This is a genomic window from Rhizobium croatiense, assembly GCF_019793465.1.
GTDB classification, from domain to species: domain Bacteria; phylum Pseudomonadota; class Alphaproteobacteria; order Rhizobiales; family Rhizobiaceae; genus Rhizobium; species Rhizobium croatiense.
The window spans coordinates 1-56915 of record NZ_JAILYJ010000020.1 but is presented as its reverse complement, the minus strand read 5'-3'; the positions used below and the strand labels follow the sequence as shown (position 1 = coordinate 56915).

Genomic DNA, 56915 nt, shown 5'->3' with positions numbered 1-56915 from the left:
CTGGACCTATTCCGCAAGCGGGACGGTGCCGGACATGGCAACGAAGATATTTCAGGCGTGTTTGAGCTGATCCGGAGCAGGAGCAACGCTGTCAACTGAAGGGCTGACCGGCCATCTCCCCGAAATAGAAAAGCCTGCCGCGGGAGGAGGTGCGGCAGGCTTTCCTAAAAGAACCGAACAGCGACTTGGGAGGAGGAGTGCCGCTGTTCCAACAGACGTCCCTTCGGGAGGAGGAATGGGCCGTCTGAATGTCGAAGCGTTGCGGGAGGAGGAGCATCGCTTCGATGAAAATAATCATACTCGCACCAGCGCCATCCGCCAGCGCCTATGTTTGCACTGCAGCTATGCGCCCGCCGCAACTATCCGCAGGACAGGTGGGCTTCCCTCCCCTATTTTGTCGGCTGCTCTGCCGCTCCCCCATGGAATTTCGATGCCTTAAGGCCCCAGAAAAATGCGCGCACGCGAATTAACCTTGGAATCCCATTGTGCGGCGCAGCAATCGTCCCCACATCGAGTGTCTAGGCCGATTGGCGGCCAAGGAGACGACATTGCTCGACAAGCCCCCAGAAAATCACCGCTTGGTCGAAATCGGCAGGTTTGGCTCCAACCCGGGGTCATTGAAGGCATGGCTGTATCTGCCTTCGATCATGGCTCCAGGCACCCCGCTTGTCGTTGCGCTGCATGGCTGCACACAGACGGCAGAGGGCTACGCCGCCGGTTCCGGCTGGTCCCAACTCGCCGAGCGGCGCGGATTTGCGGTGCTCTATCCCGAGCAACAGCGCTCGAACAATGCCAATCTCTGCTTCAACTGGTTCGAGCCCGGCGACATCAGCCGGGATGTGGGAGAGGCATTGTCCATCCGGCAGATGATCGGCCATCTCGTCCAGTCGCAGGCCATCGATCCCAAGCGCATCTTTATCACAGGCCTGTCGGCAGGCGGTGCGATGGCGAACGTCATGCTGTCGACCTACCCTGAGCTATTGGCAGGCGGCGCAATCATCGGCGGGCTGCCCTATGGCGTGGCAGGCACCGTAGCAGAGGCTTTCGAGCGTATGCAGGGCCGCAATCCGCCGCCTGTCTCCAGGCTGCAATCGGCCCTCAAGCGCGCCTCGAACCACCGCGGGCCCTGGCCCAGGATTTCGATCTGGCACGGCACGCATGACCAGACGGTCCGGGCCAGGAATGCCGATCAGATCGCCCAGCAATGGAGCGGCGTGCACTCCCTTGCCATCGAGCCAGCGCGGAGCGAATTGATACGCGGCCATAGGCGTAAAGTCTGGCTCGACGCGAAAGGCATGGAGGCCGTCGAGATCTATCTCGTCAGGGGCATGGGCCACGGCGTTCCCCTGGCGACGAGCAGCGATCGCGCGATCGGGAGAGCCGGTCCGCATATGCTCGAGGCGGGGATTTCCTCGACCGTTCGTATCGCACATGCATGGAATCTGGCCACGGAGGCCGACGTCGAGGAGGCTGAGGCAGCCGGGAATTTCGCCCGCCGCGAAGAGCGCGACGCCGCTCCATCCACGATAGATAGAGCATTGCGCTACCCCAGGTCGCGCGCCAACGTCGCTGGCGCCGCCCCCGACGGCAAGATCGCCAAGGTCATAAACGACGCGCTTCGAGCGGCGGGGCTGATGCGATAGCAAGTCAATCGCGGCAAGGGGGAATGATCACCTTGATCACAAGGCGCCTGCCCCACCCGTCCGCGCGATGTCATCTACCTATCCCTGGGCACATCCGTGCGCGATCCCGGCTCGCGCAAAACCAAGACCGGATACTTCTGGGCGCTCGCGGGGATGATCGTGCATGGAATGGTGGGGCTCCGCCGGGCGTCGCCCTCACGTATGCGCCTGGTTGCGGGGGCATTCATGCCGAACGGATATTGCAGGACTTTTCCAGCATCCTGCAGGTCGATGGCTATGCCGGATATAAGAGGTTGATCGCACCGGACAGGGTCGGTCCCGACATTCGGCTTGCCTATTGCTGGGCACACGCTCGCCGCAAGCTGGTGGAAATCACCCGCAACGCAACAGCATCCATTGCCAAGGACGGCGTCAAACGGATCGGTGAACTGTATCGGATCGAAGCCGAATTGCGTGGCCTTGATCCGGAGGCACGTCTTGCCGGACGGCAGGAGCGGTCAGCGTCGCTGATCGCCGACATGCAGGCCTGGCTCGTCCATCACCGTGCCCGTGTCGCGATCAAGTCCCCGCTTGGGGAGGCTTTGGCCTACATCGCCAAATACTGGGATGGCCTGAAGCTCTTCCTGACCGACGGCCGCATTGAGATCGACAACAACAGTGTCGAGCGGACCATCCGGCCAATAGCCCTCAATCGGAAGAATGCTCTCTTCGCCGGACATGACGCGGGAGCCGAGAACTGGGCGATCACCGCCTCTCTCATCGAGACCTGCAAGCTCAATGCAGTTGATCCGCTGGCCTATCTGACCAGCACGCTTACCGCCATCGTCACTGGTCACAAACAGAACCGGATTGATGAACTCCTGCCTTGGAATTGCCTAGCAAGATAACATCGATCGCTGGCCCGGCAATCATCCTAGTCATGAAGACGTCTGAATGACCTGCGATAGGCACTTTCGAGGAGCTGACTGTCGCTGTCTCATTGGCCCTGATTGGTTCGAAGGAGATTGTTAACCAACATCCGTCGCACAACGCCAAAACCCATGACGCGCTGGTGACGACATGCAATAGTTGCATCATCCGGGCAAGGTGGCGAGAAGTGAATGAGTGCGAACGGACCGAACGACGATTGGCCAAGCGCTGTCATCGAGTTCCTGAAGGAAAGTCTGCCAGTGGACAGTCGATCACCGCTGAGATGGTCCGATAGCAGCATGACAGCTTATCAGTTGGGGTGTGATGCGTTAGTGGCGTTGGGACAGGCAGAGCGCTTCGGGCCAGGCGCGCTGGCGAAGGACCGGCCAAAACTACCTGAAGTTCTACCGCGCTGGGATGACATATGCGTGACTGTCCTGGGACTGGCGGATGTAACGTTCTTGCATCCGGGAGCGCCCACGCCACCGGAGACATATCAACCAATTCGGACGGCTACATACACGAATGTCGCTGCCTACAAGACGGCAGACGCGGCACGGGCTAGCACGGACATTTTACCGCTGCTCGCCATCCTCGGTCTCACGGAGAACGGGCGATGGACAGAAGCTTCAGAGACGATCCACTGGCGAGATGCGGACGGCTGGAAGCCTTCAAACCTTGAAGACGTTCGCTTTGTCGAGGCGGTCAAAACTGCGTGCGAAACGATGCCTGATGACATCGAGGACGAAATGGACCGCCTCGTGACGATCACCGACGATGATGTCGAAAAGAGTGCGACACGTATCCGCAATTTCACAGACACGAACTATGCCAACGCCAAGCGACGAGGGCAGGACGTCGCGCCTCCCGGGATTGTCCCGCCGGAAATTGAGCTGGCGTGCGCGCGTGCTAGCGTCGAGCAAAACCGGTGTGGCCAACTTGACTGGCTATTCTATCGACGCTGGCGGCTATCCGACGGCTGGCTCTCGGATGAAGCGGCCCAGCGCGCGCTCGAGATATTCCATGATCCGCTTGCCGAGAATATGAGGCGCGCCGTCATCAGCGAGCGGTACGAAGGCCTCGTCATGGCTGAACTGAGCTGGAAGCCCCCTGCCAAAACGTTCGCCTCATAACTCTCGGCAACGATCTGTTCCCCTTGCTCGTCCCTCCACGCGCGCCAGCAGCCGCTGGCAAGACCTACCCGGCGCACCGGCTTTTTGGATTTGAGCGTAAGCTGTAAAATCGACATGGGCCGAAAATCGTCAATCAAGCCTAATCCGGAAGGTGGGATCAGAACACCGCTTACGACACGGTCCGCGCGTGCGAAGGTGGTTGCTTCCGCCGGCCTTCCAATCACGTCGCCGCAACGTCCAGAGCTGGATTGGGAAACTTGGACAGGGGTATAAGTGGAATTTCTGCCTGAACACGGCATAGAAGCCGGGAACAGGAGTCTTCTTAGTGACGCGATTATTCTTCGATCAGACGCTTCTCTCCCGGTGGGAGCCCGTGCTCGATCAACCTGTCGAGGTAGTCGCGATAAGGACTACCTTCATAGAATGGGTGGGCCGCCTCTCGGACGTGTTCCGCGTTCAGGTTTGGAAACTTTTTCAAAGCATCAGAGATCCAGATCCTCACCTCATCGGTATTGCCCGCCCTGAGGGCGAGCAACGCTGACCCAATGAATGGATAATAGGTTGTGCGTTCGAAGGACGCGCCTTCCCGTAGATGCATCCGGGCCGTTGAGAGGTCATCGGGCTCGCCTCTCAGCATCAACCCAATGCCGAGCAGTGTCTTGAACGCAAACATAGACGGATCGTGAGGGCTGAGATCGATGGCATTTTGTGCGGCTCTAATCGTTGTATCGGCGTCCCTGAGCCGCACGGCTGCCATTCCATGTGCGAAGTGAAGAAACGCGTAGTTTTGATTTAATGCAAGGCCCTGTTCAGCGACAGGCATGGCCTCGGCCGCTCGCCCACCCACCGTAAGAAGGAGGGACATCACCGCGTACGCGATATCGCTCCGCCTGTCGATTTCTAGGGCCTTCGTGGCGAACGATAGTCCTTGCTCGATGGCGACCGGCACATCTGCGGCGCGCCCCCAAAGGACGAGTGCGTATCGGTGACGAGCTAAATAGGCGTAGGGAAGTGCGAAATTCGGATCGTGTTCGAGCGCTTGTCGAAGGAACTTCTCGGCAGTGGCTTGCGAGCCTGCTTCGAAGGAAAGCAATTCAGCGAAGCCGCGGTGACAAAGTTCCCAAGCAGTAAGGTTGTCCGTCGATTTGGCGAGGGCGAGGCTCCGTTCGTGCGCTCCCAGCTCTGGTTCGATGCCCGCGATAATCCGGCGCGTTATCTCGTCCTGCACATCAAAAAAATCGGCGATCGGACGATCCCAGCGCTCGGCCCAGATGTGTGCTCCGGACAGCGCGTCGACTAGCTGTACAGTGATCCTCAGCCGCTCACCGGACCGCCGAACCGATCCTTCCACGACATAGCGCACACCAAGTTCCCGGGCGATCTTGCGTACGTCCTTGGCTGTTCCCTTGTAGGCGAAAGTCGAGTTGCGGGCGATCACGAACAACCATCGAAAGCGACTTAGTTCCGTAATGACGTCTTCGACCAGTCCGTCGACAAAGAAGTCCTGATCGGGGGTGACAGAAAAATTCTGGAATGGGAGAACCGCGATCGAAGCACGTACCTGTCCAGAGAGCCGAACCGGGCTGGGCGCCGTGCCGTCCAGCTCGACCTGCCACACGTCAATTGGTTCGGGGATATTCTTAACGGACTGTGGCCCGAGCCACGTCATCCCAGCGTCTATCTTGCTTTGCACATGATCGTAGATTGCACGAGATATGCAGATGCCTCCGGCGGGTGCGATGGTTTCCAAACGCGCAGTGATGTTGACGCAGTCGCCGAGGATGTCGTCGCCATCGATCACCACATCTCCCAGATGAATACCGATGCGGAAACGCAGACGTCGGTCTTCCTTTTGAGGAGACTCGCGCGAGATCAAATTGCGCTGCATTAGAAGAGCCGCTCTTACCGCCAACACTGGCGATGGGAATTCGACCAGGAGCCCGTCGCCCATGGTTTTGACGATGCGGCCACCGCCCTCCATAATTGCCGGGTCAATCACGTAGGTTCGCGCGTCGCGCAGCCGCGAAATGGTGCCTTCCTCGTCCGCCGCCATGAGACGAGAATAGCCGACCAAATCGGCAGCCATTATTGTAGTAAGACGACGTTCCACGCTTGCCCCTCCGCCAGGAAAATACACTAACTCCTGATAAGCAAATGCGAAAGCGCTCTGGAGCCGGGCGCATCAGGCTAGGAAAGAAAAATCCAGAGCGAATGCGCTGATGTTGCACCCGAGGGATCCGCTTCTCTCTTCGGCTTTCCGATACCGAGCGGGAACGCCCGATCGCAACGGCGCGTGCGATGCGCAAAGGGCTACAGAGCGGGTGATGGTCGCCCGTAACCGCCGGCTTCAACCTGCTCTTTGTCAGGCTGCGAACAGCTCCGCCAAGCGATGCGACGGCGGGAGACGCCGCACGGACAAACGCTATCCGCCCTTCTTGTAGCTCACCCTGTAGATCACGCCGTTCGTATCCTCCGAGACGAGCAGTGAGCCGTCCGGAGTTATCGCCAGACCGGCGATGCGGCCAAATTCAGTCTTCCGGTCCTCGCTCAGGAAGCCAGTAAGGAAGTCCTCCGTGCTAGTCGGCTCGCCTTTGTCGAAGTTGACCCGCACGACCTTATATCCGGCCGGATCGGCCCGGTTCGCTGAACCGCGTAGCGTGACGAAGGCATCGTTGCGATAGTCCTCCGGAAACTGCTGCGCATCGTAGAAGCGAATGTTGATCACCGACGCATGCGCATCAAAAGTCAGCGCTGGCGCGGCGGTCTTGGTTTTGCAGAAATCATCCTTGGGCGCACCCTCGGGCATGGTGAAACTCGCCCAGTCGGGCTGTCTGTCGCCGTAGCAGAACGGCCAGCCGTAGTGCGAGCCTTGCTCTATCTTGTTCAGTTCCTCGCCCGGCAGCTCGTCGCCGAGGTGGTCGACACCGTGGTCGACGCCCCACATGACCCCGGTCTCCGGATGCCAATCGAAGCCGAGCATGTTTCTCAGCCCCTTCGCGAAGACCGTGCGTTTCTTGTCTTTTATGTCGAGCCGAAGGTTGGCAGCCTTTTCGTCGCTGCTTTCGAAGCACGCGTCGCAGGAACTGCCGACGTTGATGTGCAGCGCTCCGTCGGGCGCGAAGGCGAGCGTCCGCCGCCCGTGCTGGCCGCCGTCGGGCAGGTCGTCGATGATCTTCTCCATTTTGCCGATCGTCCCGTCCTCGTTCAGATCGGCCGCCATAACGGCATGGACCGTCGAAAGGAAGATACGGCCGTCCCGGATTGCAATGCCATGGATGCCGTCAAGATCAGAGGCTATCTTGCGAAGCTTCGGATCGCCTTCCTTGACGGCGATCACGTCCTTTTCCTCGGGGCGCGTCACGTAGACGGTGCCGTCTTCGGCGACCGCCATCATGCGGGCATTGCCGAGGTCACGGGCAAAGATGCTGACCTCGAATCCTTCCGGAACCTTGAGCCGCTTGACGACATCCTCGCTGAATGGCTGATGCTTCGGCCTGAAAACATTCGTCTCGACCTTGTGGAGCACGCCTTCTTGCTGCGCCCAGGCGGATGCTGAAACAAGCGCAACACTCAACAGCATAGCAGCTTTTCTGGTCATATCTGCTCTCCTAATCTCCGGCGCTGCCGGACCTGTCGAGTGCCTACAGCGGTCCGGCCTCGCGCTCAGCCACACCCACGCGATGCCGGTAGACCATCTCCCAGCCTTTCCGGCGTTGATGGCGAACTGGCTGACGCGGACTCCAGGACCGCGCACGCCGATTTGGAGGCGGACAACCATCGAGGAATGCAGCAGTCGCTGCTATTGTGCTTTCTCCACTTGTCCGCGGATCTCTCCATCCGGGAATTTTTCTGTATGGATGTTGAGATACCACTTTCCGGCCTGCAGATCCGCTACGTGCGCGTCCGTGATTTCGGCAGATCCGGAGGCAATGGCTTTGGAGATGTCGACCACCGGCCCGGCATTCTCGCCCACATCGGCCGGACCATGAAAATGCGCGGCCGTGGGTTGCCCGGTCAGGCCGCTGGAAGTCACAGTCCAGGTGAGCTTTTTGGTGGCTGTGTCGAGGGTAATGTCGCCCATGCCCTTGCCGGCGCTGTCGTTAGACGGCACCTCGCTCGATCCTTGCAGATTAGCCGTGAATTTCAATGTCTCAGCAAAAACGGGGCTGCCGGCCATGATGGCGGTTACGGCGAGGGCGCTGAGGAGATAATTCTTGCGGATAGATATCATTGTGCATCCTCCCAAAAGCAGGTGTATTGCAGGCTGCCCTCCCAACTCACGAGAACGGATTGGGTTCCGATCACGACATCCCCTCTCCAGACATCATCTCTCTCGCCCGAGAGCATTCCGATCCTGCGCAAGACCGAGCGCTACTACTAGCTCTGCGCTGAAGCCGCTCCATGCGGCTGCACGTTCTTTGGCTTGGCCCCGCACATGCGAGAACGACGCTGGCTGCCGTAGGGTTCGCTGGTGGCGCTGTGCTAGTTTGGTGCGGCAGCCGCGGTTTCACCCGGCGGCAAGATCCGAAACATGAAGGTTGAAACCTTCTCCCCCGGCTTGAAAGGTCCGGGGACCTGATGGCTGACCGGCTTCAGGCTCTGAAGGAAGACTGCAATTGATGTCACGTCTTCCTCAGTGAGTTGCGCGAAGGCATGCCACGGCATGATTGGCGCCAGAAGGCGGCCATCCGGCCGCTGCCCGGTCTGAAGCGCAGCCACGATCTGTTCCCTGGTCCAGCTGCCGATGCCGGTCTCCTTGTCAGGCGTAATGTTGCGGCCGACGAAGACACCCTGCCCCGGGAGTTCAAAACCGACATCCGATCCACCCAGAAATCGCGAGCTGTCCGGTTTTCCGAAGAAATATCCCGGTGTGTGGCAGTCGTTGCAGCCGCCGATCGTGACTAGATATTCGCCGCGCGCAGTCTGCGTATCGTCGGCAGCTGCGATGCTCGACTGCAGCCCCAATGCAGAGGCGGCAAAAAATGCCAACCGTACGCTCAACCGAAACATTATCCCCTCCATGATACAGAAGCTCGCAGCTGCCATCGAACTGAATATCACGATGAAGATGTTCTATATATTAGCCATATTGAATTAACGAAGATTGCGGGGAAGATGGCCGCCAGTCGGCCGGCAGTGAGCGAAGGAAGCTGCCGTCGGGGCGGATGGCCCCAGCCCTTTTGATTGACGCGACGATATCGTCGCAGCTTTGGCCTAAGCATTTGGGTTCGCGCAGAACTGAGCCCGCCGTCGACCAGATCCTTAAAGCTGCGCGCTCGCGTCCAGGCGTAGCTGGATCAGCGATCGGTCCCCCTTCGTCCCACCATCAGCGCTGTCTAAAGCCTCTCTCGCTGGCGGGTCATTGGCGCCATGACTATACGGTTTTCAGTTCAAGCGACCGGTGGAGGCACATAATCGGGCAATCGTGCGTTGCCGGGTGGTCGGCGACCCAGCGCTCACGCTTGATGCTCGTGGTTGCGCCGGCACTGGATATCCTCGGGCGAATGCGGCAACAGGTTTCAGGATCGGACATCCATCACCCGTCATTGTACGACCCCCGCATTGCGCAGCCCCTCCATGACGAGCTCGAAATCGGCGGGGTTCTTGAAGGGCAAGACTTTGCGACGGTATTCCAAGGAGTAGTCGGGATTGACGCGCAGCACCTCTTGCCACCTCGCGCGAGCCTCTTCGAAACGGCCGAGATGTCCGTAACAGGCGGCCAGAAGCGCGCGCGAGACATCGGTGACGGGGTTGCGGCTGACGCGCTGCAGCAACAGTTCGACGGCCTCTTCGTACCTTCGCAGTTGAAACAAGGCCAAGGCCTGAAAGTGGAGAACGACATCCGGAAAGTACGGGTTCAGGACCCTCGCCCGCTCGAAATAGGCGAGTGCCTCCCCGGATCTGCCTGAATAGATGAGGGCCTCGCCGAGGCTGACCTGCCCTTCGGCGAAGTTCGGATTGAGCACTATCGCACGCTCGGCCTCGCTGATGGCTCTATCGTGCTGTCGCGAGTAAAGCTTGACCACACTCAGTGCCCAGTGGGCCACGGGATCGCTATCGTCCCGCGCGACCGCCAGCGTCGCGGCCTCTTCGGCTTGCTCGATAGAGCGCTGCGGCGACTCGCTCCACCGGTTCAGGTAGTCCAGCCCGTGGGTTAGGGCGAGGAAGGCGTGCGCCGAGGCGAAGTTCGGGTCCAGTTCGACGGCACGTTGCAAAAGGTCGCGGGCGTCGCTGTTGGTTTGCTTCGTCAGCCGGTGCCACAGCTCCCGGCCGCGCAAGAAGCAGTCATACGCCTCGGGGTGCCGGGTCTGCCCTGGCGCCAGTCTTTTCCGATCGCCCTCTGTCAGATTGACCGCCAGCGCGTCGACGATCTGCTGCGTGACATCGTCCTGAACCGCGAATATGTCGGTGAGCTCGCGATCGAACCTCTCTGCCCATAGGTGCCCGCCGGTGGTCGCGTCGATGAGCTGCGCGGTGATGCGTACTCTGTTTCCCGATTTGCGGACGCTGCCCTCAAGGACATGCCGCACGCCGAGCTTCGTGCCCACCTCCTGCACCTCGACGTTCTTGCCCTTGAAAGTGAACGACGAATTCCGGGCGATGACAAAGAGCTGCGACAGCTTCGATAGCGCCGTGATGATGTCTTCCGAGATGCCGTCGGCGAAGTAGTCCTGTTCGGCGTCACCGCTCATGTTGGCGAAGGGCAGGACGGCGATCGACAGCTTCGGCGACGCTGCCGCCGCCGGTTGGCTCGTCGCGGTTTCCGAGGTCGCGGCTGCCCTGGTCCCGGCGCTGCCGACTTGCAGCGAATAGACCCGGATCGGCTCGGCGATGTTCTTGAGTTGTGTGTTGCCGAGATCGCTGACCGAGAGGTCGAGCCTCGCCTTGACCTGGCGATAGGCATCCTCGGACAGGCAGATCGCGCCCGCCGCGGCGACGCCCTCCAATCGCGAGGCGATGTTGACGCCGTCGCCCATCAGATCGCCGTCGCTTTCCTCGACGACGTCGCCCAAATGGATACCGATCCGGAACTCGATGCGACGGTCCTGCGGCACGCCGTCATTGCGCTCCACCATGCCGTTCTGCACCTCGATGGCGCAGCGTACGGCGTCCACTACGCTGCGGAACTCGACCAGCGCACCATCGCCGGTGCGCTTCACCACCCGGCCATGATGCACGGCGATCGTCGGATCGATGAGATCGCTGCGCAGTGCCCGCAGCCTCGCCAGGATGCGGTCCTCGTCGGCGCCGGCAAGTCGGCTGTACCCAACCACATCAGCGGCCAGGATTGCAGCCAGCTTTCGGGTCTCGCTCATGGCGCCGTCTCCTCGCTTCCACGATAGCAGGGAGACAGAAGGCAAGAAAGAACTTTGAGCCGCCGCTCAGAGCGATCTTAGGTGATCGAGTTGGCCATGGCTCATGTGGACGCAGCCGAGGTGTAGCCCTACGCAATGACTGCCCTGTCTGGCTCCCGGCCGTTCGACGCGGCCGTTCCGAGGACTGTCCGGATGGGCCATCGCTTTGAACCCTGGCCACGGAAAAGGCAAAGAGCACATCAGGGCCGCGGAGATTCCGCCTAGTTCATCTTCTTCGCCGCCCGCTCGGCGGCTTTGCCCACGAGGCCGCGATCACCGGTCTCGTGAGTGGCAGTCATCGTCATATGTGTGACCTTCCAGCCCTCGGCTGATTTCACCAGCCCGTAGCGATAGTGGCCGGAAAGAACCCAGAGATCCCTGCCTAAACTATGCGTCGCCTGGAAATCGGCCTCGGCCGTCGCCGTGTCGCCTGATGCATCCACAATCGCGTGGTTCGTGACGAGATGCAGCGTCCTGTCGAAGCCCGGCAGGAAGGTCGACCATTGCGCGACCACTTCATCGGCTGACTGTGTGACAGCTTCGCCGCCCCAGAGGCTGGTATAGTCGAGTGTCACCTTCTCGGCGAAGGCGCCGCGTACCCGCGGCCATTGATGGCGGTCGGCGCCGGCCGCGATGTCCGTAATGGCATCAATGATGGCGAGGCGGTCTTCAGGCTTCATGTTATCTGCCTTAGCGATGGAGGTTGCCACCATCATCATGACGGTAACGAGACTTGCAACGATCATTTTCATGGGGCTCGCTCCTCAATTCGACTGCCGCCTGAGAACTTTTTCGATGTGCTCGGCCACTGCGTCAGCCGCGGCGTCGACATGCTGCTGGCGGTCATAGAAATCGAATTGGGTGCCCCCCTCGAACCAGCGTGTCGTCGCATCGACCTTCAACAGGCCAAGGAAGGCATGCGCGCCCTCGGGCACGGCCGCTGCCTCGGAATGGACCAGCAGGACCGGCTTGTCGACGCGCGAGCCGGTGGCGACGGAATCATACTTGAGCCAGGGCTCCCAGGAGCCGAGATTGAACTTGTTGTCATATTGGGGAACGAGACCGCGATCGGCTTCGGTGTAATAGGGGATCTGGTACATGAGTGAGGATTCATCGGTGGCGCTGGCCGCAATGATAATACTTGGGCTTCCCTTCTCTTCGGCGCGCTCGGCACTGCGCGAAACGGCGATCAGCTTGGCCACGCCCTCGGCACCGCCATAGACCTGCTCGACGATCGCCCTGTTGTGCAGCCATGGTGCGACAAGCGATAGGGACCTGAATCTCGGATTGCCGCTGACGGCATCGGCCATATAGCCGGCCGAGGCGCATATGCCGAGGCCGTTGATCGCGTCCGGATCGACCTCCGACAGCGTCGACAAGAAATCGGCGGCGGCGATGATGTCTGCAGTCTTCATCACCGGGTCTTCCTTGAAACGGATGGTGCCGCTCGATTCACCCCAGCCGCGATAGTCGAACGCCAGCGCTACGAAACCTCGCTCGGCCATTTCCTTGGCATAAAGGCCCGACATCTGCTCCTTGATCGAGGTCCAGGCGCCGGCGACGATGACACCGGGCCGCCGTGTATCGGCAGCCGTGTCCGATGGCACGTAGAGTGTGCCGACGATCGTTTCACCGTTGCTTGGAAATGTGACCTTTCGGCTGGCTACTTCCGCTGCGCTCACCGTCGTTGCCGCCACGGTGGCAAGGATTGCCGCAAGTGCAAACTGTTTCATCTGAACTCTCCGCTGGTTGAACAAGGCGAGAGTGACAGGATCGCCGGCGCGGTGCAGGCGCGAAAATTGCTCGACTTACGGCGTATGTTGCTATTGCGACCGGAACTGTGCGGGCGTGATGCCCACCCGCTTGCGGAAATGCTGGCCGAAGCGCGAGACATCGGCATAGCCGACGCGGAAGGCGACCTCGGCGACTGTTGCCGACGTGGTCTTGAACAGAAGCCGTGCCCGGTCGAGGCGCTCGTCTATGACGTACTGGATCGGCGATCTGCCCGTCGCGGCCTTGAACGCGCGCGCGAAGTGATACCGGCTCATGGCCGCCTCCGAGGCGAGTTGGTCAAGCGAGATATCGTCGTTCAGATGCTCCTGGACATAGGCAATCACCTTCCTCAGCCGGCGGTCATCGAGGCTGGCGCAGAGTTCGGCATGCGGCGCCAGCAGTCGCGCCAAATGGGTGGCCAAGGCCAAATCCATCGTCTGCCGATAGAGCGAAGACGAATCCTCCCCGCGATCCGCGGCAAGCCGGACGAGCTGCGCTAGAAGTGGTTCCAGGCCTCCGACGTGCGGTCTGAACGCCGTGGACGTATCAAGCCCAACATCGTCGAGCATGTGCTTGTCGAAGGACACCGTCAGGTAAGAATGGGCGTCGTCGAATTCGCATATGCCGGCGGCGCCCGCGGGCAGGATCCAGCCATCATCGGCGGAAAGCGGAATATGGTGACGGCGGTCCGACCCGAGGGCCAGGCGATGCTCGTCCTGTGCGACCAAAAACAGGCCGATCGTCAGATTCGACAGTGCGAAAGCGCCGCCGCCGGCAGGAACATCGTACCTGCATGCCGTCACTCCCCAGTCTGGCCGCGCTGCATTGCTCATGGAAAGAAGCTGGTGAGGCGCGGCGGAAAATCAACCTGCATGTGTGCTCATCGACCATGGTCCCCTCACCAAAAGCAACAATCGCCCAAAGACGGGCAAGAATTGCGCATGTCGCAGCGCCCGCATTCCGGCACCTTTGCCGCGAAGCCATGTGGGAAAGGGAACATCAATGTCACTCAGAGCCATCGCCGGCGGCGCCGTTTTAACATCGTTCATCCTGATCGGCGGGATCGCCCGGGCGGCAAGCCCCGAAGAGAACCGCAAGGTGATTTCCGACTATTACGCCGCCTATGCCTCGGGCGACATGGACAAGGTCGCATCCTTTTTTGCCGACGACATTGAATGGCACATTCCCGGCCATCATCCGCTCGCCGGCACCAAGCGCGGCAAGCAGGAAGTGGCCGCCTTCTTTCAGCAGCTCGGAAAAGGCAATTTCCGGGCCGAGCTGATCGCGCTGATAGCGGACGAGAACTGGGTCATCGATATGCATCGCGGCTGGTCGAACCGTGACGGCCTTGCCAATGTCGATACGGTCTGGGTACTTGCGTTCAAGATCGAGAACGGCAAGATCAAAGAAGCGCGCAACTTTTCTTTCGATCAGGCCGCCGCGGACAGCTTCTTCTGGCAAGCATATCGGCTCAAACCGCTGCCCGACCGTCTGAAGACTGAGTGAGCATCAGACAGTATGGCTCCGTAGGGGGTCCATCGCTCATGGACTGACAGGCTGCCGTTGGAGGAATGAGATTCGCTTCAACCGCAGCGCATGCTTTTCCAACAGATGCCATGAAAGCCAGCCGAGCAACAACGTTATCGGTAGGGAAATGCCGAACACCGTCCACCACGTGCTGTACTGGCCGAGGGCATGGTTCACCACCTGCTCCACTGGCCAGCCATAGAGATAGGTGCCGTAGGAGACGTCGCCCAAGCGGTCGAGAGTCGGGAGGCGTATGATCGGCGACGTCGCGATGTAGACAAGCGGATAGGCGAACAACATCGGTCCGTAAAGATAGTCGGGCCAGAAGACGAGGAAAAGCACACCGAGCGTCACCGAAATCAAAGCTAGGACAATATTTGGCTGCCACTTTTCCATCACGAACCAGAGAAGCGACCCGCAGAAGAAGTAGGGAGCGATAAAAGTGAAATTTGTTATTAACTTTCTGTCTGGCCACGGATGTTCGAAAAAGAGCTCCCAGGTCACGCCGACGGCGAGGGCAATTGCCATGAACGGCGCTCGCAGAAGCCCGATAGCCATTAATGCCGCAAGGACTACGTAGCAGAAGATTTCCTGGTTGATCGTCCACAGAGAGCCGTTGGTGAAGGTTGCAAGCCAGGAGATTGCAGGATCATAAAACTGCACTTTCGGCAGGACCATGCCATAGCTCGGATTGAGCACCGAATACACTGTCGTCCTCACGTGATACGACCAGCCCAGGTAACCACCAATGCCCAACGGGCTGAAAAAGGGGCCCAAAACATACACGCTGAGCAGCGTGCAGATTACAAGCGCCGGATATATCCTCAGCGCCCGTCGCCAGAGAAAACCACCGACGCTGCCGAACTGCGCGCTCTGCGTGACGAGGAAGCCGCTCGTGATGAAAAACACATAGACCCCGAATTTGCCAAGATTTTTGCCCTCACCGAGCAAGCGCATGAAGGGTTCGTTCGCCGAGGTCTTTTCCGAGATAAGGAAGGCATGCGAGAAGATAACCATGGAGGCTGCGACGAGCCTGATCGTGTTGAAGTTCGGGTAAAATGGCTTCTTGTTTCCGAGCCCCTGCATGCAAGTCTCCCGCACCCTCAAAATTTAACAGTTCATTAAGGTGGGATTTGAATGTTGTCACGATCGTTGTGAAAACAGGGCGAGATAATCTCTGATCCGCCGAAATACGCCTCGGTCAACCCCTTCGGCAGCTTCGCGCCCGCATAATGGTCATCGAGCCACCGGTCGCTGTTGCTGCAAAGCGGACATGGTGCAGTGACAACATGGGTCGCAGTTGCGCCAACAGCAGTCGTTCGTCCGGATTCGGACCAATGACCGCGCCATTTCATGGGCCTACCCAGCGCTGCAGGAAGGTCGAGTTACCACGCTGGCCCGAGGGCTGGTCGACGAGGTTGGTGCCTGTAGAGGCGACAACCCGCGCGAAGGTGAGCCTACGACCCAGGCTTGGGACAAAGTCGATCGAGCGTGTCTCGAAGTGCGGCGGCGGCCTGATCGCGCTCATCGGTAGACATGAGCTCGGGCTCAGCTTCCAGTCTCAGGTGCGGCAGTTCGGTCCGGACAGTACGACGGCTACGGACCAGATTTTCCTTCAGATCGACCACGCGATAGGTGGCGACCGGATAGGCTATTCCCTTTACGTGGACATGCCCCAGTTCCTCACACTCGATCGTGTCCTTCACTTGCGCAAACGTCTCATAAGAAATGAGCACGGTGCCCGGCGACGCTTCCTGCTCAAGGCGCGAGGCGAGATTCACGGCGCCGCCGATTATCGTGTAATCCATCCGGTCCTCGCTGCCGAAGTTGCCCACAGTGCAGTAGTCTGTGTGAATGCCAATGCGGCAGCGCAGCGGAGTTTCAATTCCGATATCGCGCCAGATTTCCCCAAGCGCGCTCATTCGCTTTTGCATGGCGAGAGCCATCTGCACGCAGGCGAGCGCGTCATCCTTGACGCCGCGGGTTTCCGGATCGCCGAAAAACATCAGGATGGCGTCACCGACATACTTGTCGATCGTCGCGCCGTGATCTGAAGCAATCTTCGACATTTCCGTCAGGTAGTGATTGAGGAGCTGTGTGAGATCCTCCGATTCCATTTTGTCTGTGGTTTCGGTAAAGCCGGCGATATCGGAGAAGCATATCGTCAGCTTCTTCCGCTGGCTGGCGATCCTGACGTCCTGGCGGCCGGTGAATATGGAGTTATACACTTGCGGCGCCAGGTATTTCGCCAGCTTGCTGGAAAGCGCCTCGAGAGCTGCGGATTTCTCGGCAAGGTTTTCCTCCCGTTGCTTCAGCTCGGTGATGTCCGAGTAGACGGCCACCGTGCCGCCAGCCGTGATCCGCCGCTCGCTAACCATGATCCATCGCCCGTCGCGACGCCGCTGCACCCACGTTTCACCAGGGTTGCGATGCCGCGAAAGCCGCTCGGCAACCCACTCCTCGACTCGCCCCTCAGCATCCTTGATGTAGCCGGCCTCAGCGGACCGGCGAACAATCTGCTCGAATGTCGTGCCGGGTGTCATTTCCTCCAGGCCGGCGTACAACAGCTCGCGGTAGCGGCTATTGCTCAGCACGAGCCTGTCCTCGCCATCGTACAGAGCGAACCCTTCGGAGATGCTCTCGATGGCATCCACAAGCCGCTGGCGCGCTTCCGCAACCTCGCGCAGGCTGTTTTCCTCCACCTCGACCGCAGTATCCCGGAACAGCCTGAGCGCCCCGGCCATGCGGCCGATTTCGTCGCGGCCACCGGCGGGCATCTGCGCATGCAGATTGCCGCCCGCGATTGCCAGCATGCCTTGGCTTACCTCTCCCAGACGGGCGAGAAGGCTGCGGTCGACATAGAGCCAGACAACCAGAACCGAACTCAGAAGGCTTAGAAGGGCGGAGCCAAGGACAATGCCGGTGCCGTAGCGCCGGACGACCGAGGCTTCGAGGGCGGACGCGGCGATCTCATGGTTTGCCCTTGCAACCAAGCGATCGACGGCCGCGGTAAGGTCGCGCGATAGCCGACTGTTTTCAGCCAGAAGCTTTTCGCCCTGGGCAAGGACAGCAAACTCGTCCTGTCGTACCTTCGGGATCCCATTCTCACCGTCGGTCAGCGACCTCAACTCGTCCAACCGTTGTTGGAAGCGGGTCCGCAACTTTTCGTCGATCTCGGTGGAGACCGTTTCGAGTACAGCGAGCGACCGGCGCAGCGGAAACAGGATCAGCTTCAGATCTCCCGGCGTAGGCGCGTTGGCAATTTTGACCAGCGCGTCGTTGACTGCTGAGATCTCCTGTTGCGCCCTCCGTTGGGGGATGTAGGCCGCGATTGCCTTGACCAGGTCGCTCGTCACCGCAGCACGCGCGTCGGGTGGTGCGGCGGAATCAGCCACCGCTGCGCGCCACTGGGGAACCTTGGAGTTCATCACGACGATACCGGGCGCGACGAGACGCTGACTTGCATTTGTCGTGTCCGATAATCGGCGCAGCAACGCCTCCTTGCGCTGAACCATGGTAAGGCGAACGGCCACAAGATAGTCGAGAGCATCGAGGTTTCGTCGCAGACCAATCACGGCGTCTTCGATTTCCGTCACCGCCGTCGCGCTGAATGCGGTGCCTTTAAGTGCGGCGAGCAACTCTTCGAGACGCCGCATCTCGACTCCGATCGCAGCCGAGACCTCGTTGTGCTGAACCGTGCTGGTCGCCGCCAGCACTGACGGCGCGGTGGAGGCGACCCTCTCAGCCTGGCGTGACAATTGGAGAGAAGCGAGCGCCGTCGGCACCCGTTCCTTGGTGATGCGATCGACCACGTCGCCGACCTGAAGAAAGGCATAAAGAGCTGCGGCGGTCGCCAGCACTGCGAAGGTGCTGATGCCGAAGAAAGCGAGCAACAAGCGCCCGCGTATGCCGACGCGTTCAAACATAGCGGCAACCGCAAGGTCTGGCTTGCGCAGCCACGAAAGTCTGCACAGACTGGTCTAAAGCGATCCACCCGGCCGGCGGTTGACTATTCCAGCGGCACGTATTCGCCACCCTTCCAGACATACCAGATCCAGCTTTGAAGGGTGAGGTCGCCCTTGTCGTCGAAATCGACCCGGCCCATTACCGTTTCAAATTGATTACCTTGCATTGAGGCGATCACCTCTTGCGGCCCTAGAGAACCGGCCTTCTTCACCGCCTGCGACCAGACCTGGACGGCGGAGTAACTGAGCAGTGTGTAGCCTGCGGGCTCGAAATTCTCGGCACGGAAACGCTCGACGACTTCAGCCGCCTGAGGGACGCGCCGTGGGTCCGCGCTAAACGTGAAGAGCGTACCCTCGGCGGCAGATCCGGCGATCAGTGCAAAGTCCTCGCTCGCCATGCCATCGCCTGAGACGAGTTGAAGTGCGTAGGCGCGGTCTCGTGAAGCGCGAACCATAAGCGCGACCTCGGGCAAATACCCACCAACATACAACACGGCGATGCCGGCGCCCTGTAACGCCGAGATCTCGGCCGTATAGTCGTTCTTCCCAGGGGTGAAGGCCTCGTAGATCGCTTCGGTGACACCCCGCTTATTCAACTGCTTTCTGGTCTCGTCGGCGAGCCCCTTCCCATAGGTGGTGTTGTCGTGAAGGATCGCTATTTTCTTGTCACCCCAACGATCGGCCAAATAGTTGCCGGCTACCACCCCCTGCGCGTCGTCGCGACCAATGACGCGGAAAACATTGGCACGACCTTGTTCGGTCAACAGCGGATTGGTCGAACCCGGTGAAATCTGTAGAATTCCCGCGGCCTCGTACATTTTGGATGCCGGGATCGAGGCCTGGGAACAGTAATGCCCGACGACGAGCACCACACCGTCAGCCACCAGTTTCTGGGCGGCCGCCACAGCCTGCTCGGGATCGCAAAAGTCGTCGACCGTGATGAGTTGCACCTGGTGCCCGAGCACGCCGCCAGTCGCATTGATGTCGGCCACTGCCATCTCTGTGCCGCGCTGCATCTGCTCCCCGATCCAGGCGAGCGGTCCTGTGACCGGGCCTGCCGCTCCGATCAGGATCTCCGCCCGCGCTGGGCTGCCAAGCGAAACGGCGAGCGCGACGATAGCTGCAGTGATGCTGCTGCGCATGGTGTACCTCCTTGACAGCATACGCCAATTTAGTCCCGGCCGACAGCCCCCGCGCAGGTGCAGATATCGCCGCCATTCTGCAGCGCACTTGCCTCTTATCTGTATGGGCTGGTCAGGAGTTGAAGCAGGTTTCGTCAGGGCAGAGGCGATTGGCGATGGGCATACCTCCAGGTACGTCCGAGCCGATCGCCTCTATCCGCCCGCGTAGGCGTTGCCACCGTGCGCGGCGATGAACATGGCGACGGCCGACCGGCAATAGGATTCGATTTCGTTGTCGTCCTCTGCTCTCGCCTCATCGAAGCGTGCGATGATCAGGAGATCGGATCCTTTGAAAAGCGCGGCAAACAAGCGGGCGGACCGGAGAGGATCGGGCACGTTCAGAACCGCCTTCGCATGCAACTGGCCGTATCGTTCACAACACCGCGCTCGACTTTCTGAGGCGCCGTGCCAGGCGGGCGGACCTCATCGAAGAGGAGGAGGCCGAGATGGTCGCTGAACCGCTGTCCCAGACCGAGGCGCGTCAGATCGCCGCCACCAGCCTGCGGACCTTCATGCGGCTGCCGGTGCGCGAGCGCAGCAGCATCATCCTGATGGATGTGCTCGGCTACTCGCTGAGCGAACTCTGCTCGATCACGGGGATGACCATGCCTACCGTCACGGCGCTTCTCCACCGTGGCCGGGCCAGGCTGCGTGACATGGCGGCGGAACCGGACGAGCAGCCGCTACCAGTTCTTTCCGTCGCGGAGAAGAATAGCCTCGCCTTTTATGTTGATCGGTTCAACGCCCGAGACTTCGAGGCGCTGAAAGACAGGCTCGCCGAGGATGCGAAAGCTGAACTCGTCGGTGAGGTCGTCATGCGCGGTCGAGACGAGGTTTCCTCTTATTTCGGAAATTATGCGCGTGAAGACCGGTGGTGGCTCGCCCCCGGCCTGGTTGAGGGTCGCCCCGCCGCGTTGGCGTTTGAGCAGGGCGCTGTCCTGCGCACCCCTGCTTATTTCATTGTTCTCAACTGGGCCGGGGATTCGCTGCTTGCGATCCGTGACTTCCGTTACGCGCGCTATGCCTTGGAAGCGGCGGACGTTAAGCCGATAGACGCGGCTTTCGTCAGAGACGCTTGAGTCCGGCAGTCGGGGGCCGACCAATATGGGTCCGAATTTCCGATCGGCATAAACGCCTCGCACCTTGCAGTCCGGACGGTCGGCATATAAATTACCCCAATGCTTGATCGTTCATCCCAGTCTCCGACGCAAATTCCGACGGACGCACTCAGCGAAATTCTCCGGGACTTTCGCCTGAGTGGAGTCAACTACGGCCGCTGCGAGCTACGTCATCCATGGAGCATCGCCTTTCCGCAGCAACAGCTGCTTCGCTTTCATTTCGTCAGTGAGGGGCCATGCTGGATCCATACCGAAGCCCAGGGATGGCAGGAGTTGCAAAGCGGAGATCTGGTGTTGTTGCCACAAGGTGTCGAACACCGACTGGCCAGCAAGCCTGATGTTGTCGGGGACTCGCTCAAGAGCTGCCAGGTCACCAAGCTGGGGGGCAATGTCTGCGACGTGGTGCAGGAAGGAACAGGAGCGACGAGCACCTTGTTCTGCGGCTCCATGGCTTTGGGTGCGAATGCCCTCAACCCGTTGATCGCTCTGATGCCACCGATTATCAAGGGTTGTGACGTTGCCGGCAATGATCCGATCGTCGGCCCCCTCCTCGCCGCCATGACGGCAGAGGCGTCGCAGCCCCAGCTAGGCAGCGCCACGGTCTTGTCACGCATGGCGGACGTACTCGTCGCGCGGCTTATTCGCTGCTGGGTCAATTGCAGCGGCGCCTCGACCAGCGGCTGGCTCGCCGCGATCCGTGATCCGCATATCGGTCGTGCGCTGGCAGCCATGCACCGGGATCCCGGCCATGACTGGACGCTTGAGACCCTTGCCGGCGTGGCAGGTCAATCGCGCTCGATCTTCGCAGAACGCTTCAGCGCCATCTTGGGGGAAGGCGCGGCACGCTATCTCGCCCGTCTGCGCATGCAGCTTGCAAGAGAGTTGCTCGGTCAAAACATGTCGGTTGCCGCCGTCGCTTCGCAACTGGGCTATGAATCCGAAGCTTCTTTCGCTCGCGCCTTCAAGCGCATCACCAGCGTCTCACCTGGTGTTGTGCGCCGCACCATTTCCGGACGAACGGATATGGAATTCGGACTTTAGGACACATATCATCCTGAAAGACTCCGCTATTAAGACCTCTAACTCTTGGAGGTACTTCAATGACGGACACAACATCACAGCTTGACGCCCCCGCGATTGGCCTCGATTCTACCGTTCCGAGCCCTTGGAGCCCAACAACCTGGTTTGCCGTTATTTCAATGGCAGCCACAAGCTTTGCACTCGTCTCAGCTGAATTTCTGCCGGCAGGTCTGTTGACGCCGATGGCGCGTGACCTTGGCGTCAGCGAGGGAACCGCCGGTCAGGTTGTCACCGCCACCGCGTCTGTTGGCGCGGTGACGGCCTTGTTGAGCAATGTTCTCATCGGCAAACTGAACCGGAAGACTGTCCTGGTTGGTCTAAGTGCCTTGGCTATCGGCTCCAATCTCGTGGCCGCGCTCGCGACGGATTTTTGGCTTTTGTTGTTGGGCCGGGCCGGGCTGGGCGTCGCGCTCAGTGGTTTCTGGGCGCTTTCGGTTGCCGTCGTGGCGAGATTGGTCGGCACCAATGCGACAGGTCGGGGTATGGCTATCGTCACCCTCGGTGTCTCTCTTGCCACCATAGCTGCACCATCCATGGGTGCCTTGATCAGCGATTGGCTCGGCTGGCGTGCCGCCACCGCCATGACCGCAGGGCTCGCCGCGATTGCGATGCTGCTGCAGATACTCAGTTTGCCTACGCTACCCGCAAGCACAAGCAATAGTCTTTCCGACGTCTTCCGGCTGACGAAACGGCGCACTGTTCAACTGGGAATGCTTGCCATCCTCTTGCTGATGACGGGACATTTTGCCGGTTCGGTCTATGTGCGACCCTTCCTCGAACAAGTGACGCTGCTTGGCACCGGCCCGCTTGCCCTGGCGCTCCTCGGGTTTGGCATCGCCTCTGTGATCGGCAATGTCGCCGGCGGCCGACTGGCAGACGCAAATATCCACATGGCGCTCGCTGTCACCGGCGTATTGATGGCGTCTTCGGCGCTTGCTCTCGTACTCTGGGGTGCGCATAGCGGCATCGCGTTTGCCCTGGTGACACTTTGGGGTTTCGCTTTTGGGATGGCTCCGGTGGTACTTCCCACCAACCTGTCCCGGGGCGCAGCAGACGCCTTGGAGGCTGCTGGCAGCCTGATGGTCGTTTCGTTCCAGGTCGCCATCAGCATAGGTGCGCTGTTCGGCGGCTATGTGGTCGATCACTTTGGTGCCTCAGCGCCATTGACATTTACAGCCGTCTTGGCGGCATCGACAATCGTTCTGGCGTTGCTTCAGCCCCGCAGCTGACTCTTGGAGCTCCGGCCAAGGTGCGCAGATCGCCCGATTTCAAAAAAGGACATCGCTATCACGCGACCAGGGGCCCTCGGCAAAGGGCCCCGCATGCCACAAACTATCGGATCGAACTAAAGCTCAACGGGACCCATCTGTGCGCCATGTGTGGACGTCGGCTCTCGTCGGATTAATCGACTTGGGACAAAGGCGATCAAGAACGAGCATATGGTTCCAGTTCAGCACTTGGCTCCAGTTCATCGTCGACGGGCGAGCAGCTTTTCTTTCTAGGCTGAGGTTGTCCGGACAACGCGGAGTAGCGGTACTATGCCTTGGTCGTTGGACCACAGCCCCAAGCTGTGATCAACAACACTTGAACGTCTGTCAGAATTGCAAAAAGTGTGCATAATAGACAAATGAGAACAATCAGTTGTTGATACTGATCGCGAAAAGGATGGGAGCCCTCCTCTTCAACTTGGCAGACCATCAGGAAATGCAGGGAGAATTCGACTACAATCCAGGGAGGAAGAACAATGAACAAAAAGGCAGTATCGCGTCGAGAGTTGCTGGGAGCATCTACGCTCGCTGGAGTAACCGCAGTTGGGGCTCTTGCCGCCCCGGCGGTGCTGGCCCAGGCACCCACCGTCATTAAAATGCAAACATCCTGGCCCGCGTCGGACATCTGGATGGATTTTGCCCGCCTGTACGTCGAACGGGTCGAACGAATGTCCGGCGGACGCCTGAAGTTCGAACTAATGCCTGCCGGTACGGTCGTCGGCGCGTTTCAGGTGCTCGACGGCGTCAATGATGGCGTGATCGATGCAGCCCACACCGTTCCCGTCTATTGGTACGGAAAGCACAAGGCAGCTTCCCTCTTCGGTACCGGGCCGGTATTTGGCGGCAGCGCAACCACCATGCTCGGATGGTTCCATCAAGGTGGCGGCAAGGATCTCTACCGAGAACTCACCCAGGACATCATGGGGCTGAACCTTTACGGCTTCTATGGCTTCCCGATGCCCGCGCAGCCGTTCGGCTGGTTCAAGAACCCGGTCGCGACCGTGAACGACGTCAACGGCCTCAAATATCGTACGGTCGGGCTCGCCGCCGATCTCATGCAGAATATGGGCATGAGCGTCGCTCAACTTCCGGGCGGCGAGATCGTGCCGGCAATGGAGCGAGGTGTGATCGACGCCTTCGAGTTCAACAATCCCTCCTCTGACCTACGGTTTGGTTCGCAGGATGTCGCCAAGAACTACATGCTGTCGTCCTACCATCAAGCGAGCGAATCTTTCGAGTTCCTCTTCAACAAGGATGTGTTTGACGACCTTCCCGACGATCTGCAGGCGATCCTGGAATATGGCGTGGAGGCAGCGAGCACGGCGATTACAGCGTCTGCGATGGACAACTATTCAAGCGACCTTCAAAAACTCCAGGCCGAACATGGCGTGACCGTGCACCGCACTCCAAAGGAAATTCTGGATGCGCAACTGAAGGCCTGGGATGAGATCATCCCGACGCTTGAAGCGGATGCGTTCATGAAGAAGGTGCTCGACAGTCAGCGGCAGTGGGTGGAGAGGGTCGTGTACTACGAATTGATGAACTCCGCCGATCTCGCACTCGCCTATGAGCACTATTTCCCCGGAAAATTGAAGCTCGGAAAATAGATGGTGAAGGCCCGGTATTTCCGGGCCTCGTCCCTCTTCGAGATCAGGGAGGCGCTTGCATGCTCCGTTACATCGCATTCGCCGACGAATTGTCGGCGTGGTTCGGCAAGGTGTTCGCGTGGGGGATACTCATCATGGCCTTCGGCGTCGGCTATGAGGTTGTTGCACGCTACCTCTTTCGCGCGCCGACCCCCTGGGCCTTCGACCTGAGCTACATGCTCTATGGAACGATCTTCATGATGGCGGGAGCGTATACCCTCTCGCGCGATGGCCATGTGCGCGGCGACTTCATCTACCGGCTCTGGAAACCGCGCACCCAGGCCAGGCTGGAACTGGTGTTGTACTTCATCTTTTTCTTTCCCGGTATAACCGCGCTGGTGTTCTCGGGCTGGAAATATGCCGCACGCAGTTGGGGCTATCTGGAGGTCAGTTCCAACAGTCCCGCCGGTGTGCCGATCTTCCAGTTCAAGGCCGTGATCGTCGCCGCCGGCATTCTCCTGTTCCTGCAGGGCGTGGCGCAGGTCTTCCGCTGCATTCTCTGCATAAGGACGGGCGAATGGCCGAAGCAGGCCGAAGATGTCGAAGAACTGGAAAAGGTACTACTGGAAACAAAAAGCCTGGACGTGCTCAAGTCCGAGGACGAGGGTTTCCTTCCGTCGCCGGAAGTTGACGCTGGACGTGAACCACGGGATCGGGACGCTCAATGACGGATGCACATATCGCCGTCGGGATGCTCCTCATCCTGATCCTCGCCATCTTCCTCGGATTCCCGGTGGCGTTCACCTTGATGGCTCTGGGTGTCGGCTTCGGATACTATGCCTATTTCGATGCCGGCCGCATGTGGCGCGGCTATGACCGCGCGCTCGAATCCGGCGGCGATGCGTTTACACTGGCGCAGACCTGGATCGGCGGTTTCTTCAACAACCGGATCTTCGATCTGTTCGTCAACCAGACCTACTCGGTCATCCAGAACGACGTGCTGACGGCTATCCCGCTGTTCCTGTTCATGGGCTACATCGTCGAGCGAGCCAACATCGTCGATCGGCTGTTCTCGACGCTATTCAGCGTCACGCGCCGGGTGCCCGGCTCGATGGCCGTCGCCGCCCTGGCCACCTGCACACTCTTTGCCACGGCAACCGGCATCGTCGGGGCCGTGGTGACGTTGATGGGACTGCTCGCCCTACCAGCGATGCTGAAGGCAAGGTATGACGTGCGCTACGCGACGGGCGTGATCTGCGCGGGCGGCACGCTCGGGATCCTGATCCCGCCTTCCATCCTGCTGATCGTCTATGCGGCCACCTCCGGGATCTCGGTTGTCCGAATGTATGCGGCGGCGCTCCTGCCCGGCTTCGCCCTGGCCGGGTTTTATCTCATCTATGTCGTGGTGCGAGCAATCCTGCAGCCGCAACTGGCGCCGCGGCCAACGAAAGAAGATGTGGGCGAGCACACGCCGGTCCAACTCGCCTGGATGATGCTTACATCCTTCGCGCCACTCGCCTTTCTGATTCTTGCGGTGCTGGGTGCCATTCTCTTTGGCTTGGCAACGCCGTCGGAGGCCGCCGCAATCGGCGCATTGGGGGGACTGGCGCTTGCTGCGGCCTATCGGGCGCTGACCTGGCAGCGACTGAAGGAGTCGGTGTATCTGACGGCGCGAACGACCGCGATGGTCTGCTGGTTGTTCGTCGGTTCGGCGACCTTCGCATCGGTATTCGCCTATCTCGGCGGCCAACAGTTCATCAGTGACTTCGTGACCGGCCTGGACATGTCGCCGCTGATGTTCCTGATCCTGGCCCAGATCATCATCTTCCTTCTCGGCTGGCCTCTGGAATGGACTGAAATCATCGTCATCTTCATCCCGATCTTCATTCCGCTGCTGCCGCATTTCGGGATCGATCCGCTGTTCTTCGGTATCCTCGTGGCAATCAACCTGCAGACGGCCTTCCTATCACCACCCATGGCGATGTCGGCATACTACTTGAAGGGCGTCTCGCCTCCGCATGTCAAACTGACAGACATCTTCCGCGGCATGATGCCGTATATGTTGATCGTCATTCTCTGCATGGTGGTCATCTATCTGTTCCCGAGCATCGTCTACATGCTGCCGAATCTACTCTATGGAGTGCAGAGATGACGCAGTGTCTGGCCCATTCCGAAAGGATAGACCGATGAACAGAAGCCGGTTTTTTGCAATATTTGCATTCGTGACGCTTGTCACGTTCTGCGCGGTCATCCTGGCGTTTGTTCCACGGTTCGATTTGGCCGCTGCACTGCTGATCGGCATTGTCCCTGCGGGGTACGACATCTGGGATCAGCTCTTTCGGCGACGCCCGTCGAAATCGTCTGGATAGACTGCAATCGTTCAAGCGCCGCCCTTTCGTGACGGCAATCCGCTGCAAAAAGCCCGTTCGTCCATCGACCTACGGGCTCTTGGCTTGGAAATTGATCACCCATGGCCTCTCCCTGTGAAAGCGAGAGGCACCGTCGTTACGCGAACTTCCGGTTAACTCGCGATCGAGAAGGCGTCGGTGCGCGACGTCCGCGATGAGCGCCAAATCGAGCCGTAGGTCATACTCGTGGTCTACGACTGCTTCGGGCCCCGGACCTTCGCACCGAGACCTCGCATGTCCGCTTTCGTGTTAGGCTTGAAACTGTTTCTGCAATAATTTGGCGGGGCGGCAGCGAGCGGCACGGACGCTAATACTGCGCCAAGTAGATATCGAAACACGCTGCTATGTTGATGGAAGCGCATGAGGCCACTACCACTTCACACTGAAGAGGAAACTCTACGGTGCCGCCAGCCATGACCGTTTCGGGCCGACAGCGGCCGAAGTGCCTCGGCAGGTTTCGCCCTCATGTCGGCCGCACAGCCTTTGATGGCGTCTTCCCGAAAGCAGCCTTTCATTGAGCCATGCTCTGAGGGCACCGACGCGGCAACTTTGAGCCAGTACCTCACGTCGCCGAAGCGCCAACAGGAGACATTGGGCTGTGGGGCCGAACACTATTTCCGCCGTCTATGCCGGAAAGCATCAACAAACGCCGAGAAGGCCGGCGACGGATTGCGTCGGCTCGGATAATAGAGATGGTAGCCCTGGAAGGTCGGACACCAGTCCGAAAGCACCTGCCGCAACCGCCCCCGCTCGACATGCTGCGAGACGAGGTCCGTGGGCACGTAGGCAAGACCGATACCGTCCAATGCAGCGTCAATCGCCGGAGCGATGTTGCTCAAGGTGAGCTGGCCCTCCACCCGCACGCTGAACTCACGGCCGTCCCGCTCGAATTCCCAGGCATAAAGCCCCCCGGATGTTGGAAGCCGAAGGTTGACGCAGTTGTGACCTGTCAGGTCCTGCGGGATTGACGGCGGCCCATGCCGCTCCAGATAGTCGGGCGAGGCCACGACGGAATATGACACGTCGGCTCCTATGCGCACCGCCACCATGTCGCGGGCGACGGCCTCGCCAAGACGGACGCCAGCGTCGAACTGCCGCTCGACGATGTTGGTGAAGCCGTTGTCAACGATGATTTCCACCGTCACGTCGGGAAAGTCCCGCAGGAATGCCGAAAGTCTGGGACGGAACACCAGCTCGACCGCGTCGTCCGGGCAGACGACCCTAATGTCACCGGATGGCTTGTCACGCAGCGCGCTGATCGCGCTGATCCCGGCGGTGATGCTTTCGAAATGGGGCTGGATACTTTCCATGAGCCGTTCGCCGGCCGCCGTCGGCGCGACGTCCCGGGTGGTGCGGGAAAGAAGCCGAATTCCCAGCCGCTCCTCCAACGCGCTGACTGTGTGACTGAGGGCCGAGCGCGTGAGGCCCAGCTTCGCAGCGGCGCGCGTGAAGCTCCGCTCCTTGGCAACTTCCAAGAAGGCTCTCATCTCGGTGAATTCGTCACGTCGCATTGTTGAATCTCCTTCACCTCAACATGCGGATTATACCTACTAGTCCATCCAAACCCGTTTGGCTATCTGTTGCGGCAACCGCACAGGAGAGCCCGGCATGGCCATTGAGCTGACAGCGAATGATGCAATCTTGGCAGACATCGCAGAAACACCATGGGCGGCCGTGACCTGCCTGTCGCTCCTGACCTTTCTTCTGGTCGGACTGGAGTTCCTGCCGGTCAGCCTCCTGACCCCGATCGCCAGAGAGCTGGCGGTGTCAGAAGGCCAGGCCGGGCTGGCCATCACCATCTCGGGCGTCTTCGCTGTGACCACAAGCCTCTTCGGCAACGGCTTTCTGTCGAAATGGGACAGGAAGGCAGTCGTCCTGCTCTATACCGGGATTCTGGCCCTCTCCAGTCTGGCCGTTGCCCTCGCTCCCAACTTCACCGTCTTCCTCCTGGGCCGGGCGCTTGTCGGCGTCGCGATCGGCGGCTTCTGGTCCTTGTCGACGGCCATCCTCGCGCGTCTGGCTTCGAAGTCGGACCTGCCCAAGGCCATCGCTCTGCTCCAGGGCGGCACCGCTTTCGCGATCGTCATTGCCGCCCCTCTCGGCAGCTTTCTCGGCGGGCTGATCGGCTGGCGCGGCACTTTCCTGATCACCGTTCCGATCGGACTCGTCGCTCTGATTTGGCAATTTGCCGTCCTGCCGAAGATGCCTGCGACGGAAACCGTGTCGGTCGGCCGGATGTTGCGCCTCTTGCGCAACCGCGCCTTCCTGATCGGCATGGCGGCGACGGGTCTGGTCTTCGTGGGGATGAATGCGCTTTCGATCTATCTGCGTCCGTTTCTGGAGGGTGTCACCGGGGTGGAGCTCAACACATTGTCGCTGATGCTTCTGGGTGTCGGACTCGGCGGATTGGCCGGAACGTCCCTGATCGGTTTCGTCCTACGCCGTCACCTTGCCGCCGCGCTTATTGGCCTGCCGGGCACGGTCGCTCTGATCGCTCTCCTGCTGATCGGCTTTGGGTCTTCACCGTGGGCCACCGCGGTCCTTCTCGTGCTCTGGGGATTTTTCTCGACCCCGACCCCGGTGGCCTGGAACACCTGGATGGCGAGGCTGGTCCCAGGTGAGCTGGAAGCGGCGGGCGGCATCCAGGTCGCGCTGATCCAGTTGGCCATTGCGGGCGGGGCATTCGCAGGCGGAGTTCTTTTCGACGGTGCAGGCTGGTGGAGCGCTTTCCTTCTGGCCGCCCTCCTTCTTGCGGGTTCCGCCGCGTTCGGAGCGCTCGCCGGCCGCCGCGTCTGACCTCTCAAAAATCTCGCAATAGGAGAACATCATGTCTCAAGGCATAGAAGACAAAGTCGTCGTCATCACCGGGGCGAGCAGCGGGCTGGGCGAAGCCACCGCACGCCATCTCGCCGAGCGAGGTGCTGCCGTGGTGCTCGGTGCCCGGCGACGTGACCGCATCGATGCGCTGGCCGGGGAACTCACGTCGAAGGGCTACAATGCCAAAGCGATCCAGACAGATGTGACGGATAGGCAGCAGGTCAGGAACCTCGTCGATACTGCAGTCCAGGAATTCGGCCGCGTCGACGTGATGCTCAACAATGCCGGTCTGATGCCGCTCGCCCCGCTCGAACGTCTCAAGGTCGACGAGTGGGACCGCATGATCGACGTCAATGTCAAAGGCGTGCTCTACGGCATCGCCGCCGCGCTGCCGCATATGAAGGCGCAGAAGTCCGGCCACATTATCAATGTTTCCTCGGTCTACGGCCATGTCGTCGATCCAGGTGCCGCGGTCTATTGCGCGACCAAGTTCGCCGTCCGTGCGCTTTCCGAAGGGCTACGCAAGGAGGTGAAGCCGTACAACATCCGGACCACCATCATTTCGCCCGGCGCGGTCAGCACCGAACTTCTCGAGCATATCAGCGAAAAGGACATCCAGGCGGACACGAGAGAGTTCGTCAGCCAGATCGCCGTCGGCGCGGATGCCTTCGCCCGGGCGGTCGCGTTTGCGGTGAACGAGCCAGACGATGTCGACATCAACGAAATCCTGTTCCGGCCCACGGCGCAACCGGTTTGATGGGACCCGAACGATGACGACGAACACATTGGCTATGACCCGGCGAAGGATCGTGGGTGGAGCTCTGGCGGCCGCGGCTCTCCCCTTCGCGGCGCGCGGGCAGCAAGGCCGCGATCCGGCCAGCCAAGAGCCGACCGACGTGAGGATCAGGTTCACCTTCAAGGGCATGTCAATGACGGCCACGCTCTACGACAATCCGTCGGCGCGCGACCTCGCTTCGATGCTTCCCCTGGACCTCAGGATCGAGGACTTCGGCGGGAACGAGAAGATCGTCCATCTGCCGCGCAAGCTGACCGAGGACGGCAGCGGTCCGTTCGGAAACGAGCGGCCCGGCGACCTCTGCTACTTCAAGCCATGGGGCAATCTCGCCCTGTTCTATGACGACTACCGCTGGGACGGGCTGATCCGTCTCGGCCGTTTCCAAGACGGTATCGAGCCCCTGCTCGTCCGCGGCGCATACCCTGTGCGCATCGAACGGATTTGAACCATCCACGCCACCATCCAAAAAGGAACAGCCGAATGAAAAACTTCAAGTTCGCACTTATGGCACTGGCAGTGGCCGTGTCCTCTCCCGCCTTCGCCGATGATGCCAAGTCTTCGATAACAGGCACGTGGCGCATGACGTCGCTACAGGTCACCGACGCCGGCGGCAAGCAGACGGAAATCGCCTATTCGGGCCAGGTCATCTTCTCCCAAGGCGGAACGCTCTCCGTCCAGGCGATGAACCCGGACGCCGCCGCAGCGCCGACCCCCTACACGGCAAATGGCTACGAAGCATATTATGGCCCGGTGGAAGTCGACGAAACCAAAAGGACGTTCGCCATCACCGTGGAATCCTCGCTTGTCCGAAATCTCATCGGCCAGCGCATGGAGCGCAAGTTCGAGGTCAATGCCGATCAACTCACGATCACGCCCGTCGATCCCGAGGAAGGCTGGCGCGTGACCTACGAACGGCTCTAGGAGAAGAACTCATTGAAAGGGAAACTGAAACGGAAGCAGGCGCTCGACCCGAACGCGGAGCGTCTCCCTCCTTAACCCGGACGATATCGAACCACAGGACGTCATCGAAACGGGTGATGGGCCGGAGATGGACATTGCATCCTCCCGTTCAAGGCGCGCAAACGATATCCAACGTAGCTAGTTCAAGGTGACGGCATCATTGCGCCGGGCTGGTTGACGCGTTTTGTGGCGCATCTGAAGAAGATTGGCACTGCGATCCAGACCGTCGTTCTCGCGCAGCGCATGTCCGTTGATCAAGTCCTCGAACGGGTCGGGATTGACCTCATCCGCTGTCACATCTCCGGCAGGCCGGCCTTTCGGAAGCCGTCGACAAAGTGGTCTCGAACAGCTGCATCGCGCAGCGGCTGGGAGCTGAGCCAATGGCCGATGGTGAAATGAGGGTGGGCGATCAGAAACAATTCTGCTTCTCGCCGCGCCTCCTCGCTGTGGCCCAACTGCGCAAGCGCAGCAGCCAGGAATTTGCGTGAGTTGGTACGATAGGTTTCTTTCCTGCGGAGCGTAGCGGCTGCCGCCTCATAGTCACGCGCGGCATACTGCGCCTGCCCAAGATGACAAAGATACCAGCAGGTTGGATGGGGATTGAGCCGCAGGGCTTTTTCGATCTGCGCCAGTCCGTCGGCAACCCTGCCGTCCAGCACGGACATGTCCGACATGGCCGCCCAGGTGTCGGCGTGGTTGGGGTCCAGCTCCAGGGCCTTGGCGAAGGCGGCATCCGATTCCTCCCATCGCCGCTCATAAGCCAAAATGGTACCCAGAACGTAACGGCAGCCGGCATCGTTGGGATCCAAGTCTACCGCCTTCTGCGCTGATGTCACCGCCATCCGGCGGTTAGGATCTTCGGGCTCGCCGAAATGAGTCCAGGCAAGCCAACGGTTATAGGCGAGCAGACCGAGCGCCTCGGCATATGATGGCTCGAGCTTAACCGCGCGTTGGAGCAGCATATAGGCCTCACGCTCTGTTTGCGGCGACTCTTCCGTCAGGAGGCGGGCGCGCACACACAGATCGTACGCCTCAAAGTTCTTCGGCCGATTGCGCGGCGCCGGGATGGTCAGCCGGCCGACGAGGGCTTCAACGATCTTGGCGTTAACTTCATCTTGTAATTCGAAAACATCTTCCACAGTCCTGTCAAACCGGTCGGCCCACACGTGCTGGCCTCCAAGCGCATCGACCAATTGGGCATTGATGCGGACACGGCCCATTGCGCGTCTGGCGCTCCCCTCCAGGACGTAGCGGACGCCGAGTTCCTGGGCGACCAGCCGTACGTCGACCGGCTTGCCCTTGTAGCCGTACACGGAATTGCGCGCGATGACGAACAGGCCAGCCGTACGGGAAAGGTCGGTGATCAGGTCTTCGGTCAAGCCGTCGACGAAAGACGCGTCCGCTTCATCCCCACTCATATTCGTGAACGGCAGGACAGCGAGCGAGGGACATTCGGGGAGCGGCAATATGCTCTGCAGCGCATCCGGCCAATGCCACACGTGAACCGGGCGAGTCAGGTTCTTCAGGTAGCGTTCGCCTGCATCAAAGAAGCGGTCGTCGATCTTGCCGACGATCTCGCCGTGAACGCTGCCTGAAATGCAGATACCTCCCGGTGCGGCCTGCGTCTCGAGGCGCGCCGCGACATTGACGCCGTCGCCGAGGATGTCTGAACCATCGTCAATGACATCGCCCAGATTGACGCCTATACGCAAAAGCAGGCGCCGGTCTCCGGAAGCCTCGATAGCAGTGGTGGTCTGTTGCATTTCCAACGCTGCAGCGACCGCGTCCACCGCGCTACCGAATTCGATCAGGAATCCGTCGCCCATGACCTTAAAGATGCGACCGTTATGGCGCATCACAGCCGGCTCGATGACGCCAGAACGGAGTTCCCTGAGGTTCGCCAGCGTTGCGACTTCATCAGCCTCCATCAGGCGTGAATATCCCACCACATCGGCAACGACGATGGCAGCAAGGCGACGCTGAAGAAATCGATCCGTCATGTGAGGACAAGCCCAACGACCGGGGGTCCATAAGTTATTGCTCAACGACGGGTCAGTCAACAAGCGGCAAGAGGTGATGTCCAGGCGGACGAGAACATGGAAGAAGCTCTGCGGAACATCTCAAGCGAATTGGTGCTGACGCGAGACGACGCCATCAGGTATATCGTCCGTGAGTGGATGGAGAAGAACACGTATTTGCCGGTGCATGATCTGGACGAAGATGGCGATACGGATAGGGAAGCTTGATTGAGTGACGATCGAATTCAGCTATGGATTGCCCTGTGCATCGTGGGCGCCTACTTCTGGTATTGGTTCATCAGGTCGATCATCTTCTACAGTAGAAACGGCTTCAATTTCACCGAAGAGTTCGGGCCTGAGGCCTACTGGGCCGATCGCGGAGGTGATGATGATTGCGTGTTGATGACGCCGAAAGAGAAGTTCTTTATTGCCGGGCCAACTTTCGTGTTAGTGACCTCTGTCATGTTGATTTTCTTAGTTTTAGCTTTGATGGGAATTATTTAGCCTTGCGTCGTTTTCAGACCTTGCTCTTAAAAATCATTCGATCTCATAAACCGCCGCATTATCAGCTGCATCGCGCAGCCCCTTATATGACGGGTGGCGCAGCTTGCCGTCATGCGTCAAGCCTCCGTATTGGATCTCGGCGACCAGCTTAGGCTTTATCCAGATCAGGTTCTTGCGCCCACCGGAATATTTGACGGCCGGTTTGGTCGCCTTGATCTTGTCCATCGTTGCGCGAAGCTTCATCGCCTCGTTTGCCTTGAAGCCAGTTCCGACCGATCCGACATAAACCAGATCAGCACCCTTTCGAGCAGCCAGCAGCAGCGCTCTGAAATTCCCGAACGCCGAGCTTGAGCGCTGATAGCCAGCGATCACGAAACCATCGCTCTGGATGCATTTGATCTTCAGCCATTCACCGCCGCGGCCGCTGCGATAGGTGCTGTTGCGGTCCTTCGCAATGATGCCCTCAAGTCCATGCTCGCAGGCGATGCGCAGAAGCGTATCCCCGTCCGTCTCGATCTCCTCGGATAGCCGGATGGCTTCTTCGCCGCCGGCGGGCACCAACCCCTCGAGGAGATGGCGCCGCGCGGTGAATTCTGTCTCCATCAGATCATGACCATCGAAATAAAGGAGGTCGAACGCCATCATGACCGCTTCCCGGGATGACCTATTCCCGCCGCGGCCGCCGAGCGACTGCTGGAGCCGACCGAAGTCGGACCGGCCCTGCTCGTCGAACACGACGGCTTCGCCATCCAATATCGCCGTCGCGACAGGAAGGCGCTTTGCAGCCGCCAGGATTGCGGGAAAGCGGGCCGTCCAGTCGTGCCCACCCCGCGTCAGGATCCGCACTCCAGATGGTTCGGTATGCACCGCCAAGCGATAGCCGTCCCATTTCACCTCGAAAGCCCACTGCCGGCCTTTCGGCGGCTTGGGCTTGAGGAGAGCGAGGCAGGGATCGATGCGCTCCGGCATGGGATCGAGAGTAAGTTGAGGCTGGGCCGGATCACGCTTCTTGCGCGGCCGGCTGCGGATCGGCGCTTCCGCATCACCGAGCAGCGGCTGGGAAGGTTTGCGAGGCGGCTTGCTCATGCCCGCAGTTCATCAGCAACAACTTAAAAAGCAATTGACCAAGATTGGTTATTGACTCCACGGCGACCGAGAACATAATAGGAACATCGGCGAGGCGGCCGCCAATCTGAAAACTTGAGTATGGAGCACGGATATGCGCGAGCAGCCGATCGGCGAAGCCATGGTTGATGATGAGATTGCGGAGGTGCTCGCCTATCACCAGGGAGATGCACAAGCAGCGATTGGAACCCTCCTGAATGACATCCGCCATCTTCGTTGGCAGCTGGTTTTGACAGAAGGCGCGATGGGCCGAGGGATCACGCGGGGGTGGCGGCCGAGATACGACCGAGACTGAACAATGCCGGAAATGAACTATTCCAAGAAGTTGCGCGGGTGGAGCCTGCACGATGCGGACAAGGCTGGGCAGCTCCTGGAAGTCACCTGCCAATTCTGCAGAACCACTTACCGCTATTTCCCGCGGGATCTGTTGAAGCTGACCACGAATATCAGCCTCGATCGATTACCAAGCCGGTTCCGTTGCCAGCGCTGCGATCGGGCAGACTATGTGTCGCTCAAGGTGGTTCAACTCTGGGGCTCGGAATACGGCAAGCTGACCGTGCGCCGCCTGGTCAAGATCAACACGGTGAAAAAACCGATATGGGAAGATGGGGTCTTATAAGATGGCCGACCGACGAGATAACCCCCTCGCCCGCTGGCGCTTGAATTCCCTCCTCCCACATCACGTGATCATCTTTTGGGGCAACTATCATTCCGGAGAGCCTGCTCACCACTTCCGCCAGCGAGGCGAGATCATCAACTCTGCGCTGGCTATAGACCCGTCTTCCAAGTCCTATTCCGCTTCGATCGAATGGGACCAGTATCTTGTTTTCTGCTTCGGAAATCGCGAAGCTGCGACGCAATTCAGGGACCGTTGGAACGGTCAACTCATCGATACCGACGAAGTGAGCAGAAAAGGCGTGTGGACGCCGAGGGAGGGTGATGTGTGCAATTTATACAGAATGATGAGCAACCAGCAGGCCATCCGAGCGATCACGCGAGCGATGATCGACAGCATCGGCAACATGGAGCCGCAGCAAGAGATCTGGCCCGACAGAATGGCGCCGATTGTTCGCAACACGCCCGCCGGCCGGGAACTCGCCAACGTCCGCTGGGGACTGCCAAGCTCTTCGAAGGCACTATTGGATGCAGCGACCAAACGCGCTGACGGCCTGCGCAAGAAGGGCAAGCCGGTCGACTTCGACGAGCTGCTGAAGATGGAGCCGGATGGTGGAACGACCAACGTCCGCAACGTCAGCAGCAAGCATTGGAAACGCTGGCTTGGCGTCGAGAACCGCTGCGTGGTGCCGTTCACACGCTTTGCCGAGCCCGACCCGGCGAACAAGCCGGACGGCGGCAGGACGCCGAATGCCTGGTTCGGCGCGCCGGACGAACCTCTCATGTTCTTCGCGGGGCTGTGGGTGCCGCAGTGGACGAGCGTGCGGAAGATCAAGGAAGGACTGATCACGACCGACCTGTTCGGCTTCCTCACCACGGAGCCCAACGCCATCGTAGCTCCGATCCATCAAAAGGCGATGCCGGTTATCCTCGGCGGCCAGGAAGAAATCGAGACTTGGCTCTCCGCGCCCTGGGAAGAGGCAAGCCGGCTGCAACGGCCATTGGCAGATGACAGGATTGTCCTGCTGCCGGCCGCGGAGCCATTAGCCGTAGCTGACCCGCAACTCGCTTTGATTTGAGCAAATGAGCATCACAAACCATTCAACCGCGCCCGGCTCGACTGTGCACTTTGAGCACTATTGCGAGGAGGCGGGCTGTAAAAAGTGGGGCGGCTTCGGTCACAGCCCATCCAAGGCGATTCCCGTCCGCTGGTGGTGCTGGGAGCATTTTCCATACAAGTCATACGAACAGGAGCAGGCGTTGAGACGGAAGCTTGAGGCTGCGGAGATGGGGAGACAGAATTAACCGTTGTTAATCATGTAAATGAAAAGCGTAGTCCATGCGGAACCGAGCATGAATATCGCTGCCCATATCCGCATTAGCGACTTTATTACGTCACGCTTGCCTTTCAAGACATGCAAGCATACCGCCAAGATCATCATCAAGTAAACCTGCGGGCAAGCCAGCAGCATTCCAGGAAGCGGGCCACTGAATCGAAGCGCATTATGGATATCATCATATATACTATCAAAATACGCCGCTTGCCTTAATAATAAGTAGAACGACAGAAAATATATTATAGATATTATTATTACTGACTTTCTAAATACATGAATTTGATTCAATTCCAATCTCACATGTTATTTTTTATGATTACCCGAGAGAATACGTTTTCGGAGCACCTTTGAAAAGGAAAGCAGGATGCGACGGTGTAGAGATATCTTGTGAATGGTCAGCAGGATACGAGAAAGTTGCACAATCCCGAAAAGAAGATCGCGGGTGGTGGGCAGAGCATCCCCCCGGTCAGTATGAAATCAAGAGCCGGAGCAATTCTAAATGATTGCTGCGTTGATCTTCTGCGCCTCGCTCACCGCCGTCGACGGGGACACTGTGAAATGCGACGGGCAGAATATGCGTCTGTTGGGCGAAGGTGTTCCGTTCGTCTCGGGCATCGACACGAGCGGTCGAGCGGGAGCAAACCTAGGCTTCTATTTTCGCAGGATTTTCTCCATCGCCCTGCCCTTGGCGAGTTCGTCGATCAGTTTGTCCAGGTAGCGGATTTCCCGCATGGTCGTTTCCTGAATCTCTTCCACGCGGACGCCGCAGATCACGCCTGTGATCTGCGATCGGGAGGGGTTCATCTCAGGTGCCTGCGCAAAGAAATCCTCGAAGTTGGTGTTCCTCGCCAGCTGATCGTCGAGGGACTCTCGGCTATAGCCCGTCAGCCAGCAGATGATTTCGTCGACTTCCGCCTTCGTGCGTCCCTTCTTCTCCGCCTTGGCGACATAGTGGGGATAGACGCTCGCGACGCTGACCGAATAGATGCGATGCTTCGTCATGCGTTCTCCTGAATGTTGCAAGTATTTCCCGGCTGAGATGGCTGGGCGACAAAACCCCGGCCGATGGCCGACAATGAGCAACCCTCCGGCGTTGCGGGCGCGAGGAAGTTTGGCTCACGGATCGAACTCTACAGCGCCGCCGGCCATGACCGCAATTGGCGCAATCCAGCCGAAGTCACTCGTCTGCTGTCGACCCAAAGCGGGCATTCGGGAGTGGTTCACTCTTGTCTGCGATGGGGTGGTTAGCGGCCGGTCAGCTTCAGGGTCTGAACGGGCAAAAGGCGACGTTGCGTGTGCCAGCCAAGCCGCGATGCGCCAGGTTCCCGAGAGTAACGGTGGAGGGCTAGTGCGTCACCGTTGGTCAAGATCGACATGGCTCTTGTAGACGGCACCTTCCCGATATCTCATCGGAAGTTCGGCCGCGGGCAGATCGTGCGCCTCGAACGGTTTCCCGCTGGACCAGGGGAGCGCGTTCAACGCCACGCCGAACCCTGTGCTGAAAAGCCACGGCGCGAGCTTCGCAAGGGGCTTCTTCCACGCGATTGCAAGAACACCGAGCGGCAACTTCACGACGAAGAATAGGATGAGGACGAGCGGGGCGACGAAGAGGGTCAGCACCATCGGAATCGCCGTTTCCAACATGGGATCGCCGCCGTATCGCAAGCGGAGCGGTGGGTTCCGTGCGGCCGCAAACGGAATCAGTTCTTCCATGAAGCGAACGTAGTCGGCGGACCGATCGACGCCCGTTTCTCCGAGCCAATCGAGCGAGGAGATTTCCCTTGACACGAAGAGCGTCCTCAGGCGCGCGCTGTAGACTGGAAAGCCAGTGGTGCCGACCCCACTCGTGACGTGGAGGTGCAGGAATCGAAGCGACGTCCACGGGACGAGGCTGACGGACCGCCCTCGCGTCACCGAGAGGCCCCGGTCCTCGATGACGTAGGCCATCTCGACCTTTTTCGGGGTATCGCGATACCTCGGGATCTTCGCAGTGAAGCGGTAGTTGGGAAGGTCGTCCGTCTGCAATCGAGCCCTCCACTACGGTCCGCTAGTCGAAATGCTGCCTATCCCGCGATAGGATTCGATATCTGATTTACACGCAACTTGTTCTGCTGAGAATGACCGCTTGCGGGGGATCAGAGATCAGCCGCTATCTTCGCCTTGCTCGGGAGCAGACCGACTTAAACGCTTCAAGGACGTCCGAAATTGGCGCATTCCGGTCAATCAGGAGGATTTCACTGATACTCGCAGATCAGAAGCTGTTGATTGCAAGGAAATCGATTCCGCTTAATCAAGCTGATCGATGATGAATGTCCGCCGTCCTGGATGAACCGATCGGCCGGTTTTCCGGGCAATTCAGTTTGGGTAACAGTCGATCTGCATTCATGTTTTCACCTGCCTTCTCACTGATGGCGCTTTCCGGTCGAGGGCTTTCTGTCTCCTGTCGGCCCAAACCGGCCATCTCGTTTATCAAGGGCGCTTGGTCCGCAACTGCTCAGTTATCAGGGACCGCTGTCGATAAACGCCGCGTCATAAAGAGGCTTATTGGCGTTCTCGCGTAGGGCGGGAACGGGTCACAGGGCTGGTAGCCCCCGCGCCGATAGAGTTGCTGCGCCTCCATATTGCGCGTCCCAACCTCGAGCAGCATCGTGAGTGCACCAAGTTTCATGGCCTGAGCTTCCGCCCCTTTAAGGAGCGCCATCCCAACACCAGCCCCTCGCGACTCCGCGTCAACGATCATGCGTTTGAGTTCAGCCGAACGATCACCTCGGTCAAACAGCACGCACATCCCGACCGCTTTCTCGGCAATACGGGCGATCAGAACATAAGTGTCTGTCTTTGCCAGAGACTCCGCATTGATCGGTCGCCGATATTCGCCTGGGTAAAGCAGAGCGGCGACGGCATCCGATTGCCGCAGGAGAGATGACACATCCGACTGCATCGGGTGTTCGAGCGTAACGGAAACGAGGTTCATCAAAGCAAAGCTCATGTCGGGGAAGTAAGGCCAACGCACGAGACTGCGGCCAACGCGCATTGTCAACAGGACCCGAGGTTCTGCTGGCAACCCAATGGCCGGTTATGGCGCATTGCCGACCGGCAGCATTTGCAGTCGTTCGGTGGTGTCTCTGACCTCATTTCTGCTAAAGCTGGGGAGTAAATCGCCCGCGATGTCACCAACTGCCGAAGTGTGAAGGGCGCCAACGGGCTGATAGGCCTCTTGTCTTGAAGGAGGAGCGCTGGGATGAGCACCGACCGGGATACTGTGCGGTCCTATGATGCGATCGCGGCGGAGTACGCTGCCGAGGCCGCGGTGATGCCCGAATGGGTCGCGACCGAGATCGATGTGTTCGTGACCGAGCTCTCCGGCTCGGGCAGGGTGCTGGAGATCGGAAGCGGCGGCGGGCGAGATGCACTTGAGCTTGAGAAGCGGGGAATTAGCGTCCGGCGCACCGACATTTCAAAGGGTTTCGTCGAACTGCTACGCGAAAGTGGCTTTGAGGCCGACCTTTTGGACCCGCTGACCGATGACTTGGCCGATCCGCAGCGTCCCGGCATGCCGTATGACGGGATCTGGGCCTGTGCCTGCCTCATTCATGTCGCGCGCGGGGATTTCGGCACGGTGCTTGGACGGCTTGCCGAGGCGACCCGCACCGGTGGCCGACTCCACGTCTCGGTCAGGGAGGGCGACGGCGAGGATGTGTCCACACACGGCAGTGCTGCAGCACCTCGGCGCTACATCGAGACGTACTGGCGCGAGCCTGCCCTGCGGTCGGCACTCACAGACGCCGGCTGGATCGTCAGCGATATACGTCGCTACGTCGGAAAGCCCCATGATCGGTGGCTGAGCGTTCGGGCGAATCGGGCCTGAGGCAAACAGAATTTGCGGGAATGGCCGGTTGTGGCGCCACCATGACTCTAGGTGTCACCCGACTGTCGGCTCCCGGGCGAAGGCAAAGATCGCCACCGTGGCCGAGATGAGGACGCATTGCTGACCTTGCGTTCCCAGCCGAAAGAATGGCCAGCCCTCGTCGGACCTCGGCACCCTCCTCACGTGTTGTTGATCGCGAACTCGCGTCGGCTGGTTGCACCGCACACTTTTTGCTGTTCTTTTCGCACCTGCGAACAACTCGCTTCTGTAACCCGCCGGACGAGAGACATTCCTCCCAGTCCGACGTCCGGCCAGAAAGAGGATCCGAACATGGGTGATCTCCTAAAAGGCATCTCCAGTTTTCGCGGCGCGGTTTTTCCCAACCAGTCGGCGCTTTATCGCAAGCTGGCGCGGGAAGGCCAGCAACCACAGGCTTTGATGATATCCTGCGCCGACAGCCGGGTGATGCCCGAAACCATCACGCAGGCCGGTCCCGGCGATCTCTTCGTCTGCCGCAATGCCGGCAACATCGTTCCGCCCTTCTCGACCCTCAATGGCGGGGTCTCGTCCGCCATCGAATATGCGATCCTGGCGCTTGGCGTCAGCGACATCGTCGTCTGCGGCCATTCGGATTGCGGCGCCATGAAGGGCCTGTGCCATCCGGAGCTGCTCCAGCCGATGCCCAATGTCGCAGCCTGGCTGCGCCACAGCCACGCCGCCTATTCCATCGTCTGCCGGGCCTATCCGGACGACTTGTCCGAAAGTGACCGCGTGCGCGCCGTGGCGATGGAGAACGTCGTCGTTCAGCTCGATCACCTGAAGACGCATCCTTCCGTGGCCGCGAAACTCGCCACCAGCGAGATCACCCTGCATGGCTGGTTCTTCGACATCGAGACCGGCGAAATTCAGGTCTATGACGGGGCAACAGCAACCTTCACGGTGCCGCAGGAGGGGGAGCCGCTGCCGGTTGCGGTGACCGGCCGCGATCGGCCGCATGTCATGCCGCAAATCGCAGCAACGCTTGCCGCGGAGTAGCGCCATGACAGCAGTGAGCTCCACCTTTTCGCGTGACCTTGCCTCCTCTTTGGTCGTCTTTCTCGTCGCCATCCCCCTTTGCCTGGGGATCGCCATCGCCTCCGGCGTGCCGGCGTCGATGGGCCTGATCTCCGGCATCATCGGCGGCATCGTCGTCGGCTTCCTGTCGGGATCGCCGCTGCAGGTCTCCGGGCCTGCCGCCGGACTTGCCGTTATCGTCTTCGGCTTCGTCGAGGAATACGGCGTCGCCATGCTCGCCCCCGTCCTGATCGCCGTCGGCTTCCTGCAGATCGCCGGCGGGTTCCTGCGGGTCGGCTCCTGGTTCCGGGCGATCTCGCCGGCCGTCGTTCACGGCATGCTCGCCGGCATCGGAATTCTGATCATATTGGGGCAGATTCATGTGCTGATGGATGCCAAGCCCGCTGCCGGCGGGATGGAGAACGTCGCGGCGATGGAGGACAGTCTCGCCCGTCTTTGGGGAACTGGCCTGACGAGCCAGGCAACCGCCTTGAAGGTTGGCCTCATATCCCTGCTTGCAATGGTGTGCTGGGAGAAGTGCCGCCCGAAATCGCTTGCGCTGGTTCCGGGCGCGCTGGTCGGTGTCGCGGCGGCGACGGTTCTTGCCGCCGCGTTGCAATTGCCGATCGCGCGCGTCGAGGTCCCCACCTCGCTCGTGGACAGCATCACACTGCCGACCGCGGAAAACTTCGCCAGGTTGCTGGAGCCCGGCGTCATTCTCATGGCGGTGATGATTGCCGTCATCGCGAGTGCCGAAACCCTTCTCTCGGCCGCCGCCGTCGACCGGATGCACGACGGCGTACGCACCCGATTCAACAAGGAGCTGTTTGCTCAGGGCGTCGGCAACGGGCTCTGCGGCCTGCTCGGCGGATTGCCGATCACCGGCGTCATCGTCCGTTCCTCGGCCAACATTCAGGCCGGCGCACGCACGCGGGCCTCCGCCATCTTCCACGGGATCTGGATATTGGGTCTGGTGGCGCTGGCGCCAAGCCTCTTGACCCTGGTTCCCTTGTCGGCCCTCGCCGCGGTTCTGCTCGTCACCGGATGGCGGTTGATCAGCCTGCGCCATGTCAGGCACCTGTTCGAGCATCATGGGTTGGTCCCGGTCGGCATCTGGGCGGTGACCGTTGCCATGGTCGTCCTGCAGGACCTGCTGGTCGGCGTCGCGCTGGGCCTGGCGCTGTCGATCATCGAGATCGTGCCCTACCTCAGGCGAAAACTCGCGATCAGACACGCCGAGATAGATGAGGAAATCCATGTCCAGCTCGGCGGCGCAGCCACCTGCAAGGACGTGCCCATTCTGCTCAACACGCTCGAGCAGCTGCCCGAGGGCCGCAAGGTCAAGATTGTCGGCGAGGACCTCCATTACATGGATCACACCAGCGCCGAAACCATCAGCGAATGGCTGCGACGCGAGGCAAGGGCCGGTCGGGCCATTGAAATCCATCCGCCGCCGGCGGCACGCCACCCCCGCCTGAAACCGCTGTTTCAGCGCTTTGCGACCGAGGTCGCCTGATAGAGACTGGGGAGGGCAAATGCCCCTCCCCAGGCGCTGCCGATGGCTTTTCAAACCGGCTGCGGCTGCGCCTTCGCGGTCTATTTCACCGGCCAGATAAAAAGCAGCGCGGGCACGCTGACCAGGATGATCAATGCCGACAGCGGCAGGCCGAGTCGTGGGTAATCGGAGAACTTGTAGCCGCCGGGACCGAAGACCAGCGTGTTGCATTGATGGCCGACCGGGGTCAGGAAGTCGCAGCCGGCGCCAATTGCGACCGCCAGCAGGAAGGCTTCCGGCCTGAAGCCGAGACTGGTTGCAAAGCTCGCGGCGATCGGCGCCATGACGAGAACGGTGGCGGCGTTGTTGAGGAAGGGCGTAACGGCCATGGCGCTGACCAGGATGAGGCCGAGTGCGCCCCATGCCGGCAGGTTCATCGCCACCACACCCAGCCAGCCGGCGATCAAGTCGCTGCCGCCGGAGGTGCGCAAGGAATCCGAGACGGGAATAAGGGCGGCGAGCATAACCAGGATCGGGCCGTCGACCGCTTTATAGATATCCGTCAGCGGAATGGCCCGGAAGACGACCATGCCCAGCGCCGCCGCGAAGAAAGCCACCGGAACCGGCGCGAGGCCGACGGCGGTCGTTGCCATGGCGAGGGTCAGCATCAGCAGCGGAATGAAGGCACGGCGGCGGGTGCCGAGCATCACCTCGCGCTGGGCGAGCGGCAACAGGCCAAAATCCTGCAGAAGTGCGGCCAGGCTTGCCCGGCTGCCCTGCAGGAGGAGGACGTCGCCGACGCCGAGCGTCATGCTGCCCAACCGTTCCTTGAGGCGTTCGCCATGCCGGCTGATCGCCAGAATGTTGACCCCGCGCGTGTAGGAAAGCGCCAGCTCCTTGGCCGAAAGACCAGTGAGGGACGAGTCCTGGCTGACGATCGCCTCGAGCGAAATGATGTTCCTGTCCGGCAGGCCATCTTTAGTCAAGGGCTTGCCGGAAAGCTTCAATTTCCCTTGTGATACGATGCGGTCTATTGCTGCCGAGGGGCCTTCCAGCATCACAATATCATCTGCGCGGAGCGTCAGATCAGGAAACGGCGCCCTCCTGGTGCCGCCGCGCAGGACGGCCGTGGCGATGACCTCGCCATCGCCGAGCTTCACTAGGTCGCTGAGCGCCCGCTCGAGCAGCGTCGACTGGTCGGTGATTGCGACTTCGCTCGTGTAATTCTTGATCTCGACGACATCTTCAATGGCGTGGTCCTGCTTGGTGCGGCTCGGCACCAGCCAGTGGAAAAACAACAAAAAGGTGATGCCGACGACCGTCAGGATCGCGCCTGTCGGCGTGAAGTCGAACATGGTGAAGGATGTTCCCGTCATCTCCTCCCGAAGCCGCGATACGACGATGTTCGGCGACGTGCCGACCTGCGTCATCAGTCCGCCAAGCAGGGCGGCGAATGACATCGGCATCAGGTATTTCGAGGGAGAAGCGCCGGATTTCCTTGCGAACTGAAAGGCGACAGGCATCATGATGGCGAGCGCGCCGATATTCTTGATGAAGGCAGACAGCAACGCCACGGCGATCATCAGGAGCGCGAGCTGGGTATGAAGCGTGTTCAGGTTCGGGAAAAGCCGCTTGATCGCGGCATCGACGATGCCCGACCGGGCGACGCCCGCGCTGACGATCAGGGCGCTGCCGACGATGATGACAATGTCATCCGAAAAGCCGGAAAAGGCTTCTTCCGGCGGGACAATTCCCGTCGCGACCGCCAAAACGAGCGCGCAACAGGCAACAACATCGTAGCGGAAGCGATCCCAGATGAAGACCGCCATCATGAGCCCGATGACAGAAAATGCGATGATCTGCTGTGTCGTCATACGGACCTGGAAAGAGGCTGGGATGTCGCCGACAACCGAGCGGAAGAAGTTTACTCAGGGAACGCCGTTTGCTTGCGCAAGTTCCCTGCCGTCCTGATCAACCTCCTGACCATGCGTGGGCGGATAAGCTGGACACGCCGGCGGGCCGCCACCACCAGACATTGCGACATGTTGACGGCCGGCGGACTGATGCGAGTGTCACCCGATGGGTCGGGGCCGCTGCAACTCCGTGGAATTCGGCCCTTTGCGGATCGCCATACCATCGCGCCGAATAAAGGGTATAGTACTCCAGTCGGTGATTTTACAGGGCGATGCCGACTGGGCGATCCGACGTGCTCTTGCCTTGGGTGAGGCCGCAAACAATGTCTCTAAACCTCTTAAATCTTCCGGAACTCTCCGAGCGGCATATAGAGATGCTCGCGAGGGTAATAGCCGATTGGTGCGACGCGAACGCCATCGACGCAGGCGGGGATTGCGCGCAAGCCGCATACGCTGCCGCCGTCGATCTTTTGAGTGCAAACACAGACATGTCAGCGGGCCAGTTGCGACAGGCGCTGGACCTCCGGATGGCTGAAAATAAGCGTGAGGAACCTTCGTCGTAGACCGAGGTTGGGGTGAAGCGGACGCTCCGTTTAGCGGGTTGCCCGCTGGCGATGGAGCCTGTCTTGTGGACGAGTGTCGTTATTCTACATCTGCGAAAGCCGACCACCGTGAGATCGGCGAAACAGGCGTTCGATCTCCTATCGGCCCGTTGGCCGGTTTCTGAAGGAAAGGCTTACATCGCGGCCCTTGAAGCCTGTGAAGGCGTCGATGACGGACATGTTTCAGACGATAGCGCCCGGGAGCTGTTCTTGTTGGCGTTGAAGGAAGCCGAGATCCCCTACTCGACCGATATAGAATGAGGAGAACCAACACAGGACTATAGCCACGGGTTGACCGACACGCTTGTCGTCATCGTCGCGATGACATCCGCACCCTCCCCCATCGCAGAACGATACTTGTTGGCTCCAGTTCAAAGGCACGGCCGGCCTCGACGCGCAAGGTTGCCCGAGAGGCGGCAGCAAGGCACCGCTCCTCAGTTCTTTCGCTAGCATCGGATTGTCTCGTGCCGCATCAATGACGGTCCATCCGAGCGCCTCATAAAGGCCCAAAGTATCTCTCGCAGCATGAACCGTCAGTCTTCTAATCCCATGACGAACTGCGATGCCGCCGAGGCCCGCCATTCTTTCATCTGCCGCTCCAGCACGCACTATCAGTCGGGTGGCGAATTCAGTGGACGCCTGTAACAACCCGCATTCCGGCTTCCTCTGCAGCGCGAATAAGCGCGGCACGTGCTGTGTTGGCAGGAATATCGCCTTGGATGGCATCCAGGCATGCTTTCACGGCAGCGATGTATTCCTTTCCGTCGTCTGTGGGCCATCCCACGACGAGAACCTTGGCAACCTCGCCAAGTGATCGGACGAGCCTATTCTTTTCTTCACACATCACAAGCATCAAAGGAGCGAAGTCGTCGCGCCTTCGCCAATCCACTAAGCCGATCCTCGGCATGCCAAGAGTCCCATATCCTCGCAATGACGTTCGCCATCTGCTGCGAAAGCTCGGACGCCCGCAACAACGACTAAAACCTTCCCGCGGTCCATTCAACAAAGATGAGGAGAATTACATCGGCTGATGTCGGGTGAAATCCCGGACTTAGGTCGGACTGGCCGTCCGACGAATTCTTTTTTAAGCTCATACCAGAGCAAGTATATATGGCTGGTGCAAAGTAAGCTTCTCGGCGAGAGCGGTCTTGATAGTCCGACACTCGGCTCGATATCATTGGGTAATCTCTAAAAGGAAACCACATGCGCAAACCAATACCAGTCGGACTCGCCGCGTTAATCGCCATTTATTTTCTCGGCGGCATGAGCGCGAGACACGAGATCTCTCCTTGGCCGCAACTTTCCGCAGTGAAGAAAATAGTTGTCGGAGAGAAGCCGGCGGCTCCAAGCCGTTATACTTTCGACGACAAGGAGCGAGTCATCGGGGATGAATCAAAAACCGCTGTGACCTGCCCGACGCAAACCGATCGAACTGCTGTCTTACTCATTCTTGGCCAATCGAACGCGGCCAACTACGGTGGACAACGGCACCGGTCAAATTATGGCGCTCGTGTTGTAAACGCCTTTGACAAGAAGTGCTTCATCGCGGCGTCGCCACTGCTTGGAGCGACCAACACCCGGGGAGAGTACTGGACGCTTCTCGCCAATAAATTGATCGCATCGGGACAAAACGACAACGTCATCCTCGCACCTCTCGCATATGGCGGATCCGAGGTCGCACGATGGGCGGTAGGCGGTGACTTCAATCCTCTGCTCGTCGATACTGTGAAACAGCTTCACGATTCCGGTTATCGGATAACCAGCGTCCTCTGGGTGCAAGGAGAGGCGGACCTCGTTTTTGGCACGACTGCGGAGGCCTATCGGGAACGTTTCATGTCGATGGTTGGCACACTGCGTCAGCACGGCGTCGAAGCACCTGTTTACATTTCGATCGCATCGAAATGCCTCGAACCGAGCAACGGCGGTTTCAAGGAGCATATTCCTGACAATCCGATCGTACGGGCGCAACTGGCCCTGTCAAAAAGCGGCCACGGTATCCGAGAGGGCGTAAATTCTGACGCGTTGCTCGATGGAGACGACCGCTACGACGATTGCCATTTCGGGGGCTCGGGCGAAGAGAAGGTGTCGCGGGCCTGGCTGGACCTCTTGCGCGGCGATAGCCACCTTGTAAGCTCGCGATAGTCCTGTCAGCGATTTCCTCCCAGATCTGCTCGAAGCCTTCCTGCAGTACCGCAGTCCGGATAGGCGAAATGCCCCGCCAGGACGGGGCATTTTGTATCAGTGGTACCGCGCAATTGAGGAGGCGCGGAAGGTAGAAAGATGGCATCGTTTCGAAGATGGTCAATTAACCTCAATTTGCTAATCCACAGCGGCCCGCATTGAGAACTCAGTTTCCGATCTTGCATCGCCACGATTATACTGGACGTTGGGCTTACTTGCATGGGCTGGTACCAAGGTTGATTAGAAGGCTTCCTATGTAGCCGGCTCTCCTATCAAAGGCCTTCGGGAAGACGCCCTCAAGGCGTATTTTTGACGATCAACAGGTCACGGTTGAATATTTCTGCTGGCATGTTAGCCTTCGCAGATGACACAGCGAGTTGGGGGATGAAAAATCCAACGCGGAGCGCCTATGTCCGGTCAACCTGATGAGCTCGTCTCGTTTTATGGCAATAGCCTGAAACTTGCCAGATGCTCTCTGGCGGTTTCGAAGGCCTACAAAACTGTAGCGGCGCCAGGTGCGACCTTTTGGGATCTATATCCGGAGCTGCTTGATCCCGGCGCCAGATCGATGATCGAAGCCGTGCTCGCCGGCGGCCTGCCTCGCAACATCGAGATCGCATCCAGTTCGTCCGGCGACCGTCGCAGTCTTCTCGTTTTCGGCACTGATCGGGGCCTTGGGGTCATCGAGACGCGCGATCGCAGCGCGAATTCGGAGGCGTCGACTCGGGAGACCGATCGCGCCCTTCTTCTTCATCAGGCCAGGCATGACGTACTGACGGGACTGGCCAACCGCCGGCAGTTCAGCAGCGATCTCGAGACCGGCTTTCCCGTGCCAAAGGGTCAAAAGCTCGCGCTGATGCTGTTAGATCTCGATGACTTCAAACCCGTCAACGACACCCTTGGCCATGGCGCCGGCGACGTGGTGCTCAAGATGACCGCGGAACGCATCCAGTCCGTACTACGCGGCGACGAGACAGCTTACAGACTTGCTGGCGATGAATTTGCGGTCATTCAGCGGCGTCGGAACCAACCTGCGGAGGCGGAAGAACTCGCTGGATCCCTGGTCCGGGCGTTCAAAGAGCCATTCACCATAGACGGGATCGATGTGTTTGTCGGTGCCAGCGTCGGAATTGCCATTGCGCCGTCCGATGGCAGCGACGGCGAACAGTTGATGAAAGCAGCCGACATTGCGCTCTATGCTGCCAAGAACGATGGACGCGGCCGGGCAAGGACGTTCAACCGCTCGATGATGATCATGCTGGAGCAGCGTGAGACGCTGCGGCGCAGTTTGCGTGTGGCCCTTAAGGAGCGGCAGTTTTTCATCGAGTATCAGCCACTGGTGGAGCTATCGGAGGGCATCGTCGGCTTCGAGGCGCTGCTGCGTTGGCGCCATCCTTATGCCGGAGTGGTTCCACCGAGTGTTTTCATCCCGATGGCCGAAGCCGACGGTCTCATGGGGGATATAGGAGCATGGGTGCTTGAACAGGCGTGTCGCGAGGCGTCAACGTGGGCCTCGCATTTCATCGTAGCGGTCAATCTCTCACCGGCTGAATTCCTCCTCCGAGGCTTCACCGATCGCGTATCCGGGATTCTTGACGCGGTCGAGTTTCCTGCCGAAAGGTTGGAGATCGAAATAACCGAAACCGTCCTGCTTGAACGTAACACCAAAAATCTCGACATACTCCATACTCTGGAAGTCCTGGGTGTCCGAATCGCGCTCGACGACTTTGGCACCCGCTATTCCTCCCTCAGCTACCTACAGAACTTCCCGTTCGACACGATCAAGATCGATCGGCACTTCATCAAGGACGTCGAGACCAATCCGAAGAGCCAGACCATCGTGCGCTTCATCATCGGGCTTGCACATGGGCTGGGGATGCGGATTACGGCCGAAGGCGTCGAAACGGCCGGTCAGGCGACGTGGCTTAGAAGAGAAAAATGCGATCGACTACAGGGACATCTTTTGGGCGCGCCGATGTCTTCGGATGCCATCGGCGATTTTCTGCGTCAGGGGTCGTTTGCCACGGGTTGGATCGGCTAGTCCGATGAAGAGCCGAATGGTGCATAGCCCCGGCGGGGCGGTAAGCTTGACGCTGTCAAGGCAATTCCTCGAAGCTACTCGCGGGCCTGGCTGGACCTCCTGCGCGGCATAGCCATCTTGCAAGCTCGCGATAGTCCTGTCGCGGAATTCACCCTCCGGTCTGCAGTACCGCAGCTCGAACAGCAAAATACCCCGCCAAGACGGGGCATTTTGTACCAGATTGATGCGACCTTATCAGTGATGCCGCACCGAGGGGCGGACAGGTAAAAGAATGACAGAGTTCGAAAAATCTTCAATTTACCTGATCTTACTAATCCTACTGCGAGACCTGTCTTGCACTCAGATCAACCGGATTTATGACCTCCGGCCCGACATTTCTGACGGTCAATACGCGACGCGTAATGGGCCACATCATCATCGCGTCGTCATCGAACGGCTTCATCAGGCCGCGTGGGTTTGGATCGGAAGACAGCCAACGCCCGTAATCCTCGGCACGAAGCACGACCGGCATCCGATTGTGGATTGGTGCCATCATCTCATTGGCGGGACAGGTGACGACGGCGAAGCTCCGGATATCGATTCCGGCGGGATGACGCCATACTTCCCAAATGCCTGCCAGCGCGAACATCGATCGGTCCTTCATGGCAACAGCATAAGGCTGCTTCTTGCCGGTCCCGGAGATGTCCAGCCATTCGAAGAATCCGCTAACCGGAATAAGGCAACGCCGCGATCGGTAGGCGTCGTGGAACAGCTCATTCGAGGATATATCTTCGCAGCGAGCGTAGACGGGCGGCTGACGACGCGGTCGGTCCATCCATGACGGAACGAGCCCCCAACGAGCGATGGAAATGGCAGGCTTTGGACGTTCCCGCTGACGTTCCGCGTCTTGAATGATGATATGGTACGCCTCGGCGGGGGCACCGTTGTATCTCGGGACGCGGCCGCCGAGATCGTCGACGTTACCCCGCGTAGCGAAGCTAAAACTTTCGGCCAACTTGTCAAAGGAACAATTGATGTAGACACGCCGGCACATGCGAAAATCCCGTACAATTCTCAACGGCCGATATAGGCAGTCGGTGCACCCCGTCAATACATAGCGGTTTTGCATTTTTTCGATCTCTCGCGGTCATCCAGGCATTCGCCGCAGATTTTGGTTGCCCGGCTGTGGGACCTAAGTCGGGCTGGCAAGCTGAGAGCCCGCTGCACATATTGTTTTTGAGGCAACATGAGGTCCGCGGGAGGGCAGGCGGAACAGGAACAAGAAAATGAGGTATGGCCCCAACAATCACGAGGAGCGCTGTCCGGAAGGCCATAGTACGGCGGCGACCATCGCGACCATCTCGGCAACTCTTGCCGCTGATCCGGACGTTGACAGCAGCGCCGTCGAAATCAGAATGCTCGGCCCGGTCGTTCTGCTCGAAGGCTACATAACAAAGGCCGCGGATCGCGACAAAATCATCTCGCTTGCAGCGTCGATCGTCGGCTGGGAAAACGTCCAGGACCGCATGCTGAGCCGCTTCCCGTCGCAGTAGTGGATATCAGTGGGCGGCACCCAATTGGACTAGGACCACGGTCGGAACAAGTCCCGGCACGAAGCCCGACTCCGGAACCCTTCCTCCATATTCCGGTTTGGCCTTGAGCGGACCTAACCGCATCAAGGAGGAAGAACAGATGAAAATCAAAGCACTAGGAATTACCATCGGCATCTTGTTGGCATCGGCATCTGCCTTTGCGCAGTCGTCGACCGTCATTGCGGCACCGCCGGAGAAGGTGGTGACCTTTGTCCAGCAGGCTCCCGCCCCGACTGAACGCGTCGTCGTGAAGGAGAAGGTTGTCGTCGGGCAGCCCCTGCCGGAAACGGTTGTCGTGACCCCAATTCCCGATGACCCGGCATATGCATACGCGATCGTCAACGATGAGCGTGTGATCGTCGAGCCTTCCTCGCGGAAGGTGATCCAGATCATCAAGTGACCGATGGGCGGCCTGAGCCGCCCTCTTCGCGGGGCATTTATCCCATCATCGCGGGGTCAACGCATCGAATGTGGTCGTGAGAACCTCCAATCTCCACCGAGAAACTCTCGTTGCTCGTCCATGAAGTTGATTGCCGTTCAGACGGCGACGTGACTGCTGACCAGCCCATCGCGAGTGAGACGATGAACCATGATCATCGGCGGCTCGTTCACGGCGGGAATGTTCTGGCCCCCGAACCACAGCGGGTTAGCTGGGCAGATCGAGCCACAGATATGTGCCGGAATGCCTGCCAACATCCCACTCATTGGCCGATGGACATGGCCGGAGGATATAGCAAGCGGCGCAAGGGAACGCCCCGTCAACAGGTCACCAAGCTCTGCTTTACCCTCTGCGATCACCGCGTCAATCGGCGCAATTCCGCTTGGCACGAAGTGGTGATGCGAGAAGAGAAGCGTGGGGGGTGAGGCTGGCTCCTCCAGTACCCGTTCCAGCCAAGTAAGATGCTGGACAACGTCGCCCGCCGAAGTACCGGGTAGGCAGGTGTCAATTCCCACTAACTTCAGCCCACCGATCTGCGCGACAAAATGCATGGCATCGCAGTCGTCAACCGCTCCATAACGTGTCGCGAAAGAGGTTCGCATCAATCGCCGATCGTCGGAGTTGCCCGGCACCAACATGACCGGACAATTCAAGGCTCCAAGACGGGCGGCTATCGCAGCGTAACCATCAGTCCAGTCATCATCTATCAGGTCGCCCGACACGACGAGCGCATCCAGCTCAAGCACGGAAAGCCACGACAATGCGCGGTTGAGCCGCAGCAGGTTGTCGTTATTCGGTGCAGCGTGAATATCGGAGATTTGCGCTACGATCATTGGCTTTCCTGGTCGTGCCTAGAGCATGATGCCGAAAAGTGTGAGCGGTTTTCGGACGACATCATGCTCTAACTCCTTAATTTAGAACAGGATTCAGATTTTAGGCCGACCGGGCCTAAAATCATCCTGTTCTAGGCCGAACATGTTTTGGAAGATAAAGTAAAGCTGGAGAAAGGCCACCGCCTGTCACAGCGGTGATCTTCGAAACGGCACAACGCGCGTGGTGAACGTGCGAGGCAAAAGGCGCTTAAGCCGAAAATGCTCAGACCGCTCGAACTTCGGCGAGTCGCGTTACGGCGTACTCGTCCTGCCGGCAGACGGCGGCTTCCCATCCCAGCCGTCACGCCCCCTCGCCGCCCAGGAAGTCGTATCGTGATCGGGGTGCTGGTTGTTGCTCGCCTTGATCGCCGCGGCCCAGTCGGCGCCGTTGGTCTCGGTGGCGCCGGTATTTTCCAAGCCGGTGATCGTATCGAACCACGTCACCATGTTCTCGGTGCAGGTATTGGCCAGCGGCGGGAAGGCGTTGGGATCGTCAAGCGAACCGATCATCAGGTTGGTGCGGCCGTTTTCCAGGTGGTGGAAAAACAAAGGCGTACCGCAATTGGCGCAAAAGCCGCGCTCGACCAGCTCCGAGCTCTTCCAGACGCTCGGCTTGCCGCGTGTCCAGGTCAGCGCATCATCGGGCGAGGCGACGAGCGCGGCAAAGATGCTGCCCGAGGCTTTCTGGCACATGCGGCAATGGCAGAGATGCGAATTGTCGAACATGACGCTTGCATGGTAGCGCACGGCACCGCACTGGCATCCGCCGCTCACTTCCCTCTCGATGCGTTGCATTTTTCTTCTCCTGCAAGAGGTGGATCTGGCCTCATCTCTTTTAGGTAGTGGTATTTTTATCGTCCAGCGTCTTTCGCCTGCGTCGACACGGCTATGTCCGCCCAAAGCATCGAAGCCTCCCCCGTCACGCCGGCCGCGGTGTGGAACTCCTGCGTGTCGATAAACGGGAAGTGCAGGCAATCAGGATACTGGCGCAAATAATCACATGAATTGATGAACAAGTTTATGCACAAGCAACTTAACTCTATTGTATAGTTTATAGCATTTTATGTATCACACGGGTTACCATTTAGAAAAATATAATATACCGTGCAGATGGGCATGTTTATTACGCGATTGCGTCGGCGATGGGTTGGGCGCGCCCGGAGTAACAATAACATTTGGGGCGACGAACACTTCAGTCGTTCGCAGTATCATTGGGGGGAATTGTAAATGGCGACTACGACAGTATCAGGCACGACCGTCACGTTTTCGAATTCAGGTGCGGCAGCCAATCTGACACAATCCGGCACCGAGGACGGCAGCCTTCAGTTCACGTTCGACGTCCTGGGCGCAAGCGGCGGCGGAGTGAAGACGACGATCTATTCGGCGGATGACGGCGTCAAAAACGACGACGGAGGGGCAGCCATCATCGTCACCAACAAGGCGTTTGTCGATTACAACAAGGACCTACTGATCCAGGACGGCGTGGGCATTAGCTTCAGCCAAACCAGCCAGATGGGAGCAACATTCTGGATCGGCAGCGACAACAAGATCCACTATGACGCAGCCGGTCTAAGCGCGCAGATCAACGCGCTCGATGCCGGAGAAATGTTCAAGGACACGATCCAGTACACGATCAAGATGTCGAACGGCACGCTCAGCGTCGGCACGCTGACGGTTGTGATCAACGGCATCAACGACGCACCCGTCCTCAGCGGCAATGCGGCGACGCTTTCGGCAGGCAGCGAGGACACGCCCTACACGATCAGCACCGCTGACCTGCTTGCCGGCTTCACCGATGCCGAGGGCGATCAGATGTCGGTCTCCGGCCTCACCGCCAATCATGGCACGCTGGTCGACAACAATAACGGCAGCTGGACCTTCTCGCCTGATGCCAACTACAACGGCCCGGTCAGCCTCAGCTACACCGTCACCGACGGCAATGGCGGCAGTGTCGCGGCGACCCAGAGCTTCACGCTTGATGCGGTCAACGACGCGCCGGTCCTCAGCGGCAACGCGGCGACGCTTTCGGCAGGCACCGAGGACACGCCCTACACCTTCAGCACTGCCGACCTGCTTGCCGGCTTCACCGATGTCGACGGCGATCAGTTGTCGGTCTCCGGCCTTACCGCCGATCATGGCGCCCTGGTCGACAACAATGACGGCACCTGGACCTTCACGCCTGATGCCAACTACAACGGCCCGGTCAGCCTCAGCTACACCGTCACCGACGGCAATGGCGGCAGTGTGCCGGCAAGCCAGAGCTTCACGCTTGATGCGGTCAATGATGCGCCGGTCCTCAGCGGCAATGCGGCGACGCTTTCGGCAGGCAGCGAGGACACGCCCTACACGTTCAGCACCGCTGACCTGCTGGCCGGCTTCACCGATGTCGACGGCGACCAGTTGTCGGTCTCCGGCCTCACCGCCGATCATGGCGCCCTGGTCGACAACAATGACGGCAGCTGGACCTTCACGCCTGATGCCAACTACAACGGCCCGGTCAGCCTCAGCTACACCGTCACCGACGGCAATGGCGGCAGCGTGCCGGCGACGCAGAGCTTCACGCTGGCGGCGGTCAACGACGCGCCCGTCCTCAGCGGCAATGCGGCGACGCTTTCGGCAGGCAGCGAGGACACACCCTACACGTTCAGCACCGCTGACCTGCTGGCCGGCTTCACCGATGTCGACGGCGACCAGCTGTCGGTCTCCGGCCTCACCGCCAATCATGGCGCCCTGGTCGACAACAATGACGGCACCTGGACCTTCACGCCTGATGCCAACTACAACGGCCCGGTCAACCTCAGCTACACCGTCACCGACGGCAATGGCGGCAGCGTGCCGGCGACGCAGAGCTTCACGCTGGCGGCAGTCAATGATGCACCCGTCCTCAGCGGCAACGCGGCGACGCTTTCGGCAGGCAGCGAGGACACGCCCTACACGATCAGCACCGCTGACCTGCTGGCCGGCTTCACCGATGCCGAGGGCGATCAGATGTCGGTCTCCGGCCTCACCGCCAATCATGGCACGCTGGTCGACAACAATAACGGCAGCTGGACCTTCTCGCCTGATGCCAACTACAACGGCCCGGTCAGCCTCAGCTACACCGTCACCGACGGCAATGGCGGCAGTGTCGCGGCGACCCAGAGCTTCACGCTTGATGCGGTCAACGACGCGCCGGTCCTCAGCGGCAACGCGGCGACGCTTTCGGCAGGCACCGAGGACACGCCCTACACCTTCAGCACTGCCGACCTGCTTGCCGGCTTCACCGATGTCGACGGCGATCAGTTGTCGGTCTCCGGCCTTACCGCCGATCATGGCGCCCTGGTCGACAACAATGACGGCACCTGGACCTTCACGCCTGATGCCAACTACAACGGCCCGGTCAGCCTCAGCTACACCGTCACCGACGGCAATGGCGGCAGTGTGCCGGCAAGCCAGAGCTTCACGCTGGCGGCGGTCAATGATGCGCCGGTCCTCAGCGGCAATGCGGCGACGCTTTCGGCAGGCAGCGAGGACACGCCCTACACGTTCAGCACCGCTGACCTGCTGGCCGGCTTCACCGATGTCGACGGCGACCAGTTGTCGGTCTCCGGCCTCACCGCCGATCATGGCGCCCTGGTCGACAACAATGACGGCAGCTGGACCTTCACGCCTGATGCCAACTACAACGGCCCGGTCAGCCTCAGCTACACCGTCACCGACGGCAATGGCGGCAGCGTTCCGGCAAGTCAGAGCTTCACGCTGGCGGCAGTCAATGATGCACCC

51 protein-coding genes and 4 pseudogenes (1 of these 55 running past the window's edge) are annotated in these 56915 nt (G+C 59.7%); 31 read left to right on the top strand and 24 right to left on the bottom strand.

The genetic code is table 11. From position 1 onward, the window contains the following. From K6M89_RS26375 to K6M89_RS26360, 4 genes and pseudogenes are all read left to right on the top strand, one after another. Nucleotides 1-99, top strand: the 3' end of a protein-coding gene (locus K6M89_RS26375; RefSeq protein WP_222141547.1) for an imine reductase family protein. The gene continues 165 nt to the left of window position 1, outside the view; only the last 99 of its 264 coding nucleotides appear in the window; the start codon falls outside the window, past its left edge; it ends in the stop codon at nt 97-99. Between the two features lie 386 nt (nt 100-485). Beyond that, nucleotides 486-1643, top strand: a complete 1158-nt coding sequence (locus K6M89_RS26370; RefSeq protein WP_222141546.1) for an extracellular catalytic domain type 1 short-chain-length polyhydroxyalkanoate depolymerase — start codon at nt 486-488, stop codon at nt 1641-1643. A gap of 96 nt (nt 1644-1739) precedes the next feature. Then, nucleotides 1740-2530: pseudogene (tnpC, locus tag K6M89_RS26365) on the top strand (IS66 family transposase); the annotation flags it as partial. 213 nt (nt 2531-2743) lie between these two features. Next, a complete protein-coding gene (locus K6M89_RS26360; protein WP_246642699.1) occupies nt 2744-3685 on the top strand; it encodes a hypothetical protein in 942 nt (313 codons plus the stop codon). A gap of 334 nt (nt 3686-4019) precedes the next feature. On the opposite strand, the gene K6M89_RS26355 is transcribed toward K6M89_RS26360, so the two are convergent. From K6M89_RS26355 to K6M89_RS26320, 8 genes are all read right to left on the bottom strand, one after another. Next, nucleotides 4020-5795 carry an adenylate/guanylate cyclase domain-containing protein gene (locus K6M89_RS26355; RefSeq protein WP_222141545.1) on the bottom strand — a complete coding sequence of 592 codons (1776 nt, stop codon included), beginning with the start codon at nt 5793-5795 and terminating at the stop codon, nt 4020-4022. A 312-nt stretch (nt 5796-6107) separates the two neighbouring features. After that, the gene (locus K6M89_RS26350) at nt 6108-7079 is read right to left on the bottom strand and encodes a PQQ-dependent sugar dehydrogenase (protein ID WP_222141544.1); all 972 of its coding nucleotides are present in this window, start codon (nt 7077-7079) and stop codon (nt 6108-6110) included. A 405-nt stretch (nt 7080-7484) separates the two neighbouring features. After that, entirely contained in the window at nt 7485-7916 is a 432-nt protein-coding gene (locus K6M89_RS26345; RefSeq protein ID WP_097582652.1) for a CHRD domain-containing protein, read from the bottom strand. 251 nt (nt 7917-8167) lie between these two features. Continuing rightward, on the bottom strand, nt 8168-8695 hold the full coding sequence (locus K6M89_RS26340) for a cytochrome c (RefSeq protein ID WP_222141602.1): 528 nt from the start codon (nt 8693-8695) through the stop codon (nt 8168-8170). A gap of 533 nt (nt 8696-9228) precedes the next feature. Then, on the bottom strand, nt 9229-11001 hold the full coding sequence (locus K6M89_RS26335; protein WP_222141543.1) for an adenylate/guanylate cyclase domain-containing protein: 1773 nt from the start codon (nt 10999-11001) through the stop codon (nt 9229-9231). A 260-nt stretch (nt 11002-11261) separates the two neighbouring features. After that, nucleotides 11262-11792 (bottom strand): nuclear transport factor 2 family protein, encoded by a 531-nt coding sequence (locus K6M89_RS26330; RefSeq protein WP_222141542.1) that lies wholly within the window; start codon nt 11790-11792, stop codon nt 11262-11264. Between the two features lie 12 nt (nt 11793-11804). After that, the gene (locus K6M89_RS26325) at nt 11805-12773 is read right to left on the bottom strand and encodes an alpha/beta hydrolase (RefSeq protein WP_222141541.1); all 969 of its coding nucleotides are present in this window, start codon (nt 12771-12773) and stop codon (nt 11805-11807) included. Nucleotides 12774-12863: 90 nt separating this feature from the next. Then, on the bottom strand, nt 12864-13646 hold the full coding sequence (locus K6M89_RS26320) for an AraC family transcriptional regulator (protein ID WP_246642698.1): 783 nt from the start codon (nt 13644-13646) through the stop codon (nt 12864-12866). Nucleotides 13647-13815: 169 nt separating this feature from the next. Here K6M89_RS26320 and K6M89_RS26315 point away from each other — a divergent pair, with 169 nt between their 5' ends. Next, entirely contained in the window at nt 13816-14319 is a 504-nt protein-coding gene (locus K6M89_RS26315; RefSeq protein WP_097582642.1) for a nuclear transport factor 2 family protein, read from the top strand. 36 nt (nt 14320-14355) lie between these two features. Here the strand turns inward: K6M89_RS26315 and K6M89_RS26310 are convergent, their stop codons facing one another. From K6M89_RS26310 to K6M89_RS26295, 4 genes and pseudogenes are all read right to left on the bottom strand, one after another. Continuing rightward, nucleotides 14356-15426 carry an acyltransferase family protein gene (locus K6M89_RS26310; protein ID WP_222141540.1) on the bottom strand — a complete coding sequence of 357 codons (1071 nt, stop codon included), beginning with the start codon at nt 15424-15426 and terminating at the stop codon, nt 14356-14358. A gap of 371 nt (nt 15427-15797) precedes the next feature. Beyond that, nucleotides 15798-18266: a PAS-domain containing protein gene (locus tag K6M89_RS26305; RefSeq protein ID WP_222141539.1), complete on the bottom strand. Its 2469-nt coding sequence runs from the start codon at nt 18264-18266 to the stop codon at nt 15798-15800. Between the two features lie 83 nt (nt 18267-18349). Beyond that, the gene (locus K6M89_RS26300; RefSeq protein WP_222141538.1) at nt 18350-19447 is read right to left on the bottom strand and encodes a branched-chain amino acid ABC transporter substrate-binding protein; all 1098 of its coding nucleotides are present in this window, start codon (nt 19445-19447) and stop codon (nt 18350-18352) included. Nucleotides 19448-19639: 192 nt separating this feature from the next. Beyond that, nucleotides 19640-19879, bottom strand: a pseudogene (locus K6M89_RS26295) (TetR/AcrR family transcriptional regulator C-terminal domain-containing protein); the annotation flags it as partial. 53 nt (nt 19880-19932) lie between these two features. On the opposite strand from K6M89_RS26295, the gene K6M89_RS26290 reads away from it, so the two are divergent. The 7 genes from K6M89_RS26290 (at nt 19933) to K6M89_RS26260 (ending at nt 26907) form a co-directional block, all read left to right on the top strand. Beyond that, nucleotides 19933-20565 carry a sigma factor-like helix-turn-helix DNA-binding protein gene (locus K6M89_RS26290; RefSeq protein ID WP_222141537.1) on the top strand — a complete coding sequence of 211 codons (633 nt, stop codon included), beginning with the start codon at nt 19933-19935 and terminating at the stop codon, nt 20563-20565. A gap of 99 nt (nt 20566-20664) precedes the next feature. Next, the gene (locus tag K6M89_RS26285) at nt 20665-21645 is read left to right on the top strand and encodes an AraC family transcriptional regulator (RefSeq protein WP_222141536.1); all 981 of its coding nucleotides are present in this window, start codon (nt 20665-20667) and stop codon (nt 21643-21645) included. Nucleotides 21646-21704: 59 nt separating this feature from the next. Continuing rightward, nucleotides 21705-22913, top strand: coding sequence for an MFS transporter (locus K6M89_RS26280; protein ID WP_222141535.1), 1209 nt, complete (start codon nt 21705-21707; stop codon nt 22911-22913). A gap of 515 nt (nt 22914-23428) precedes the next feature. Continuing rightward, nucleotides 23429-24559: a TRAP transporter substrate-binding protein gene (locus K6M89_RS26275; RefSeq protein ID WP_222141534.1), complete on the top strand. Its 1131-nt coding sequence runs from the start codon at nt 23429-23431 to the stop codon at nt 24557-24559. Nucleotides 24560-24618: 59 nt separating this feature from the next. Further along, a complete protein-coding gene (locus K6M89_RS26270) occupies nt 24619-25266 on the top strand; it encodes a TRAP transporter small permease subunit (RefSeq protein ID WP_222141533.1) in 648 nt (215 codons plus the stop codon). Next, on the top strand, nt 25263-26690 hold the full coding sequence (locus tag K6M89_RS26265; RefSeq protein ID WP_182208165.1) for a TRAP transporter large permease: 1428 nt from the start codon (nt 25263-25265) through the stop codon (nt 26688-26690). Before K6M89_RS26270 ends, K6M89_RS26265 begins: the two co-directional genes overlap by 4 nt. 34 nt (nt 26691-26724) lie before the next feature. Further along, complete coding sequence (locus tag K6M89_RS26260; protein ID WP_222141532.1) at nt 26725-26907, top strand: hypothetical protein; 183 nt, start codon at nt 26725-26727, stop codon at nt 26905-26907. 650 nt (nt 26908-27557) lie between these two features. On the opposite strand, the gene K6M89_RS26255 is transcribed toward K6M89_RS26260, so the two are convergent. Beyond that, nucleotides 27558-28457 carry a LysR family transcriptional regulator gene (locus tag K6M89_RS26255; RefSeq protein ID WP_222141531.1) on the bottom strand — a complete coding sequence of 300 codons (900 nt, stop codon included), beginning with the start codon at nt 28455-28457 and terminating at the stop codon, nt 27558-27560. Nucleotides 28458-28554: 97 nt separating this feature from the next. Here K6M89_RS26255 and K6M89_RS26250 point away from each other — a divergent pair, with 97 nt between their 5' ends. From K6M89_RS26250 to K6M89_RS26235, 4 genes are read left to right on the top strand one after another with little or no spacing between them, the layout of a single operon-like run. Next, nucleotides 28555-29742, top strand: coding sequence for an MFS transporter (locus tag K6M89_RS26250; RefSeq protein WP_222141530.1), 1188 nt, complete (start codon nt 28555-28557; stop codon nt 29740-29742). A gap of 31 nt (nt 29743-29773) precedes the next feature. Beyond that, nucleotides 29774-30520 (top strand): SDR family oxidoreductase, encoded by a 747-nt coding sequence (locus tag K6M89_RS26245; protein WP_097582625.1) that lies wholly within the window; start codon nt 29774-29776, stop codon nt 30518-30520. 13 nt (nt 30521-30533) lie between these two features. After that, nucleotides 30534-31004, top strand: coding sequence for a cyclophilin-like fold protein (locus K6M89_RS26240; RefSeq protein ID WP_097582624.1), 471 nt, complete (start codon nt 30534-30536; stop codon nt 31002-31004). A gap of 35 nt (nt 31005-31039) precedes the next feature. Continuing rightward, on the top strand, nt 31040-31480 hold the full coding sequence (locus K6M89_RS26235) for a lipocalin-like domain-containing protein (protein ID WP_222141529.1): 441 nt from the start codon (nt 31040-31042) through the stop codon (nt 31478-31480). A gap of 332 nt (nt 31481-31812) precedes the next feature. Here K6M89_RS26235 and K6M89_RS26230 read toward each other — a convergent pair whose 3' ends face one another. Then, a complete protein-coding gene (locus K6M89_RS26230) occupies nt 31813-33519 on the bottom strand; it encodes an adenylate/guanylate cyclase domain-containing protein (protein WP_222141528.1) in 1707 nt (568 codons plus the stop codon). Nucleotides 33520-33615: 96 nt separating this feature from the next. On the opposite strand from K6M89_RS26230, the pseudogene K6M89_RS26225 reads away from it, so the two are divergent. Continuing rightward, nucleotides 33616-33765 (top strand): annotated as a pseudogene (locus K6M89_RS26225) (CopG family transcriptional regulator); the annotation flags it as partial. Next, entirely contained in the window at nt 33766-34041 is a 276-nt protein-coding gene (locus K6M89_RS26220; protein ID WP_222141527.1) for a hypothetical protein, read from the top strand. 33 nt (nt 34042-34074) lie between these two features. On the opposite strand, the gene ligD is transcribed toward K6M89_RS26220, so the two are convergent. After that, nucleotides 34075-35127, bottom strand: a complete 1053-nt coding sequence (ligD, locus tag K6M89_RS26215; protein ID WP_222141526.1) for a non-homologous end-joining DNA ligase — start codon at nt 35125-35127, stop codon at nt 34075-34077. Beyond that, entirely contained in the window at nt 35084-35377 is a 294-nt protein-coding gene (locus K6M89_RS31665) for a hypothetical protein (protein ID WP_222141525.1), read from the bottom strand. Before K6M89_RS31665 ends, ligD begins: the two co-directional genes overlap by 44 nt. Before the next feature lie 87 nt (nt 35378-35464). Here K6M89_RS31665 and K6M89_RS26205 point away from each other — a divergent pair, with 87 nt between their 5' ends. From K6M89_RS26205 to K6M89_RS31205, 4 genes and pseudogenes are all read left to right on the top strand, one after another. Next, the gene (locus K6M89_RS26205) at nt 35465-35785 is read left to right on the top strand and encodes a hypothetical protein (protein ID WP_222141524.1); all 321 of its coding nucleotides are present in this window, start codon (nt 35465-35467) and stop codon (nt 35783-35785) included. Nucleotides 35786-36107: 322 nt separating this feature from the next. After that, nucleotides 36108-36860 carry an SOS response-associated peptidase gene (locus tag K6M89_RS26200; protein ID WP_222141599.1) on the top strand — a complete coding sequence of 251 codons (753 nt, stop codon included), beginning with the start codon at nt 36108-36110 and terminating at the stop codon, nt 36858-36860. A 4-nt stretch (nt 36861-36864) separates the two neighbouring features. Next, nucleotides 36865-37086: a hypothetical protein gene (locus K6M89_RS31210; RefSeq protein WP_246642697.1), complete on the top strand. Its 222-nt coding sequence runs from the start codon at nt 36865-36867 to the stop codon at nt 37084-37086. A gap of 531 nt (nt 37087-37617) precedes the next feature. Next, nucleotides 37618-37740: pseudogene (locus tag K6M89_RS31205) on the top strand (thermonuclease family protein); the annotation flags it as partial. Between the two features lie 29 nt (nt 37741-37769). On the opposite strand, the gene K6M89_RS26195 reads toward K6M89_RS31205, so the two are convergent. The 3 genes from K6M89_RS26195 to K6M89_RS26185 form a co-directional block, all read right to left on the bottom strand. Beyond that, entirely contained in the window at nt 37770-38120 is a 351-nt protein-coding gene (locus K6M89_RS26195) for a DUF2200 domain-containing protein (protein WP_222141523.1), read from the bottom strand. Nucleotides 38121-38471: 351 nt separating this feature from the next. After that, entirely contained in the window at nt 38472-39143 is a 672-nt protein-coding gene (locus K6M89_RS26190; RefSeq protein ID WP_222141522.1) for a hypothetical protein, read from the bottom strand. Nucleotides 39144-39612: 469 nt separating this feature from the next. After that, the gene (locus K6M89_RS26185) at nt 39613-40092 is read right to left on the bottom strand and encodes a GNAT family N-acetyltransferase (protein WP_222141521.1); all 480 of its coding nucleotides are present in this window, start codon (nt 40090-40092) and stop codon (nt 39613-39615) included. A 267-nt stretch (nt 40093-40359) separates the two neighbouring features. On the opposite strand from K6M89_RS26185, the gene K6M89_RS26180 reads away from it, so the two are divergent. From K6M89_RS26180 to K6M89_RS26170, 3 genes are all read left to right on the top strand, one after another. Next, entirely contained in the window at nt 40360-40986 is a 627-nt protein-coding gene (locus K6M89_RS26180; protein ID WP_222141520.1) for a class I SAM-dependent methyltransferase, read from the top strand. A 330-nt stretch (nt 40987-41316) separates the two neighbouring features. Continuing rightward, entirely contained in the window at nt 41317-42021 is a 705-nt protein-coding gene (locus tag K6M89_RS26175; protein WP_222141519.1) for a carbonic anhydrase, read from the top strand. A gap of 4 nt (nt 42022-42025) precedes the next feature. Beyond that, the gene (locus tag K6M89_RS26170) at nt 42026-43555 is read left to right on the top strand and encodes a SulP family inorganic anion transporter (protein WP_097582611.1); all 1530 of its coding nucleotides are present in this window, start codon (nt 42026-42028) and stop codon (nt 43553-43555) included. Nucleotides 43556-43635: 80 nt separating this feature from the next. On the opposite strand, the gene K6M89_RS26165 is transcribed toward K6M89_RS26170, so the two are convergent. Then, nucleotides 43636-45408 (bottom strand): SLC13 family permease, encoded by a 1773-nt coding sequence (locus K6M89_RS26165; protein ID WP_222141518.1) that lies wholly within the window; start codon nt 45406-45408, stop codon nt 43636-43638. A 665-nt stretch (nt 45409-46073) separates the two neighbouring features. On the opposite strand from K6M89_RS26165, the gene K6M89_RS26160 reads away from it, so the two are divergent. After that, nucleotides 46074-46310: a DUF982 domain-containing protein gene (locus K6M89_RS26160; RefSeq protein WP_246642696.1), complete on the top strand. Its 237-nt coding sequence runs from the start codon at nt 46074-46076 to the stop codon at nt 46308-46310. 367 nt (nt 46311-46677) lie between these two features. Here K6M89_RS26160 and K6M89_RS26155 read toward each other — a convergent pair whose 3' ends face one another. Next, nucleotides 46678-46956: a DUF982 domain-containing protein gene (locus tag K6M89_RS26155; protein WP_222141517.1), complete on the bottom strand. Its 279-nt coding sequence runs from the start codon at nt 46954-46956 to the stop codon at nt 46678-46680. A 296-nt stretch (nt 46957-47252) separates the two neighbouring features. On the opposite strand from K6M89_RS26155, the gene K6M89_RS26150 reads away from it, so the two are divergent. Continuing rightward, nucleotides 47253-48191 (top strand): sialate O-acetylesterase, encoded by a 939-nt coding sequence (locus K6M89_RS26150; RefSeq protein ID WP_222141516.1) that lies wholly within the window; start codon nt 47253-47255, stop codon nt 48189-48191. 448 nt (nt 48192-48639) lie between these two features. After that, nucleotides 48640-50271 (top strand): putative bifunctional diguanylate cyclase/phosphodiesterase, encoded by a 1632-nt coding sequence (locus tag K6M89_RS26145; protein WP_222141515.1) that lies wholly within the window; start codon nt 48640-48642, stop codon nt 50269-50271. Nucleotides 50272-50587: 316 nt separating this feature from the next. On the opposite strand, the gene K6M89_RS26140 is transcribed toward K6M89_RS26145, so the two are convergent. After that, nucleotides 50588-51304: an SOS response-associated peptidase gene (locus tag K6M89_RS26140; protein ID WP_222141597.1), complete on the bottom strand. Its 717-nt coding sequence runs from the start codon at nt 51302-51304 to the stop codon at nt 50588-50590. A 232-nt stretch (nt 51305-51536) separates the two neighbouring features. On the opposite strand from K6M89_RS26140, the gene K6M89_RS26135 reads away from it, so the two are divergent. Both K6M89_RS26135 and K6M89_RS26130 read left to right on the top strand, forming a co-directional pair. After that, complete coding sequence (locus tag K6M89_RS26135) at nt 51537-51803, top strand: BON domain-containing protein (RefSeq protein ID WP_222141514.1); 267 nt, start codon at nt 51537-51539, stop codon at nt 51801-51803. A 139-nt stretch (nt 51804-51942) separates the two neighbouring features. Continuing rightward, nucleotides 51943-52242: a DUF1236 domain-containing protein gene (locus K6M89_RS26130; protein ID WP_222141513.1), complete on the top strand. Its 300-nt coding sequence runs from the start codon at nt 51943-51945 to the stop codon at nt 52240-52242. Nucleotides 52243-52379: 137 nt separating this feature from the next. Here K6M89_RS26130 and K6M89_RS26125 read toward each other — a convergent pair whose 3' ends face one another. Together K6M89_RS26125 and K6M89_RS26120 are read right to left on the bottom strand one after the other, a co-directional pair. Next, nucleotides 52380-53114 carry a metallophosphoesterase gene (locus tag K6M89_RS26125; RefSeq protein WP_222141512.1) on the bottom strand — a complete coding sequence of 245 codons (735 nt, stop codon included), beginning with the start codon at nt 53112-53114 and terminating at the stop codon, nt 52380-52382. A gap of 291 nt (nt 53115-53405) precedes the next feature. Then, complete coding sequence (locus K6M89_RS26120; protein WP_222141511.1) at nt 53406-53948, bottom strand: GFA family protein; 543 nt, start codon at nt 53946-53948, stop codon at nt 53406-53408. A gap of 432 nt (nt 53949-54380) precedes the next feature. On the opposite strand from K6M89_RS26120, the gene K6M89_RS26115 reads away from it, so the two are divergent. Further along, nucleotides 54381-56915: cadherin-like domain-containing protein (locus K6M89_RS26115; RefSeq protein WP_222141510.1), on the top strand; the 2535-nt coding region annotated here is incomplete at its 3' end.

Excerpts from the sequence above, each read along its gene's own strand:
- K6M89_RS26120 (WP_222141511.1), bottom strand. The coding sequence starts at position 53,948 with ATGCAACGCATCGAGAGGGAAGTGAGCGGCGGATGCCAGTGCGGTGCC.
- K6M89_RS31665 (WP_222141525.1), bottom strand. The coding sequence starts at position 35,377 with ATGGCGGATGTCATTCAGGAGGGTTCCAATCGCTGCTTGTGCATCTCC.
- K6M89_RS26155 (WP_222141517.1), bottom strand. The coding sequence starts at position 46,956 with ATGCCGAGGATCGGCTTAGTGGATTGGCGAAGGCGCGACGACTTCGCT.
- K6M89_RS26325 (WP_222141541.1), bottom strand. The coding sequence starts at position 12,773 with ATGAAACAGTTTGCACTTGCGGCAATCCTTGCCACCGTGGCGGCAACG.
- K6M89_RS26125 (WP_222141512.1), bottom strand. The coding sequence starts at position 53,114 with ATGATCGTAGCGCAAATCTCCGATATTCACGCTGCACCGAATAACGAC.
- K6M89_RS26135 (WP_222141514.1), top strand. The coding sequence starts at position 51,537 with ATGAGGTATGGCCCCAACAATCACGAGGAGCGCTGTCCGGAAGGCCAT.
- K6M89_RS26235 (WP_222141529.1), top strand. The coding sequence starts at position 31,040 with ATGAAAAACTTCAAGTTCGCACTTATGGCACTGGCAGTGGCCGTGTCC.
- K6M89_RS26140 (WP_222141597.1), bottom strand. The coding sequence starts at position 51,304 with ATGTGCCGGCGTGTCTACATCAATTGTTCCTTTGACAAGTTGGCCGAA.
- K6M89_RS26240 (WP_097582624.1), top strand. The coding sequence starts at position 30,534 with ATGACGACGAACACATTGGCTATGACCCGGCGAAGGATCGTGGGTGGA.
- K6M89_RS31210 (WP_246642697.1), top strand. The coding sequence starts at position 36,865 with ATGAGCATCACAAACCATTCAACCGCGCCCGGCTCGACTGTGCACTTT.
- K6M89_RS26245 (WP_097582625.1), top strand. The coding sequence starts at position 29,774 with ATGTCTCAAGGCATAGAAGACAAAGTCGTCGTCATCACCGGGGCGAGC.
- K6M89_RS26310 (WP_222141540.1), bottom strand. The coding sequence starts at position 15,426 with ATGCAGGGGCTCGGAAACAAGAAGCCATTTTACCCGAACTTCAACACG.
- K6M89_RS26180 (WP_222141520.1), top strand. The coding sequence starts at position 40,360 with ATGAGCACCGACCGGGATACTGTGCGGTCCTATGATGCGATCGCGGCG.
- K6M89_RS26260 (WP_222141532.1), top strand. The coding sequence starts at position 26,725 with ATGAACAGAAGCCGGTTTTTTGCAATATTTGCATTCGTGACGCTTGTC.
- K6M89_RS26145 (WP_222141515.1), top strand. The coding sequence starts at position 48,640 with ATGTCCGGTCAACCTGATGAGCTCGTCTCGTTTTATGGCAATAGCCTG.
- K6M89_RS26195 (WP_222141523.1), bottom strand. The coding sequence starts at position 38,120 with ATGACGAAGCATCGCATCTATTCGGTCAGCGTCGCGAGCGTCTATCCC.
- K6M89_RS26290 (WP_222141537.1), top strand. The coding sequence starts at position 19,933 with ATGGTCGCTGAACCGCTGTCCCAGACCGAGGCGCGTCAGATCGCCGCC.
- ligD (WP_222141526.1), bottom strand. The coding sequence starts at position 35,127 with ATGAGCAAGCCGCCTCGCAAACCTTCCCAGCCGCTGCTCGGTGATGCG.
- K6M89_RS26170 (WP_097582611.1), top strand. The coding sequence starts at position 42,026 with ATGACAGCAGTGAGCTCCACCTTTTCGCGTGACCTTGCCTCCTCTTTG.
- K6M89_RS26175 (WP_222141519.1), top strand. The coding sequence starts at position 41,317 with ATGGGTGATCTCCTAAAAGGCATCTCCAGTTTTCGCGGCGCGGTTTTT.
- K6M89_RS26130 (WP_222141513.1), top strand. The coding sequence starts at position 51,943 with ATGAAAATCAAAGCACTAGGAATTACCATCGGCATCTTGTTGGCATCG.
- K6M89_RS26340 (WP_222141602.1), bottom strand. The coding sequence starts at position 8,695 with ATGTTTCGGTTGAGCGTACGGTTGGCATTTTTTGCCGCCTCTGCATTG.
- K6M89_RS26150 (WP_222141516.1), top strand. The coding sequence starts at position 47,253 with ATGCGCAAACCAATACCAGTCGGACTCGCCGCGTTAATCGCCATTTAT.
- K6M89_RS26350 (WP_222141544.1), bottom strand. The coding sequence starts at position 7,079 with ATGATGGCGGTCGCCGAAGACGGCACCGTCTACGTGACGCGCCCCGAG.
- K6M89_RS26270 (WP_222141533.1), top strand. The coding sequence starts at position 24,619 with ATGCTCCGTTACATCGCATTCGCCGACGAATTGTCGGCGTGGTTCGGC.
- K6M89_RS26265 (WP_182208165.1), top strand. The coding sequence starts at position 25,263 with ATGACGGATGCACATATCGCCGTCGGGATGCTCCTCATCCTGATCCTC.
- K6M89_RS26280 (WP_222141535.1), top strand. The coding sequence starts at position 21,705 with ATGACGGACACAACATCACAGCTTGACGCCCCCGCGATTGGCCTCGAT.
- K6M89_RS26315 (WP_097582642.1), top strand. The coding sequence starts at position 13,816 with ATGTCACTCAGAGCCATCGCCGGCGGCGCCGTTTTAACATCGTTCATC.
- K6M89_RS26275 (WP_222141534.1), top strand. The coding sequence starts at position 23,429 with ATGAACAAAAAGGCAGTATCGCGTCGAGAGTTGCTGGGAGCATCTACG.
- K6M89_RS26300 (WP_222141538.1), bottom strand. The coding sequence starts at position 19,447 with ATGCGCAGCAGCATCACTGCAGCTATCGTCGCGCTCGCCGTTTCGCTT.
- K6M89_RS26320 (WP_246642698.1), bottom strand. The coding sequence starts at position 13,646 with ATGAGCAATGCAGCGCGGCCAGACTGGGGAGTGACGGCATGCAGGTAC.
- K6M89_RS26230 (WP_222141528.1), bottom strand. The coding sequence starts at position 33,519 with ATGACGGATCGATTTCTTCAGCGTCGCCTTGCTGCCATCGTCGTTGCC.
- K6M89_RS26305 (WP_222141539.1), bottom strand. The coding sequence starts at position 18,266 with ATGTTTGAACGCGTCGGCATACGCGGGCGCTTGTTGCTCGCTTTCTTC.
- K6M89_RS26335 (WP_222141543.1), bottom strand. The coding sequence starts at position 11,001 with ATGAGCGAGACCCGAAAGCTGGCTGCAATCCTGGCCGCTGATGTGGTT.
- K6M89_RS26185 (WP_222141521.1), bottom strand. The coding sequence starts at position 40,092 with ATGAACCTCGTTTCCGTTACGCTCGAACACCCGATGCAGTCGGATGTG.
- K6M89_RS26205 (WP_222141524.1), top strand. The coding sequence starts at position 35,465 with ATGCCGGAAATGAACTATTCCAAGAAGTTGCGCGGGTGGAGCCTGCAC.
- K6M89_RS26165 (WP_222141518.1), bottom strand. The coding sequence starts at position 45,408 with ATGACGACACAGCAGATCATCGCATTTTCTGTCATCGGGCTCATGATG.
- K6M89_RS26250 (WP_222141530.1), top strand. The coding sequence starts at position 28,555 with ATGGCCATTGAGCTGACAGCGAATGATGCAATCTTGGCAGACATCGCA.
- K6M89_RS26345 (WP_097582652.1), bottom strand. The coding sequence starts at position 7,916 with ATGATATCTATCCGCAAGAATTATCTCCTCAGCGCCCTCGCCGTAACC.
- K6M89_RS26285 (WP_222141536.1), top strand. The coding sequence starts at position 20,665 with ATGCTTGATCGTTCATCCCAGTCTCCGACGCAAATTCCGACGGACGCA.
- K6M89_RS26360 (WP_246642699.1), top strand. The coding sequence starts at position 2,744 with ATGAGTGCGAACGGACCGAACGACGATTGGCCAAGCGCTGTCATCGAG.
- K6M89_RS26255 (WP_222141531.1), bottom strand. The coding sequence starts at position 28,457 with ATGCGACGTGACGAATTCACCGAGATGAGAGCCTTCTTGGAAGTTGCC.
- K6M89_RS26330 (WP_222141542.1), bottom strand. The coding sequence starts at position 11,792 with ATGAAAATGATCGTTGCAAGTCTCGTTACCGTCATGATGATGGTGGCA.